The sequence below is a fragment of the Aromatoleum evansii genome, assembly GCF_012910805.1.
Taxonomy (GTDB): Bacteria; Pseudomonadota; Gammaproteobacteria; order Burkholderiales; family Rhodocyclaceae; genus Aromatoleum; species Aromatoleum evansii.
In genome coordinates this window covers 1-56,987 of sequence record NZ_WTVK01000018.1, presented here as the reverse complement: position 1 = coordinate 56,987, position 56,987 = coordinate 1, and the positions used below count along the sequence as shown (strand labels likewise).

The 56,987-nt window shown below is 65.2% G+C and carries 51 protein-coding genes and 1 pseudogene; 26 read left to right on the top strand and 26 right to left on the bottom strand.

The window, feature by feature from the left end; all coding sequences use genetic code 11:
* Positions 1 to 300 precede the first annotated feature (300 nt).
* The 3 genes from GO615_RS11210 (at position 301) to GO615_RS11200 (ending at position 3,344) form a co-directional block, all read left to right on the top strand.
* The gene (locus GO615_RS11210; protein WP_339380005.1) at positions 301 to 1,170 is read left to right on the top strand and encodes a glycine betaine ABC transporter substrate-binding protein; all 870 of its coding nucleotides are present in this window, start codon (positions 301 to 303) and stop codon (positions 1,168 to 1,170) included.
* 100 nt (positions 1,171 to 1,270) lie between these two features.
* The gene (gene proV, locus GO615_RS11205) at positions 1,271 to 2,482 is read left to right on the top strand and encodes a glycine betaine/L-proline ABC transporter ATP-binding protein ProV (protein WP_169127979.1); all 1,212 of its coding nucleotides are present in this window, start codon (positions 1,271 to 1,273) and stop codon (positions 2,480 to 2,482) included.
* The gene (locus GO615_RS11200) at positions 2,475 to 3,344 is read left to right on the top strand and encodes an ABC transporter permease (RefSeq protein ID WP_169127977.1); all 870 of its coding nucleotides are present in this window, start codon (positions 2,475 to 2,477) and stop codon (positions 3,342 to 3,344) included. Before proV (GO615_RS11205) ends, GO615_RS11200 begins: the two co-directional genes overlap by 8 nt.
* 17 nt (positions 3,345 to 3,361) lie before the next feature.
* On the opposite strand, the gene GO615_RS11195 is transcribed toward GO615_RS11200, so the two are convergent.
* The 3 genes from GO615_RS11195 to GO615_RS11185 all read right to left on the bottom strand — a co-directional run bounded on the left by GO615_RS11195 (position 3,362) and on the right by GO615_RS11185 (position 7,923).
* On the bottom strand, positions 3,362 to 6,559 hold the full coding sequence (locus GO615_RS11195) for an EAL domain-containing protein (protein WP_169127975.1): 3,198 nt from the start codon (positions 6,557 to 6,559) through the stop codon (positions 3,362 to 3,364).
* 31 nt (positions 6,560 to 6,590) lie between these two features.
* Positions 6,591 to 6,785, bottom strand: a complete 195-nt coding sequence (locus GO615_RS11190) for a hypothetical protein (protein WP_169127973.1) — start codon at positions 6,783 to 6,785, stop codon at positions 6,591 to 6,593.
* Between the two features lie 127 nt (positions 6,786 to 6,912).
* On the bottom strand, positions 6,913 to 7,923 hold the full coding sequence (locus GO615_RS11185) for a GlxA family transcriptional regulator (protein WP_211167051.1): 1,011 nt from the start codon (positions 7,921 to 7,923) through the stop codon (positions 6,913 to 6,915).
* A 525-nt stretch (positions 7,924 to 8,448) separates the two neighbouring features.
* On the opposite strand from GO615_RS11185, the gene GO615_RS11180 reads away from it, so the two are divergent.
* The 3 genes from GO615_RS11180 to GO615_RS11170 all read left to right on the top strand — a co-directional run bounded on the left by GO615_RS11180 (position 8,449) and on the right by GO615_RS11170 (position 12,001).
* The gene (locus GO615_RS11180) at positions 8,449 to 8,970 is read left to right on the top strand and encodes a 4-vinyl reductase (protein ID WP_169127971.1); all 522 of its coding nucleotides are present in this window, start codon (positions 8,449 to 8,451) and stop codon (positions 8,968 to 8,970) included.
* A gap of 569 nt (positions 8,971 to 9,539) precedes the next feature.
* Complete coding sequence (locus tag GO615_RS11175) at positions 9,540 to 10,781, top strand: aromatic ring-hydroxylating oxygenase subunit alpha (protein ID WP_169127969.1); 1,242 nt, start codon at positions 9,540 to 9,542, stop codon at positions 10,779 to 10,781.
* Positions 10,782 to 10,894: 113 nt separating this feature from the next.
* Positions 10,895 to 12,001, top strand: coding sequence for an FAD-binding oxidoreductase (locus GO615_RS11170; RefSeq protein ID WP_246262236.1), 1,107 nt, complete (start codon positions 10,895 to 10,897; stop codon positions 11,999 to 12,001).
* 161 nt (positions 12,002 to 12,162) lie between these two features.
* Here GO615_RS11170 and GO615_RS11165 read toward each other — a convergent pair whose 3' ends face one another.
* The 11 genes and pseudogenes from GO615_RS11165 to GO615_RS11115 form a co-directional block, all read right to left on the bottom strand.
* Positions 12,163 to 13,356: a putative porin gene (locus tag GO615_RS11165; RefSeq protein WP_169127967.1), complete on the bottom strand. Its 1,194-nt coding sequence runs from the start codon at positions 13,354 to 13,356 to the stop codon at positions 12,163 to 12,165.
* Between the two features lie 241 nt (positions 13,357 to 13,597).
* The gene (locus GO615_RS11160) at positions 13,598 to 14,656 is read right to left on the bottom strand and encodes a GlxA family transcriptional regulator (RefSeq protein WP_169127965.1); all 1,059 of its coding nucleotides are present in this window, start codon (positions 14,654 to 14,656) and stop codon (positions 13,598 to 13,600) included.
* 211 nt (positions 14,657 to 14,867) lie between these two features.
* Entirely contained in the window at positions 14,868 to 15,884 is a 1,017-nt protein-coding gene (locus GO615_RS11155) for a LysR substrate-binding domain-containing protein (RefSeq protein WP_211167050.1), read from the bottom strand.
* A gap of 11 nt (positions 15,885 to 15,895) precedes the next feature.
* Positions 15,896 to 17,242 (bottom strand): NAD(P)/FAD-dependent oxidoreductase, encoded by a 1,347-nt coding sequence (locus tag GO615_RS11150; protein WP_169127963.1) that lies wholly within the window; start codon positions 17,240 to 17,242, stop codon positions 15,896 to 15,898.
* Positions 17,243 to 17,355: 113 nt separating this feature from the next.
* Entirely contained in the window at positions 17,356 to 18,846 is a 1,491-nt protein-coding gene (locus GO615_RS11145) for an aldehyde dehydrogenase (RefSeq protein ID WP_169127961.1), read from the bottom strand.
* Positions 18,847 to 18,849: 3 nt separating this feature from the next.
* Positions 18,850 to 19,770 carry a dihydrodipicolinate synthase family protein gene (locus tag GO615_RS11140; RefSeq protein WP_169127959.1) on the bottom strand — a complete coding sequence of 307 codons (921 nt, stop codon included), beginning with the start codon at positions 19,768 to 19,770 and terminating at the stop codon, positions 18,850 to 18,852.
* A 94-nt stretch (positions 19,771 to 19,864) separates the two neighbouring features.
* Entirely contained in the window at positions 19,865 to 21,163 is a 1,299-nt protein-coding gene (locus tag GO615_RS11135) for a TRAP transporter large permease (protein WP_169127957.1), read from the bottom strand.
* Positions 21,164 to 21,169: 6 nt separating this feature from the next.
* Positions 21,170 to 21,688, bottom strand: coding sequence for a TRAP transporter small permease (locus tag GO615_RS11130; RefSeq protein WP_169127955.1), 519 nt, complete (start codon positions 21,686 to 21,688; stop codon positions 21,170 to 21,172).
* An 81-nt stretch (positions 21,689 to 21,769) separates the two neighbouring features.
* Positions 21,770 to 22,387: a TRAP transporter substrate-binding protein DctP gene (gene dctP, locus GO615_RS11125; RefSeq protein WP_169127953.1), complete on the bottom strand. Its 618-nt coding sequence runs from the start codon at positions 22,385 to 22,387 to the stop codon at positions 21,770 to 21,772.
* Between the two features lie 49 nt (positions 22,388 to 22,436).
* Positions 22,437 to 22,739: pseudogene (locus GO615_RS29510) on the bottom strand (hypothetical protein); the annotation flags it as partial.
* Between the two features lie 235 nt (positions 22,740 to 22,974).
* A complete protein-coding gene (locus GO615_RS11115; RefSeq protein WP_169127951.1) occupies positions 22,975 to 24,024 on the bottom strand; it encodes a GlxA family transcriptional regulator in 1,050 nt (349 codons plus the stop codon).
* Positions 24,025 to 24,334: 310 nt separating this feature from the next.
* Between GO615_RS11115 and GO615_RS11110 the strand changes: the two genes are divergently transcribed.
* Both GO615_RS11110 and GO615_RS11105 read left to right on the top strand, forming a co-directional pair.
* Positions 24,335 to 24,589: an SPASM domain-containing protein gene (locus tag GO615_RS11110; RefSeq protein ID WP_169127949.1), complete on the top strand. Its 255-nt coding sequence runs from the start codon at positions 24,335 to 24,337 to the stop codon at positions 24,587 to 24,589.
* Positions 24,586 to 26,289 carry a SulP family inorganic anion transporter gene (locus tag GO615_RS11105; protein WP_169128039.1) on the top strand — a complete coding sequence of 568 codons (1,704 nt, stop codon included), beginning with the start codon at positions 24,586 to 24,588 and terminating at the stop codon, positions 26,287 to 26,289. The genes GO615_RS11110 and GO615_RS11105 overlap by 4 nt, the downstream gene beginning before the upstream one ends.
* A 10-nt stretch (positions 26,290 to 26,299) precedes the next feature.
* On the opposite strand, the gene GO615_RS11100 is transcribed toward GO615_RS11105, so the two are convergent.
* Positions 26,300 to 26,629, bottom strand: a complete 330-nt coding sequence (locus GO615_RS11100) for a DMT family transporter (RefSeq protein ID WP_169127947.1) — start codon at positions 26,627 to 26,629, stop codon at positions 26,300 to 26,302.
* A 117-nt stretch (positions 26,630 to 26,746) separates the two neighbouring features.
* A complete protein-coding gene (locus GO615_RS11095; RefSeq protein WP_169127945.1) occupies positions 26,747 to 27,697 on the bottom strand; it encodes a choline ABC transporter substrate-binding protein in 951 nt (316 codons plus the stop codon).
* 392 nt (positions 27,698 to 28,089) lie between these two features.
* Between GO615_RS11095 and GO615_RS11090 the strand changes: the two genes are divergently transcribed.
* The 4 genes from GO615_RS11090 (at position 28,090) to betI (ending at position 32,126) form a co-directional block, all read left to right on the top strand.
* A complete protein-coding gene (locus GO615_RS11090) occupies positions 28,090 to 28,974 on the top strand; it encodes a TorF family putative porin (protein WP_169127943.1) in 885 nt (294 codons plus the stop codon).
* Between the two features lie 264 nt (positions 28,975 to 29,238).
* Complete coding sequence (gene proV, locus GO615_RS11085; protein WP_169127941.1) at positions 29,239 to 30,447, top strand: glycine betaine/L-proline ABC transporter ATP-binding protein ProV; 1,209 nt, start codon at positions 29,239 to 29,241, stop codon at positions 30,445 to 30,447.
* Positions 30,440 to 31,276 (top strand): ABC transporter permease, encoded by an 837-nt coding sequence (locus GO615_RS11080; protein ID WP_169127939.1) that lies wholly within the window; start codon positions 30,440 to 30,442, stop codon positions 31,274 to 31,276. Before proV (GO615_RS11085) ends, GO615_RS11080 begins: the two co-directional genes overlap by 8 nt.
* Before the next feature lie 262 nt (positions 31,277 to 31,538).
* Positions 31,539 to 32,126: a transcriptional regulator BetI gene (betI, locus tag GO615_RS11075; protein WP_169127938.1), complete on the top strand. Its 588-nt coding sequence runs from the start codon at positions 31,539 to 31,541 to the stop codon at positions 32,124 to 32,126.
* A 24-nt stretch (positions 32,127 to 32,150) separates the two neighbouring features.
* Here the strand turns inward: betI and GO615_RS11070 are convergent, their stop codons facing one another.
* A complete protein-coding gene (locus tag GO615_RS11070) occupies positions 32,151 to 32,480 on the bottom strand; it encodes an addiction module antidote protein (protein ID WP_169127936.1) in 330 nt (109 codons plus the stop codon).
* Positions 32,477 to 32,707: a type II toxin-antitoxin system RelE/ParE family toxin gene (locus tag GO615_RS11065; RefSeq protein ID WP_339380007.1), complete on the bottom strand. Its 231-nt coding sequence runs from the start codon at positions 32,705 to 32,707 to the stop codon at positions 32,477 to 32,479. Before GO615_RS11065 ends, GO615_RS11070 begins: the two co-directional genes overlap by 4 nt.
* 323 nt (positions 32,708 to 33,030) lie before the next feature.
* Here GO615_RS11065 and betB point away from each other — a divergent pair, with 323 nt between their 5' ends.
* Complete coding sequence (betB, locus tag GO615_RS11060) at positions 33,031 to 34,503, top strand: betaine-aldehyde dehydrogenase (protein WP_169127934.1); 1,473 nt, start codon at positions 33,031 to 33,033, stop codon at positions 34,501 to 34,503.
* A gap of 20 nt (positions 34,504 to 34,523) precedes the next feature.
* Positions 34,524 to 36,233: a choline dehydrogenase gene (betA, locus tag GO615_RS11055; protein ID WP_169127932.1), complete on the top strand. Its 1,710-nt coding sequence runs from the start codon at positions 34,524 to 34,526 to the stop codon at positions 36,231 to 36,233.
* 923 nt (positions 36,234 to 37,156) lie between these two features.
* On the opposite strand, the gene GO615_RS11050 is transcribed toward betA, so the two are convergent.
* The 6 genes from GO615_RS11050 to purU form a co-directional block, all read right to left on the bottom strand.
* The gene (locus GO615_RS11050) at positions 37,157 to 37,450 is read right to left on the bottom strand and encodes a hypothetical protein (RefSeq protein WP_169127922.1); all 294 of its coding nucleotides are present in this window, start codon (positions 37,448 to 37,450) and stop codon (positions 37,157 to 37,159) included.
* A gap of 89 nt (positions 37,451 to 37,539) precedes the next feature.
* On the bottom strand, positions 37,540 to 38,061 hold the full coding sequence (locus GO615_RS11045) for a hypothetical protein (RefSeq protein WP_169127920.1): 522 nt from the start codon (positions 38,059 to 38,061) through the stop codon (positions 37,540 to 37,542).
* 20 nt (positions 38,062 to 38,081) lie between these two features.
* Complete coding sequence (locus tag GO615_RS11040; RefSeq protein ID WP_169127918.1) at positions 38,082 to 38,846, bottom strand: hypothetical protein; 765 nt, start codon at positions 38,844 to 38,846, stop codon at positions 38,082 to 38,084.
* Positions 38,847 to 39,671: 825 nt separating this feature from the next.
* Positions 39,672 to 41,027 (bottom strand): bifunctional folylpolyglutamate synthase/dihydrofolate synthase, encoded by a 1,356-nt coding sequence (locus GO615_RS11035; RefSeq protein ID WP_169127917.1) that lies wholly within the window; start codon positions 41,025 to 41,027, stop codon positions 39,672 to 39,674.
* Positions 41,024 to 41,929, bottom strand: coding sequence for a bifunctional methylenetetrahydrofolate dehydrogenase/methenyltetrahydrofolate cyclohydrolase FolD (folD, locus tag GO615_RS11030; RefSeq protein ID WP_169127916.1), 906 nt, complete (start codon positions 41,927 to 41,929; stop codon positions 41,024 to 41,026). The genes GO615_RS11035 and folD overlap by 4 nt, the downstream gene beginning before the upstream one ends.
* 14 nt (positions 41,930 to 41,943) lie before the next feature.
* Positions 41,944 to 42,825 carry a formyltetrahydrofolate deformylase gene (purU, locus tag GO615_RS11025; protein ID WP_169127915.1) on the bottom strand — a complete coding sequence of 294 codons (882 nt, stop codon included), beginning with the start codon at positions 42,823 to 42,825 and terminating at the stop codon, positions 41,944 to 41,946.
* A 318-nt stretch (positions 42,826 to 43,143) separates the two neighbouring features.
* Between purU and GO615_RS11020 the strand changes: the two genes are divergently transcribed.
* The 5 genes from GO615_RS11020 to GO615_RS11000 all read left to right on the top strand — a co-directional run bounded on the left by GO615_RS11020 (position 43,144) and on the right by GO615_RS11000 (position 46,365).
* Positions 43,144 to 43,842, top strand: a complete 699-nt coding sequence (locus GO615_RS11020) for a corrinoid protein (RefSeq protein WP_169127913.1) — start codon at positions 43,144 to 43,146, stop codon at positions 43,840 to 43,842.
* A 22-nt stretch (positions 43,843 to 43,864) separates the two neighbouring features.
* Entirely contained in the window at positions 43,865 to 44,497 is a 633-nt protein-coding gene (locus tag GO615_RS11015) for a DUF1638 domain-containing protein (protein ID WP_169127912.1), read from the top strand.
* A complete protein-coding gene (locus GO615_RS11010; protein ID WP_169127911.1) occupies positions 44,485 to 44,802 on the top strand; it encodes a virulence factor in 318 nt (105 codons plus the stop codon). Before GO615_RS11015 ends, GO615_RS11010 begins: the two co-directional genes overlap by 13 nt.
* Before the next feature lie 64 nt (positions 44,803 to 44,866).
* A complete protein-coding gene (locus GO615_RS11005; RefSeq protein ID WP_169127910.1) occupies positions 44,867 to 45,340 on the top strand; it encodes a methylenetetrahydrofolate reductase C-terminal domain-containing protein in 474 nt (157 codons plus the stop codon).
* Positions 45,337 to 46,365, top strand: coding sequence for a methylenetetrahydrofolate reductase (locus GO615_RS11000; protein ID WP_169127909.1), 1,029 nt, complete (start codon positions 45,337 to 45,339; stop codon positions 46,363 to 46,365). The genes GO615_RS11005 and GO615_RS11000 overlap by 4 nt, the downstream gene beginning before the upstream one ends.
* Positions 46,366 to 46,735: 370 nt before the next feature.
* Here GO615_RS11000 and GO615_RS10995 read toward each other — a convergent pair whose 3' ends face one another.
* Both GO615_RS10995 and GO615_RS10990 read right to left on the bottom strand, forming a co-directional pair.
* Entirely contained in the window at positions 46,736 to 48,775 is a 2,040-nt protein-coding gene (locus GO615_RS10995; RefSeq protein WP_169127908.1) for a hydantoinase/oxoprolinase N-terminal domain-containing protein, read from the bottom strand.
* Between the two features lie 13 nt (positions 48,776 to 48,788).
* Complete coding sequence (locus GO615_RS10990) at positions 48,789 to 49,076, bottom strand: CBU_0592 family membrane protein (RefSeq protein WP_211167047.1); 288 nt, start codon at positions 49,074 to 49,076, stop codon at positions 48,789 to 48,791.
* A gap of 400 nt (positions 49,077 to 49,476) precedes the next feature.
* Between GO615_RS10990 and GO615_RS10985 the strand changes: the two genes are divergently transcribed.
* The 7 genes from GO615_RS10985 to GO615_RS10955 form a co-directional block, all read left to right on the top strand.
* Entirely contained in the window at positions 49,477 to 50,175 is a 699-nt protein-coding gene (locus GO615_RS10985; RefSeq protein ID WP_169127907.1) for a corrinoid protein, read from the top strand.
* Positions 50,176 to 50,251: 76 nt separating this feature from the next.
* Positions 50,252 to 51,163, top strand: coding sequence for a dihydropteroate synthase (locus tag GO615_RS10980; RefSeq protein ID WP_169127905.1), 912 nt, complete (start codon positions 50,252 to 50,254; stop codon positions 51,161 to 51,163).
* 175 nt (positions 51,164 to 51,338) lie between these two features.
* Positions 51,339 to 53,381 (top strand): ASKHA domain-containing protein, encoded by a 2,043-nt coding sequence (locus GO615_RS10975; protein WP_169127903.1) that lies wholly within the window; start codon positions 51,339 to 51,341, stop codon positions 53,379 to 53,381.
* A complete protein-coding gene (gene folE2 / locus GO615_RS10970) occupies positions 53,378 to 54,187 on the top strand; it encodes a GTP cyclohydrolase FolE2 (protein WP_169127901.1) in 810 nt (269 codons plus the stop codon). Before GO615_RS10975 ends, folE2 begins: the two co-directional genes overlap by 4 nt.
* The gene (locus GO615_RS10965; RefSeq protein ID WP_169127899.1) at positions 54,180 to 54,863 is read left to right on the top strand and encodes a hypothetical protein; all 684 of its coding nucleotides are present in this window, start codon (positions 54,180 to 54,182) and stop codon (positions 54,861 to 54,863) included. The genes folE2 and GO615_RS10965 overlap by 8 nt, the downstream gene beginning before the upstream one ends.
* Before the next feature lie 445 nt (positions 54,864 to 55,308).
* On the top strand, positions 55,309 to 56,571 hold the full coding sequence (gene glyA / locus GO615_RS10960; protein WP_169127897.1) for a serine hydroxymethyltransferase: 1,263 nt from the start codon (positions 55,309 to 55,311) through the stop codon (positions 56,569 to 56,571).
* 22 nt (positions 56,572 to 56,593) lie between these two features.
* The coding region (locus tag GO615_RS10955) for a serine dehydratase beta chain (protein WP_281358704.1) at positions 56,594 to 56,987 on the top strand (394 nt) is incomplete at its 3' end.

The following is a 56,987-nucleotide window of genomic DNA, read 5'->3' as shown; positions in this document are numbered from 1 at the left end:
TTGCTCCGCCCGATGCCGCAAACAGATCGACTGGAGGTCGCACATGGGTAAATTGCCCGACCCGCGGACCCCTAGACTGATTCTCGCCGATCTTCTCGTTAAGGTATTACCGTTCGCCCTGAGCTAGTCGAAGGGCCCAGTCCGAACGGCATTTACTTGCCCGCTTGATAACACGGTCGGCAGTTCCACCCGCTGGATCGCAGTTCTCGACTCGCAGCACACAGACTCATCACCAACGGGCCAATCCATAGAGCCCGACACATCAGACCGGAGGAGTAGATGTTTTCAAGACTGAGGCAAGTGTTCAAACACGCAATCGGCGCTGCGATGATCGTTTCGGCGGTGGCCGGTGCGAGCAGCGTCCAGGCCGCCGATCAGAAGACGATCAAGATCGGCTGGACGGCGTGGTCCGATGCGGAGGCGGTGACCAACATCGCCAAGCAGTTGCTCGAGCAGCGGCTCGGCTACAAGGTCGAGCTGGTGATGACCGACATCGGGCTGCAGTACCAGGGCGTCGCCAAGAAGCAGCTCGACGTGATGTTAATGGCATGGTTGCCGAATACGCACAAGGCCTACTGGGACAAGCTCAACGGCGATCTGGTCGATCTCGGCATCCTGTATGACAACGCCAAGCTCGGCTGGGCCGTTCCCGACTATGTCCCCGCGTCCGAGCTGTCGTCGATTACCGATCTGAACAAACCAGAAGTGGCGAAGAAGCTAAAGAGCCAGGTCCAGGGAATCGACCCGGGTGCTGGCCTGATGCGCGCCTCCGAACAGGCGCTCAAGGACTACAGCCTCGCCGGCTACGACCTGCGCACGGGTTCCGATGCCGCGATGATCGTCGCCCTCGATCGCGCGATGGCGCGCAAGGACTGGATCGTCGTCACGACGTGGAATCCGCACTGGATGTTCTCGAAATACAAGGTGCGCTACCTCGAGGATCCGAAGAAGTCGCTCGGCGGCGCCGAAGCCATCCACGCGATCGGGCGCAAGGGCTTCGACCAGGACTTCCCGAAAGCGGCGGCCTTCATCAAGAACTTCAAGATTCCGCTCTCGGACCTTGAAGGCATCATGGCGAAGGCGAAGGAATCGTCCTACGAGAAAGAGGCCGCGGCCTACATTGCGAGCCATCCCGAAATGGTTGCAGCCTGGTTGAAGGACGCCCGGTAAGGCGGCGTATTGCGCGCAGACGCGAAAACCGGTGTTCGCAGCATTGCGGGCACCGGTGTCGATTGATGGGTGGAGCAGTGCGCTGGAGGTACGCGAGACCATGCAAGCAAAGATCGTAGTAAAGGATCTGTACAAGATCTTCGGCCCCAAACCGGACGTGGCGATGCAGATGCTGCGTTCGGGCAAGGACAAGGACCGGATCGTTCGGGAAACGGGCATGGTGGTCGGTGTCCAGAACGCGAATTTCCACATCAACGCGGGCGAGATCTTCGTCATCATGGGTTTGTCCGGGTCCGGCAAATCCACGCTGATCCGCCTGCTCAACCGCTTGATCGAGCCCAGCTCCGGGCAGGTTCTCGTCGACGGACAGGATGTGGCGTCGATGGACCCGCGCGAGCTCATCAAGCTGCGCCGCCGCGACATGGCGATGGTCTTCCAGTCGTTCGCGCTGCTGCCGCACCTCACGGTGCTCGCGAACGCCGCCTTCGGGCTCGAGGTCTCCGGCGTGCCGCGCAAGGAGCGCGAAGCGCGGGCGATGAAGGTGCTCGAACAGGTGGGCCTGGGCGCCTACGCGAACCGCTATCCGCGCGAGCTGAGCGGCGGGATGCAGCAGCGCGCGGGACTTGCGCGCGCGTTGGCCGTCGATCCGTCGCTGATGCTGATGGACGAGGCCTTTTCCGCGCTCGACCCCCTTAAGCGCACCGAAATGCAGGACCTGCTGCTCGACCTGCAGCGCGAACAGCAGCGCACGATCATCTTCGTCTCCCACGATCTCGACGAGGCCTGCCGCATCGGCAACCGCATCGCCATCATGGAAGGCGGGCGCATCGTGCAGATCGGCACGCCCGACGAAATCATCCGCAACCCCGCCGACGAATACGTGCGGGCCTTCTTCAACGGGGTGGATGTGAACAAGTACCTGTCCGCCAAGGACATCGCCGACGCCGATGCGGTGCCGGTATTCAAGGCGCACGGCGATTTCGCGGACGGTTTCCACGGCGCGATCGAGCGTTTGCGCGCGGCGCGGCGCAATTACGGTTTCGTCGTGGATGGCGAGCACAAGCTCGTCGGCACCGTCTCCATCGACTCGATGATCCGCTCGCTCGAATCCGGCTCCACCGAACTCTCCCACGCGCTGCTGACCGACCTCCCGCCGGTCAATGGCAACCTCAACCTGCGCGAGCTGATCTGCCGCATCGTGAAGATGCCCTATCCGCTGCCGGTGATCGAGTCGCAGGGCCACTACATCGGCGCGGTCACCCAGACGATCCTGCTCAAGAAGATGGCGAAGGAAGAACTCAGCCATGCGTGATTTCCTGCCGATCGGCGAATGGGCCGAGAAAACTATCAACTTCATCCTCGAAAACGACCACGGGGTGCTGGAGAACCTGGGCGACGTCGTCGGGGACATGACGGCGCTGACCGAGCAGCTCTTGCAACTGGTGCCGGACTGGCTCCTCGCGGGCATGTTCGTCGCGCTGGGATTCTGGCGCCTCGGCTGGAAGTTCGCGGTCGTCGCAGCGGCGGCCTTCGTCGTCATCATCGGCACCGGCTTCTGGCCGGCAACGATGGTCACGCTCGCGCTGATCATCGCGGCGACGCTCATCAGCCTCCTGGTCGGTATACCGCTGGGCATCGCCGCGGCGCTCAACCGGCGGATCAACTACCTGCTGCGGCCGGTGCTGGACTTCATGCAGACCATGCCGGCCTTCGTCTACCTCATCCCGGCGGCGATGGTGTTCGGACTCGGGCGCGTACCGGCGGTCCTGGCGACGGTGATCTTCGCCATGCCGCCGGTGGTCCGCCTGACCGCGCTCGGCATCCGCCAGGTCAACAAGGAGCAGGTCGAGGCCGGCATCACCTTCGGCTGCACGCCGCTGCAGGTGCTGCTCAAGATCCAGATTCCCGGCGCGCTGCCCTCGATCATGGCCGGCATCAACCAGACGATCATGATGGCGCTGTCGATGGTGATCATCGCGTCGATGGTCGGTGGCGGCGGCCTGGGCAACAACGTCCTCGCCAGTATCCAGCGCCTCGACATCGGACTGGGCTTCGAGTCCGGACTCGCGGTGGTGTTGCTCGCGATCATCCTCGATCGTCTTACCGAAAGCTTCGGCGTGCGGAAGGAAGAGCGGATCGCACGTCGGAAAGGGGGCCAGGGGCAGGAGTCCTGACGCCCCGGACCCGCGGATCACCAGGTCGGCGCAGTGCTGATCATCCGCTCGGCGGCTTCTGCGTCGAGCGGCTGGCCAAAGTAATATCCTTGGCCATAATCGACCCCCAAGGCCCGCAGCCGGGCCAGTTGGGCCGCGGTCTCGACCCCTTCGGCGATCACGCTCATACCGAGCGTGCGGGCGAGGGTGACGATCGTCTGGACGATATCGTCCGCCGCCTGGTCCGTGTCCATGCGGCGCACGAAGGAGGCGTCGACCTTCAGGGTGTCGAGCGGGAAGCGGTGCAGGTATGACAGCGACGAGTAGCCGGTGCCGAAGTCGTCCATCAGGAGTTCGATTCCGAGTGCGCGCAGTTTCGTCAGCACGGCGGCCGCCGCTTCGGCGTGCTCCATCAGCAGCGTCTCGGTCACCTCCAGCTTGAGACTGCCCGCGTCGAGGCCGGTTTCGGCCAGCACCGCACGGATCTGCTCGAGCAGGTCCGGCTGCACGAACTGCCGGCCGGCGAGGTTCACGCTGATCTTCCCGGCCGCGCGCTCCGGAAAACGCCGTTGCCAGTCCTGCATCTGTCGGCAGGCTTCGGCCAGCACCCAGCGGCCGATCGACACGATGAGACCGGTCTCCTCGGTGAGCGGAATGAACTCGCCTGGCGGCACCAGCGTACCGTCGGCCCGGCGCATCCGCACCAGCGCTTCGAACCCGGCCAACCGGCCGGTGGGCAGGTCGACGATGGGCTGGTAGTAGACGCGGAACTCGTCGCCGCGTGAAACCGCCCGGCGCAACTGCGTCTCCATGTCGAGCAGGGCGACCACGCGCTCGCGCATGTCGGCGGCAAAGACCTCCTGGCACGCACCACCGCGCCGCGTGGCGTTGTGCGCGGCCGTCTCCGCGTCACGCAGGATGTCGGCGGGGTCTGCGTAGTCGGGCCGGCCGAGGGCGATCCCCACGCTCGCCGACGAGAACAGCGCGTGCCCGTCCACGTTGAAGCCGGCCGCCAACTCGGTCTGGAGGCGCTCCGCGAAGCGTATCGCCTCCGTGACATCGCTGGTTTCGTCGAGCAGGAGCGCGAAATTCTCGCCGCCCAGGCGGGCCGCCGTGTCACCGGGGCGGAGCCCGGAGCCCAGGCTGCGTGCGACCGCAATCAGGAACTCGTCGGCGACGGTTGCGCCCAGGCTGTCACCGATGAGTCGGAAGCGGTCCAGGCTGATGAACAGGAGGGCGAACCCGTGCGCCTTGCCCAGCCGGTGGCGGTCGAGGGCGTCGCCGAGACGGGTTAGCAGCAATGCGCGGTTCGGAAGGCCGGTGAGCGTGTCGCGCAGGAACTCTTCCTCCACCACCGAGCCGAGCACGAGACGCGCTGAAGCCGCGCCGATGATGCCGGACAGTTGCGCTTCGCAGTAGCGCGCCAGATCGGCGTCCACCTCCCGCGGCCAGTCGAGGCCATGCCGCATCGCATACGACGCCAAGGATTGACGGGCATTCTCCGGACCCAGGAAACGTTGCATGAGCGCATACAGGTCGGGCAGCGAACCGCGTGCTCCCCAGTCGCGTTCGATACCGCGATCGTGCCTCGATGCGTCGACGAACAGCGCCGCTTGGGTCCGCTCCACGCTGTCCTGTTCGCTGAGGAGCGACACCGCCACGTAGGCCCCGACATTGGCGAACATGCTCCACAGCACCCCATGGCTGGTCTCGTCGAGCCCCTCCAGGCCGAACAGTGCGAGCGGGCGCAGCAGCCCCACGCCGAAGGGGCCTTGCTCGAGCAGCGTTGGCGATAGCCATCCCGCCCGCGCGAAGGCGGGCACCACCAGCGTGTAGAGCCACACCACGAAACCCGCCCCCAGCCCGGCGAACGCGCCCGCCTTGGTGCCTGCCTTCCAGTACAGCCCGCCCAGCAGGGCGGGCGCGAACTGCGCCACCGCTGCCAGCGAGAGCAGCCCGATCGACGCCAGTGCATAGGCTTCGCCTGCCAGCCGGTAATACGCGTAGCCGAGCAGGAGCCCCCCCACGATGGTGATGCGCCGGATCGCCAGCAGCAGGCCCGACAGGTCGGTCCGTTCCGTCAGGCGCAGCGCCTTCACGCGCAGCAGGATCGGCATCACCAGGTCGTTGCAAACCATCGTCGACAGCGCGATGACCTCCACGACCACCATGCCGGTAGCCGCGGCGAAACCGCCGACGAACACGAGCAGCGCCAGCGCCTCGCGCTGCGCGGCCATCGGCAGCGCGAGCACGAAGCTCTCCGGGCTGACGGCGCCGTCGGGGCCGAACTGCAGCAGGCCGGCGAAGGCGATGGGCAGCACGAAGAGGTCGAACAGCAGGAAATACAACGGAAACAGCCAGATCGCCCGATTCACGTGCGTCTCGTCGACGTTCTCGATCACCGCCACCTGGAACTGCCGCGGCAGGAACATCACCGCGAGCATGGTGACGGCGTAGATGGCGAACAGCGATCCCCAGGGCGACTGTCCGCCGCGCTCGCCACCGCCGATCGTGAACAGTGCGGCGAACTGCGGCACCTCGGCTGCACGGCCGAAGAGATCACCCGGGCCGTCGTACAGCCCCCAGGTGACGAAGATGCCGACGGCGAGAAAGGCGAGCAGCTTGACCAGCGAGTCGAAGGCGATCGCGGCGACCATGCCTTCGTGCCGCTCGGCGAGATCGAGCTTGCGCGTGCCGAACACGACCGTGAATGCGGCCAGCAGCAGGGTCACGTAGAAGGTCGTGTCGTGCCATATGCTGTCGACGAGCGACGTGGTCGCCGGCGCGTCCGGATAGCCTCGCAGGAAGTGGAAGCTCATCGCCACCGCCTTGAGCTGCAGCGACACGTAGGGCGTCACCCCCAGCAGCGCGATCACCGTCACGAGCCCCGCGAGCAGGCCGCTCTTGCCGTAGCGCGAGGAAATGAAGTCGGCCAGCGAGGTGAGGCGGTTGTCCTTGGCGATGCGGATGATCTTGCGCAGCACCATCCACCACAGGCAAGCCATCACGCACGGCCCGATGTTCGCCGGCAGGTAGGCGATGCCCGAGTTCGCGGCGACGCCGACGTCGCCGTAGAAGCCCCACGCGGTCAGGAAGACGCACAGCGAGAGCGCGTAGACATAGGGATTCGCGATCAGGCTGCGTCCCGCGTCTGCGGCGCGTTCGCCCAGATAGGCGATGGCGAACAGCAGCCCGAGATAGGCCGCTACCACCACCGCGATGAGCCATGTGGGCAAGATGGCGTCTCCCGGCGGCCGCGCAGCCGCGCTAGGTCCGCTCGATCACCAGGATCAGGAGCGCGACCAGCAGTACCCAGGCCGCAAAGGCGTACACGTACAGAACGGGAATCCCGGCCACCAGCGTCGGATGATTGAACAGGGCCATCAGGGGGTAGTTGAACAGCAGGATGCCCAGAACGAACAACGCCGCCAGGCGATACACCTTGATGTTGGGCCTGTTCATGGTTTCCTCTCCCGGATCGTTCCTCGACAACCGGCCTCTGCGCATCCCTGCGCTACAAGGATAGGAAACGGCTCCGTGCATTGCACGGAGCCTGGAGCGACCCGGACTCAGGCCGCCGGCAGACGCGTCATGCCGCCAGATGATGGACGACGGGCTTGCCCACGCCCGCCACGGTCCCCTGCGGCCGCCGCTCGCTGCTGGGCGGCTTGCCGAACAGCGCGCGGTAGCACTTGCTGAAATGACAGGCCGACTGGAAGCCGCAGGCGACCGTGATGTTGGTGATGGACATCTGCGTCTGCAGCAGGAGCTCGCGCGCGCGACGCAGTCGCAATTCCAGGTAGTAGTGGCTGGGAGTGACTTGCAAGGCTTCGCGGAACAGGCGCTGCAGGTGGCGCTGGGAGAGGCCGGCGAGTTGCGACAACTCCTCCAGCGACAGGGGCTCCTCGATGTTCGCTTCCATCAGGGCTGCGACTTCCACCAGGGCCTTGCGGTTGCAACCCGCTCGCGCAGCCAGCGGGATGTGCTGGCGATCCTTGCTGTCGCGCACCCGTTCGAGGATGAACTGCTCGGAGATTTCCGCAACGAGGGTCTTGCCGCAACGCTCGCGCACCACGGCGAGCATCATGTCGATGGGGGCGATGCCGCCGGTACAGGTGATCCGGTCGCGGTCGATGACGAAGAGCTCCTCGACAAAGTGGATCCTGCCGTGGGCCTCGCGCAGTGCGCTCAGGTTCTCCCAGTGGATGGTCGCGCGGTAGCCGTTCAGCAGACCGGCCTTCACCAGCGCATAGGTTCCGGTGCACAGCCCGCCGAGAATCACCTTGTCGTGCGCGATGCGGCGCAGCAGGGCGAGCACCTTGTCATCGACGAAGCGGGTGACGTTGGTGCCGCCGCACACGAATACCATGTCGAACGGCCCCGATTCCTCGTAGGTTCCGATCTGTGTGGGCGCGAGGCCGTTGCTGGAGGCCACCTGCTGACCGTCCGTGGAGATCACGGACCAGCTGTACAAGGGCTTGCCACTGATGTGGTTGGCCATGCGCAGGACTTCGATCGCGCTGGAGAACGCGATCATCGTGAATTCGTTCAGCAGGAGAAAACCGACGCGGGTCACGGACGAGAGTGTGGCGGACACCATGTGCTCCGATTTCAAGGTTGGGCGAATGCAAACATCGATTGGTGCGGCGGACCGGTTTGCATCGGTGCAGTCGCTATGCCGACTTCAGCAGGAACCATGCCTCTGTGCGACGAGGCGTGCTGCGCGGCAGGAAAGACGCGCGTCAGCCCGCCACATCGCTCCCGCAAGAGCGGCGCCGGCACAGGGACGGACAGGATGGAGTCGGGGGAGAGGCGGGCGCGGAACGCCCTGGGGCGGCTGGCCCGGCGAAATGGAACATCGGTGTCTCCTGTTGGTCGTCCTCGCGTTTCACGCCCCGGCATGGGGCGTCACGCGGGCGCCTTGTTCTTTTTGGTGCGCCATGCGGATCGAGCTATATGTCTGTAAACATAGCGGCTTCTCCCGGCCTTCGCCAGCCTTCACGGTCCGGGCGCAGCAAACTGTCGCAATCTCGCGGAAACCTGTCGCAAGCAGACTGACCACGACGCGCCGGGGTGCGAATAATGATGCAATGAGGCTGACGGGAAGGATCGACAGGTGGATTCGATGAGCGCCGGGCAGGACCAGGACGACGACGGCTGCGCCGACGCCGAGTATGAGTCCATCCGCCTCGCCGCGCGCAGCTTCTGCCTTGATACCCTGCAGGACCTGGAGACGGGCATGGGTGACGAAAGCTACGGCGACATCCTCTACCACGCCAGCTACAAGTCGGCGCGCCACTGGTGCGAAAAGGAAGCGTTCGCCCACGGCCTCGCCGGCGTCGAGCTCTTCGAACACTACCTGGAGCGCCTATCGGCACGCGGCTGGGGTCGCTTCAGCCTCGCCGAGGCCGACTTCCGCACCGGCACGGCCGACGTCCGCCTCGACCATTCCACGCTCGTCCTCTCGCAGGCGGAAGCCTGCGCCGCCAGGACCTGCTACATGTTCGCGGGCTGGTTCGCGGGCATGATGGACTGGATCGGCGAAAACGCCGGCAAGCCGCTCAGCACGATCTGCTGCGAAACCCAATGCGGCGCCGACGGCTTCGACCACTGCATCTTCGCCATCCGCCCGCGCCTGCTCAACTGACAGGACACTGCGACGGACGATTGCACGAACGGCCGATTTGGTTTCCTGTGGGAGCGGCTTCAGCCGCGAATCGGCAGCAGATGTCCTCCAGCGTGCGTATTCGCGGCTGAAGCCGCTCCCACGGACAACACAATGCGGCGCTGTCGGCTTCGACCACTGCATCTTCGCCATCCGCCCGCGCCTGCTCAACTGACAGGAAGCTGCGACGGACGATCGCACGAACGGCCGATTTGGCTTCCTGTGGGAGCGGCTTCAGCCGCGAATCGGCAGCAGATGTCCTCCAGCGTGCGTATTCGCGGCTGAAGCCGGCTCCCACTGACGGTTGCTTGCCTCCCGCCGCTCGTGAGGGCTGAACCTCACCGCGAATCAATCATGCGAATTCACGCAGTTCCCGATGGCGCCCGCCATGCGCTCGCGTTCGCCGCGGACGCGCCGAACGGTCCGGGTCGTCGCCGGGTTCTGCTGTCCTCATGTCGGAATTGAATTGGATTGCGTCCACAAAGCACAAGTGACGTCGCGCAGCCTGCGGGAATATCACCCCAACGTTTCTGCACCGAGGAGGAAATAACATGAAAGTGAGCAACGGGGTGAGGGAACTCCTCGCCGCCCGACGTACCGGGCACAGCCTGGATGCGCAGTTCTACACCAGCCAGGAGATCTTCGACCTGGACATGGAAGCCATCTTCGGACGGCACTGGATCTATGTCGGGGTCGAACCCGACATCCCCGAGCCGGGCGACTACTTCACGGTCAAGCTCGGCCGCGCGTCGGTCGTGGTGTTGCGCAACGACGACATGGAGCTGCGTGCCTTCCACAACGTCTGTCGTCACCGCGGCGCCCAGCTGTGCAACGCCCACAAGGGCAGCGTCGGCAACCTGGTCTGTCCCTACCATCAATGGACCTACGACCTGTCCGGCAAGCTGATCTACGCCGAGCACATGGGCGAGGACTTCGATCCCTCCGGCCGCGGCCTCAAGCGCGTCCATGTCGAGAGCGTCGCGGGGCTCATCTTCGTCTGCCTCGCCGAGAACCCGCCGGAAGACTTTAGCCGGATGCGCGAAACGATGGCCCGCTACATCGGGCCGCACCAGCTCGCCGACTGCAAGATCGCCGTGCAGGATGAGATCGTCGAGGCCGGCAACTGGAAGCTGGTCATGGAGAACAACCGCGAGTGCTACCACTGCGTGAGCAATCACCCGGAACTGACGATCTCGCTGTACGAGTACGGCTTCGGCTACCAGCCCTCGCCCTCGAACATCGAGCAGGTCCAGGCCTTCCGCGACCTCACGGAGCGTGAGCATGCCCGCTGGGAGGCCGCCGGCCTCAAGTCCGCGGAAATCGATGAGCTGGACAGCTGCGTCACCGGTTTCCGCACCAAGCGCCTGCCGCTCGACAAGGCCGGCGAGTCGCAGACGATGGACGCCAAGGTTGCCTGCCAAAAACTGCTCGGCAATTTCGGAGAGCGCAACCTCGGCGGCCTGTCGTTCTGGACCCAGCCGAACTCCTGGCACCACTTCATGAGCGACCACATCGTGACCTTCACGGTGCTGCCGATCGGCCCCGATCAGACGCTGGTGCGCACGAAGTGGCTGGTGCACAAGGACGCAGTGGAAGGGCGCGACTACGATCCCGCCAAGCTCACCGCAGTGTGGCGCGCGACCAACCAGCAGGACCGCGAACTGGTCGAGATGTCCCAGCGCGGCGTCGCCGATCCGGCCTACGAGCCGGGCCCCTATTCGCCCTACACCGAGGAGCTGGTCGAGAAGTTCGCCAACTGGTACGTGGGGCGCCTGAAGGCCGCCGTGGAATAAACGACGCGAGGCGGGAGCCGGAATGTCCGTGCCTTCCGCCATGAACCGCAAATCCCCCCGCTTTCCGCGTTCCTGACGGCAGCGGGGTCTGGAAATCCGAGGATGTATCCAGCATGAACGCACCTGTTACTCGTGATGTATGGCAGCCCGTGCCGCGCCTGTGGAATGCGGAGGAGGACGACGTCCTGATCTGTTGCCAGGTTCGCCATGAGACGCACGACGTCAAGAGCTTCATCTTTCGCCCCCGCACGCCGGGGCTGGTTCGTTTCCTGCCGGGGCAGTTCCTCACGCTCGAACTGGAAATCGACGGCGAGACGGTCAATCGTTGCTACACGATCTCGTCCTCGCCGACGCGCCCGGACACCCTGTCGATCACGGTCAAGCGCGTGCCCGGCGGCCTCGTCTCCAACTGGCTGCACGATCACCTCACCGCGGGCATGAGCGTGCGCGCCTTGGGGCCGAGCGGGGAATTCGCCTGCGCCCTGCATCCGGCGGGCAAGTACCTGTTCCTGTCAGGCGGATCCGGGATCACGCCGCTGATGTCCATGTCGCGCAGTTTCCACGACCTGGGCGAGGATCGGGACGTCGTCTTCGTGCATAGCGCACGCACGCCCGCGGACATCATTTTCCGGCGGGAGTTGAGCCTGCTGGCCACCAATCAGCCGGGCTTCCGCACCGCCTTTGTGTGCGAAGGGCGGGGCAGCGAGGCCGACTGGTCTTCGCCGACCGGCTACCTCGACCTTTCGCTGCTCAAGCGAATCGCTCCCGACTTCGGCGAGCGCGAGATCTTCTGCTGCGGACCGGAGCCCTACATGGCAGCTGTCCGGGCCTTGCTCGCCGGCGGCGGCTTCGACATGAAGCACTATCACGAGGAAAGCTTCAGCTTCGCCGACACGTCAGGCGATCAGGAAGGCGAGGAGGCCGGTAGCGCAGACGAAACAGGCGCTGCCGACGCAGTCGGTTTCACCGTCGAGTTCGCGAAAAGCGGCCGTACAGTGGTTTGCGCGCCTGGACAGAAGCTGCTCGACGCGGCGCGCGCGGCGGGCCTGCGCCTGCCATCGTCGTGCGCCAAGGGCGTGTGCGGCACCTGCAAGTCGCGCCTCGTGTCCGGCGAAGTGGACATGGTCCATGGCGGGGGCATCCGCCAAAGGGAGATTGATCAGGGCTTGATCCTGCCCTGCTGCAGCACGCCGCGGAGCGATCTCGTCATCGAGCGCTGACGTCCGCCCGGAAAAGCGGCACCGGTTCCGATCAGCCGGGGCGGTGCCGCGCGCCGAACCGGGACGGCGGCACGCCTACGAACTCGCCCCGCAACCCTGTCGGGCCGGGGCGATTTGTACGGTTTCGCTGCGCGGGGCGCGCGCAGCGAGGCCGCCGAAGATTAGAAGTAGTAACCGATGTTCGCGTAGAACGCCTTCTTCCACTTGTCCTCGCCACCGGCCGCCACCCCGCTCACGTAGTCGCCGGTGTAGGGGTCGTTCTTGCCCCAGCGCATCTCGGTGTAGATGAACAGCGGACCCGCGCTGAAGTGGGCGCCGGCGATGATGCGCTGCGAGTCCTTGTAGCCGGACTTGTCCTTCGTGACGACGCTGTAGTTGAGGTAGGGCGTGATGCCGCTGACCGGACCATAAGTGCCGGGGAGGGCGTAATTCACTTCGGCCGAGTAGAACTTCGTCTTCGACGCGACGTTGAAGGAGCCGTCGTAGGCGCCGAAGGTCACGGTGTCGTTGCCCGTCGCACTTGGGTTGCGCGGCGACATGTTCTGGCGGCCCACTTCGGCCAGCACGCCGAGCGCGCCGAACTTGCCGCCGTAGTGCAGTGCATAGGCCTTGCGCGAACCTTCGTCGTCGGTGTCCTCGTTGCGCAGGGTCGAGCGCAGCGCCGAGATGCCGAGTTCGGAGCTTGCCTCGCTGCCGTGATCGAATTTGTAGGCGACGCGGCCGACGAAGAGGTCGCGCTCCTTGTTGTCGCTGCCGCCGGTCACATAGCTGTCGGCTTTTGCCACGTTGACCGAGTAGCGATTGCCGTCGCGCGAAGTGCCGGTCCAGTCGCCGCCGTCCTTGGGGTAGTAACCGACCTGCACGTCGAGCGGGCCGAACTTGTGTTGCACCTTGGCGCCGAGATTGTGGACATCCTCCAGGCCGACGACGTTGACCAGGCTCTGGTAGAAGGTGCTGCTGACATAGGGCAGCAGGCCGAAGGGTACCTGGTTGATACCGGCCACGACCTTGGTGTCCTGGCCGAATTTGTAGCCGAGCCAGGCCCAGGACGGGAAGTTGATGCGGCCGACCTGGTCGGTGTAGTCATAGGGGTAGGCGCCGCCATAGAAGCGGTATTGGGCCGAGCCGAAGAGGGTCGACGAGTCGTAATTGACGTCGATCCGGAAGGTGTCGAAGCTCATCTTGCTGACGTTGGGATCGTCGTCGAACTTGTAGTCGTAGCGGGCGCGGATCGCGCCGCCGATCTTGAGTTCGCCGTCGCCTTCGGCGGCATGGGCGGGAAGGCCGCCCAACGCGACCATGATCCCGGCAAGGACGGCGGGCAGGGCCGAAAGGCGGGCGGGTGAGCGCTTCATCGTTATCTCCTCGTTCATTGTGGTCTCCCTCGGGAGTGGTCCGGGCGGTGGCGCGAAGATCTGTTCGCGCTCGATCCGCTCTTCAGTCGGATTGCCCAGATCGCATGTTATGGAAGGGACACAGGGAGGACTGTTCTGCGCTGGACGGGTAATCGTCCATTCAGGACATGTGTGACGTGATAGCCGACGTTGCCTTGAATTTGCTGAACGATGCTGTAAAAAGCATGCATTTAGACTGTATTCAACTACGCCGCGAGCCGCCCATACGTGACGGTGGGACGCTGAAGAATTCGCGGTAGCAGCGGCTGAAATGGGACGCATTGCTGAAGCCGCACGCGATGGCGATGCTCGTGATCGACTCGCTCGTCTGCTGCAGCAGGCGCCGGGCGCGCGTCAGGCGGGTTTCGAGGTAATAGCGCGATGGCGTTGCATTCATGTAGCGCTTGAACAGGCGGTCCATCTGTCGGCGCGAGATGCTGGCGTGATGTGCAAGGTCATCGATCTCCAGCGGTTCCTCGACGTTGTTCTGCATCAGCTGAAGAACCGTCCGGAGTGCCTCGGGGAGGGTGGGGTCTTCGCCTACGCCCCGCATTCGGCAATCCGCCGTGTCCTCGACCGGGCGGTCGCAGGCGAGGATGTCCTCCACGCCGCGCACGACCTCGTCGCCGTGATGTTGGCGGAGCACGGCCAACATCATGCTGAGGGCACTGTTCGCTCCCGCAGACGAGATGCGGTCACGGTCGATTACGAACGGATGCGGCTGCAGTCTGACTCGCGGGTAGCTTTCCTCGAGCCCGGCCCGGCTGTCGGGATGCACCGTGCACGCGTAGCCGTCGAGGAGACCGGCGTGTGCGAGCAGATAGCTGCCGTTCCACAGGCTGCCGAGCGCTGCCCGGTTGGTCGCAACTTCGCGCAGCTTGTCTACGACGTCGCGACGGGGCTCCAGCGTGGCTCGGTAGCCCCCGCATACGACCAGAAGGTCTATGCCCTTCGCGTTCAGAGCGGAGAGCCGGCCGTCGACGGAAATCCCGATGCCCAGATCGCTATGGACCGTGGATTCCTCGAGACTGCAGGTCTCGAATCGGTACAGGGGTTCGCGTGCAACCAGATTGGCGGTAACGATCGCATCCACTGCGCTGGTGAATGCCATGACCGAAAAGCGTTCGAGCAGCACGAACACGACCCGTCGCGTGATCGGCGTCGAATCGGGCCCGGGTGCGCGTCTTTCGACGTAGGCCAGATTGCCGTGACGCAGGCGGCTCTCGAAGCAGCGCTGGCTTTGATGAATGACTCCGTCCATTTTTGTCCCCATTTTTCAGCTTCATGACGTGGCGGACGTCATGGCGAAAGTCCCGGGAATTCTGTTTTTGCGTTTCTATCCGGGACATCGGGGAGAGTAAGGGCGCCCGGATAAACGCGGCAATGGAGGATTTTCAGGCCTTGTACAAAAGGCCGGCCTTATGCGGCGAGGTATTGCCGGAGAGGAAAAGCCGCGACTCGGGGGCCGAGCTTCACGGGCGCGGCAGGCGTCCTTGTTCCGTTTGCGCGAGATCGGACAGGATGAAATCGATGAATTCCTGCACGCCCGGTTTGTCGCGCGACGACTTATTCACCTTGAGGTAGTTGCCGCGGTCGACGCGAAGCGGGGCGTCGAAGAGGGTACGAAGTTTTCCGCTGGCAACCAGGGGCCGCACGAGATGGTGCCAGCCGAGGACGACGCCCTGGCCCGCGACGGCCGCGTCGAGGAGGAGTGGGTAATTGTTGCTGACGACGCACGGTTGCCGATCCGGCGCCTCGATGCCGCGCGAGGAAAACCAGTCGTTCCAGGTGATCGGGAACCATCCGATCGCTTCCGACGACCAGTGCTTCGGATGCAGGGTGAGCAATTCGGCGTTGGCGAGGCTGGAAGGGTCCGTAAACGGCCCATGGAGGCGCAAATACTCGGGGCTGCAAACCGGCTCGACGATTTCGGGAAAGACGTAATGCAGGGTCTCGCCCACGTCGCAGCGTTCATTTCCGCAAATCAGCGAAATGTCGACTTCGTCGAAATTGCGGAGCGTGTCGTCTTCGTCCGACGCCAGGAGGACGAAGCGGGCTTCGGGGTGAAGCTCTCGGAAGCGGTCGACGTAGGGCTTGAACCAGTAGGTGATGGCCCCGTTGGTGCCGGAACAGGTGATGACGGGCCTTTCTTCCGGCTGGTGGAGACTCTCGATCGCCTCGCACAGCCGGTCGAGCCCGCTGCTCACCGCGGCGAGGATGGTCTGGCCGGAGGCCGTCAGCTCAAGGCTGTTGTGCTTGCGCACGAACAGCACTGTCCCGAGCGCTTTTTCCAGGCCGCGGATCTGCTGGCTGATCGCCGCCTGCGTGACGTTCAGCTCATTGCCGGCAAGCGTGAAGCTCAGATGCTTGGCCGCAACCTCGAAGGTCGCGAAAGCCCCGAGCGAGGGGAGGTAGCGCCGTTTGTAGACCATGGGCCGATTTAACCAGCGCCCCCTTTCCAGCACAATAGGCGCCGTCTGCACCGGCATTTCGACTGCTCCTATTCCTTCCGCGCCAGCCATTCCTTGCACCGGATCACGGCATTCGCGCCGATTGCGGCGATGGGCTCGGGCGGCAGGCGCGGGGGCTCGGGTTCCCTGGCGAAGAAGGCCGTGACTGGTGAGGACACGCCGCTCGCGAGCTCCGCCGCGCAGATCCCCGTGAGCGTGCCGCGCATGCTGCCCAGGCCGTTCTGGACGCAGGCCGCGAAGACGCCGTCGTCGATCTCGCCGGTCACCGACACGCTGTTCTTCGACAGGCACAGGTGGCCGGACCACACGTAGGCCATCTTCACGTCGGAGAGGTTCGGGAAGCGCGCGTCGAACTTGCCGCGCATCACCTCCGTCGCGCGGCGCATGCCGTGCTCGGTGGATTCCATGTCGGGACGGAATTCCGCGCAGGTGCGCGTGACGATGCGGTTGCCGCCCTGGCCGGCGTCGATCCGGCGCATCGTCGTGCCCATCGGGTCGGAGGGCGTGACGCCCCAGCGGCTGCGGCCGCCGAGCCTTGCGAGGACTTCCGGACCGAGCTCTTCGGTCATGCACGCGAAGAGCATGATGTGCATCAGGCGTCCGCGCTTGATGCCGAAGCTTTCGATGTGTCCGTTGTTCGAGAGGATGAGCTTGCCGGCAGTGATCGTGCCGCGCGGTGTTGCAACGCGCCACGTCGCGCCTTCACGCCGGAAGCCCGTCACCGGCGTGTTCTCGTAGATGTCGACGACCGGCGCGAGGCCGCGCGCGAGGCCGCGCACGTAGCCCGCGGGCTGCAGCATCACGGTGCCGGGGGTGAAGAGGCCCGAACGGTAGTAACGGCTACCCGTAAGCTCGAACATGCTCTTCTCGTCGAGCAGCTCGTACGGTTCGCCCAGGCTTTCGAGGTGTTTGGCGTAGCTCAGGTTCTGCGCGTGGCTGGCCTCGGCGGCTGCGCCGTTGACCTTGCCGGCGGGGTCGAAATAATTCGGGTCGATCCCGTACTCCACGACCGCCTGGCGCGCGTAATCGATGCCCCAGCGATTGAGCGCGATGAGGCTGCTGTCCGAGCCCTCGTCGGCTCCGGCGTAGTTCGACGACGTCAGCTCGTGGGGCAGATCGATCATGAAGCCCGAATTGCGCCCCGTGCCGCCCTTGCCGATGCAGCCCGCGTCGAGCAGGACGATGCGCGCGCCGGGATTGAGCTGCGCGAGCCGGCGTGCCGCGTACAGGCCGGCAAAACCGGCGCCGATGATCGCGAAATCGCAGCTGCGGTCCCCGTCGAGCGCGGGATTCGGTGTGCGCGGGCCGAGGATTTCGTCCCAGGCGGCCGGCCCCGCGTGTTTCGGCAGGCGTGTTGCAGAATACTCTTTGGTCATTTCCGTTGCTCGTCCGAGGAAGGAGAACAGTCCCGGCAATCCGGCGACGGTTTGCACCGCCGCCGTTCCACCTGGTCCTCAGTTGCGATGTGCGATCAGTCCCTGCCCAAGTCCTAAGCGACGTTCAGGTCTAGCCAGATCGTCTTCAGCTGCGTGTACTGGTCGTGGGCGTGGATCGAGTTGTCGCGGCCGCCGAATCCGGATTGCTTGTAACCGCCGAACGGCGTGGCGATGTCGCCTTCGCCGAAGCTGTTGACGGTCACCGTGCCGGCGCGGATGGCGCGTGCGCCGCGGATCGCGCGCTTGGCGTTGGCCGTGAACAGTGACGCTGCCAAGCCGTACTCGGTATCGTTCGCGACCGCGATCGCCTCGTCGAAGCTCGACACGGTGATCACGGACAACACGGGCCCGAAGATCTCCTCGCGCGCGAGCACGGTGTCGTTGCTGCCGACGTCCACGATCGTCGGTTCGACGAAGGCGCCGCCGATCGACCTCCCGCCCACGACGATCTCCTCCTGCTTCGCCGCGGCGATGTAGCCGCACACCTTGTCGAAGTGGGTCTTCGACACCAGTGCGCCGACGCGCACCGTCGGGTCGAGCGGATCACCGACCTTCCATTCGGCGGCGAGCGCCTTGACCTTCTCCAGGAGCGCGCCCTTGATGTCCTTGTGCACGATCAGGCGCGACGCGGCCGAGCAGTTCTCGCCCATGTTCCAGAACGCGCCGTTCACCACATGCGCGGCGACCACGTCGAGCTCCTCGGCGTCGTCCATCACGACGCAGGGGTTCTTGCCGCCCATCTCCAGCACGACTTCCTTGAGGTTGGAGTCGGCCGAGTAGTGCAGGAAGCGCCGGCCCGTGACCGTGGAGCCGGTGAAGGAGACCATGTCCACGTCCGGATGCCGGCCGAGCGGCTCGCCCACTGCGCTGCCGCTGCCGGGCACGACGTTGAGCACACCCGGCGGAACGCCGGCTTCGTGCGCGAGCTGCGCGACGCGCAGGGCCGTGAGCGAGGTTTCCGCGGCGGGCTTGAGGACGACGGAGCAGCCGGCCGCCAGCGCGGGGCCGATCTTCCACGCCAGCATCAGCAGCGGGAAGTTCCACGGCAGCACGAGGCCGACGACGCCGACGGGCTCGCGCACCACCATCGCGACGTGATTGTCCGACGCAGGTGCGACCTGATCGTAGATCTTGTCGATCAGCTCCGCATGCCAGCGCAGGCAATGGATCGTCTCGGGCACGTCGATCGTCGTACAGTCGAAGATTGTCTTGCCGCTGTCGAGGCTCTCCATGACGGCGAGCTCGGTGGCGTCGCGCGCCATCAGCTCGCACAGGCGCAGCAGGACTTCCTTGCGCTCACCGGGGCGGAGCGCGGACCAGCGGCCGTCATCGAAGGCGGTGCGGGCGCTCGCCACGGCGAGATCGACGTCCTCGGCGGCGCACGCGGCGATGTCGGTCAGCACCGCACCGGTCGCCGGATTCACCGTGCGGAAGGTCTTGCCCGAGATGGCCGGACGGAATGCACCGTCGATGAAGGCCTCGTGCGGCAGCGCGAGGTTGCGGGCGATATGCTCGTATTCTTCGCGGGTCAGCAGGATGCTCATCGCTCAGCCCTCCGCTTTGATGGCGGCGATGGTCGGCTTGAGGGTGGCGAGGACGGCCGCGAGCGCGGCTTTTTCCTCGTCGTTCAGCCCCTGCAGCGGCGGGCGAACGGGACCGGCGCGCAGGCCGGCGACCTCGGTGCCGTGCTTCACGCACTGGATGAACTTGCCGCCCTGCTCGAGCACGCGCATCAGCGGCATCATCGCGGCCATGATGCGGCGGCCCTTGGCGAAGTCGCCCTTGAGCACGCAGGTCTCGTACAGGAACACATGCTCTTCAGGCAGGAAGTTCGAGCCGGCGCAGATCCAGCTGCGCGCGCCCCACGCGAAGAACTCCAGCGCCTGGTCGTCCATGCCGCAGGACATCTGGATCTGCGGGTAGTCGAGCGCGAGCAGGTGCAGGCGGTTGATGTCGCCCGAGCTTTCCTTGATGCCGGCGATGTTGCCCGACGAGGCGCACACCTGGTCGAGGAAGGACGTCCCCATCTCGACGCCCATGCGCGCCGGGTAGTTGTAGAGGATGACCGGCAGGCCCGCGGCGCTGTCGATCGCCAGCGCGTTGATGGCGTTTTCCGCTTCGGTGGGCACCGAGTAGGGCGGGGTACCGAGCAGGATCGCATCCGCGCCCATGTCGCGCGCACCGCTGGCAAGGGCGATGCTGTCGGGCGTGCGCATTGCGCCGGTGCCCACGATCACCGGGAGGCGGCCCTTGAGGCGCTCCTTGATGAAGCGCGCGAGTTCGAGGCGTTCCTCGACCGTCTCGGCGTAGTTCTCGGCGGTCGAGCCGCCGGAGATGATGCCATGCACGCCTTTCTCGACGAGATGCTCGACGAGAGCGGCCAAGGCGTCGAGATCGAACGAGCCGTCGGCCAGCATCGGCGTGACGACCGGGGTGTAGATGCCTTCGAGCTTGAAGCTGGAGTTCATGTCTGTTTCATCCTTGTTCAGGACGCACGGGGGGCCTCCATGGGCCCGCGGCGTCATGGTTGTGGAAGTTGCCGGGTGGGGGACGGCTGGGCGGCTACTGGACGAAGCCGAACATTCGCGGCAGGTAGAGCGCGAGCGGTGACCAGTAGGTCGTGACCAGCATCACCGGAAACGCGCCGAAGGCCATCAAGTAGAGGGCAGGGCGTGTGACACCGGCCATCCCCACGTTGCCGACGCGGCACGACATGAAGAGAATCGGGGCCATGGGCGGGCTGTTCGCGCCGATCACCACGCTCGTGCCGATGATCGCGGCGAAGTGCACCGGATCGACCCCGATCTCGGCCATCACCGGCACCATCAGCGGGCTCACGATCGCGATCACGCTGACGTCATCCATGATCATGCCGATCAGGATCAGGAAGATGTTGACCATCAGCAGGATGATGACGGGATCGGAGAAGTTCTCCAGCAGCAGGTCGGTGAGCTGTTGCGGCACGCCTTCGAGGGTGAAGATGCGGCTCGCGACGAAGGAGAAGACCAGGATGATCATGATCACGCCGGTGGTCTTGGCGGCCTCGACGACGGCCAGCGCAACCTTGCGCAGGTCGAGCTCTCGATACACGAACAGGCCCACGGGGATCGCATACACGACGGCGACGGCGGCGGCTTCGGTGGGCGTGAACACGCCGCCGTAGATGCCGCCGAGGATGATCACCGGCAGCATCAGTGCGGGGATCGCCTTCCAGCCGGTGCTGGCCGTTTCGGCGAGACGCTGGCGCCATGGCGTCTTGGCGTCGTTGCCGCCGAGATGCCGCTTCACATGGATGGCATTGAGGATCGACAGCAGGATCATCAGCAGGATGCCGGGACCGACGGTCGCGAGGAAGCAGGCGGCGACCGACTGGCGGGTGACGACCGCGTACAGGATCATTGTGATCGAGGGCGGAATCAGCAGGCCGAGCAGCGACGAAAGCGCCAGCAGGGCGCTGGCATAACCGCGGGAATAGCGATGGCGCTCCATGGGGTCGATCATGATCGAACCGATGGAGGCGACGGCCGCCGAGGCCGTGCCCGAGATCGCGCCGAAGATGCCGCACGCGACCACCATCGAGGTGCCCATGCCGGTGCGCGACCGACCGACCATCGCTTCGACGAAATCGACCAGGCGCTTGGCGATGCCACCCGTCTGCATCAGGTAGCCGGTCATCACGAACAGCGGCAGCGCCACCAGGATGACGGAATTGATCGACCAGAACCCGGTCGTCATCAGGGAGGAAATGTCGACGTCGTACAGCAGCGACAGGATCAGCGTCATCCCCGCGAAGGAGAAGACGACGGGCACGCCAATCATCATCATCACGACGACGGCAACAATGGCAATGAGAGCTTCCATGTCAGATCACTCCATCGGGGACGACGGATCGCCCGGCGAAATGTTGGCGCCCGACAACTCGAGGATCAGGTCGCGAATCAGGTAAATCACGAATGCGATGGATGCAACAAGGAGGCTGACTTGCGCAGTCCACCACGGGATGCCGAACACGGCCGTGGTCTGACCGCGCTCGAGACCGAAGGCGAACAGATTCCACGCCCAGGTCGCGAACATGACGGCCACCCCGAGCGAGATCACCGTCGAGACCAGCGACGCGGCGCGGTGAATTTTGGGATTGCTCGTCAGCACCTGGACGAAATCGGCGGACAGGTGTGAGCGCTCCCGCGAGGCCAGTGCGGCGCCTAGCATGTAGAACCACATCGCCGAGAGCAGCATGAGTTCTTCCAGGCCGAACACCGGCTTGCCGAGCACTGCGCGGCTGAAAATGCCGATGGCCAGCAGCAGCGCCACGGCGAGCCCGATAAGGACGAGGATCGGGTTGACGATGCGCACAACGAGCGCATCGAGGCATTTAAGGATATTCATGACGCATTCCTTCCCCGAAGGGACGTGAGGCACGGCAGGCGGGGCTGCGGAGGGCGCAGCCCCGACGTCAGGAGGGATGCCTTATTTAGGCGTCGAGGCGTTGGCGCGGACCTGGGTCATGATCTCGGAGCCCAGTTCCTTCTCGATCTGCGGCCACACGGTCTTGCGCACGCGCTCGACCCAGGCGCCCTTTTCCTGCGGCGTCGGCACGATGTACTTGATGCCGGCCTTCTGCGCCGCCGCGACCCACTTGTCGTCTTCGGCCTTGGCGTTCTTGAACTGCTGCTCGATCACCGCCTGCGCCGCCGATTCGATGATGCCGCGGTCTTCGGCGTCCATCTTGTCCCAGGTCGCGCCGTTCATCAGCAGCGAGTAGGACGCGAAATTGTGCGAGGACTGCACGAAGTAGTTGAGCTGGTCGCGGAAATACTCGTAATCCCAATAGATCACGTTGGACGAATCGCCGTCCACGACGCCCGTCTGGATCGACGTGTACACTTCGGCCCAGTCGATCGGCACGGCCTCGAATCCCATGGCTTGCACGGTCTGCGGCAGCGGGAAGATCGGCTGCGAACGGACCTTGATGCCCTTCGCCTTCTCGACGCTTGTCGCGTAACGGCCCTTGGTGCCGATCCCACCGAAGCCTTCGGGGAAGGGGCCGAAATACTTCAGGCCGATATCCTTGTATACCGGGTCCATGATCTTGCGCAGCCAGCCAGCCGTCCTGGCCGTAGGACTTGATGGCGTCATCCCAGTCCAGCACCAGGTAGGGAATGTAGTTGACGACGATGCGCTTGTCGTAGGAGGTCTGCGGCCAGGTCAGCATCATGTGGATGTTGCCCTTGACCAGTTGATCGAACATTTCCTGTTGGCCGCCGAGTTCGCCCTGGTAGAAGACGTTGACCTTCATGCGGCCCTTCGACTTCTCCTTGATCATCGAGGCCCAGCTCGCCACGGCCTTGCCGTTCACGGAGTTGCGGTCGCCCGATTCGGCGGCCAGCACCAGCTTGTAGCTCTTGTCGCTTGCCTGCGCCGAGATGGGAAGCAGCATTGCGATTGCGGTCGCGACGGCAGCGATGCCTTTCAGCTTGAACATGAGTCTCCTCCTGGATGGATCGTATCGAGAGGGCGGTAGCCGCTCTTCTTTAGTGATGCTGTGGGCGGAGATTACGTTTCGCTGATCCGACGCGGCAAGCGAGGTCTTTCAGGAGTTTGGGATAAGGTAAACCTTATGGCTTCATGCACGGAATTAGTGAAAGGAGGGTTGCCGGCGCACCGGAATGCGCTCATGCATTTCCATAGTAGTCCACGCTCGGCCTGGCCTGAGCGCGCGGCGTTGCCAGCAGCGGCACCGGCGTGAACGGCGGCTTCCTGCACTTCTGCCCGCGCTCGCCGCTCGGCGGGTAGCCGAAGAGATCGCGATAACACTTCGCGAAATGCGGCGGCGTGCGGAAGCCGCAGGCGATGGCGATTTCGAGGATGGACATCGAAGTCTGCAGCAGCAGCGTGCGCGCGCGGTGCAGGCGCAGGTCCAGGTAGTACTTGGTCGGCACGCAGTTGAGGTAGCGCTTGAACAGGCGCTCGATCTGCCGCCGCGAGACGCCGATCTCGTCGGACAACTCGTCGAGCGAGAGCGGCTCCTCGATGTTGGCCTCCATCAGCGCGGCGACCTTGAGCAGGTTCTCCTGGCAGATGCCGACCTGGTTCTGCAGCGGGATGCGCTGACGGTCGTTGTCGTCGCGGACGCGCTCGACGATGAACTGCTCCGAAATCGCCAACGCGATCTCGGGTCCGAGCTGGTCCTTGATCAGGTGAAGCATCAGGTCCAGCGGCGCGATGCCGCCCGAGCAGGTGTAGCGGTCGTCGCCGATCGAGAAGAGTTTCTCGGTGACGTGGATGCCGGGGAACTCTTCGAGCAGACCGGCCATGTTCTCCCAGTGGATCGCCACCGGGTGCTTTTCGAGCACGCCGGCCATCGCGAGCGCGTAACTCCCGGTGCACAGTGCGCCGATCGGCACGTGCCGCTGCGCCAGGCGGCGCAGCGCGGCCAGCAGCGCAGGCGTGATCGCTTCCTTGACCTTGATGCCCCCGCACACGAAGGCGATGTTCACCGGCCCGATGTCATCGAGCGACACCGTCGGCAGCATGTACGCGCCATTGCTTGCGGTGGCCGGCTGGCCGTCGAGCGTGACGATGGACCACTGGTACACCTCGCGCCCGCTCAGGTAGTTGGCCATGCGGAGCGGCTCGATCGCGCTCGAGAGGGCGATCATCGAATAGTTGTCGAGTGTGATGAATGCGAAGCGATAGGTCGGCGCTGCCGTTGCTGCTGCCATGGTGTGGTCTCCTTCCGGTGCTCTTGTCGTTGGCCGGAATGCTTGTGTCCGGCTCCTGCTGCTTGATCACCGTCTGTCGCGAGTGCAGCGACGAACGGTTCGGCACATCTTCCGCTTTTTTAATTGAACGTGCAATCAAAAAAGAGCGGTGACCATGGTGGCGTGCTGGCGGCGTGGTCGGCCGATCCGGCGAGCCTGGGAGACGGTGGGTCGCGGCGTTCGACGAGTGGGTGCCCCACGACGTGGGCGACATGGTCGAGATGAACTTAGAATGGCTCACGCACGTCGGGCTCGGCGTGGAAGGGTCGGTGTGCACGATGCCGAAGCGCTCGGGCATGCGCTGCTCGTCGAGCACAATTGCGGCGTCTATGCGTGCGACCATTACATCAATCCGCGCTATCGTCTCGGTAATCTCCTGTCTGAAGAGGTCCTCGCGATGGTCGACTCGGCCCGGCAACACGCCATCGGTGTCGCCAAGGAAAGCATGCACGCCATCGATCGGCCGCTCACGTTGCCGGGCAACGCCGCCGCCGGCGGCAAGGCGATGGTCCTGTGGCTGAAATGAGTCCGGCGAGGGCGCGACTCCTGCGGCTGCTGCCCTTCCTGCGCTGGCCGCGGCCCAGCGCGCAGACCCTGCGCCGCGACGCCTGGGCCGGGCTCGCCGTGGCCCTCGTGCTGATCCCGCAGTCACTCGCCTACGCCACCCTGGCGGGGATGCCGCCGGTGACGGGCCTCTACGCGGCGCTGCTGCCCGCCGTCGTGGGCGTCCTGTGGGGCGCTTCGCCGCTCCTCGCCGTGGGGCCCGTTGCGCTGACGAGCATCCTGAGCTTCGCGATCCTGCAGCCCCTTGCGACGCCCGGCAGCGCCGATTGGGTGGCATTGGCGATCTGGCTCGCGCTGTATTCTGGCGCGATCCAGTTCCTGCTGGGCGCGCTGCGCCTGGGTCTGATCGCGAACTTCGTGTCGAATCCCCTGATCGCCGGCTTCATCAATGCCGCGGCGCTCTCGATCATCCTGTCCCAGTTGCCGGCGCTCTTCGGCGTGGCGGGCGCGGTCGATGCCGACTGGCCGCGGCGCCTGGCTACGACGTGGCACGCCGACCCGGGCCTGCTCGCGACGACCGCGGGCTTCGGTTTCGGCGCGCTTGCGCTGCTGCTGCTCCTGCGTCGATTCGCGCCGCGACTTCCCGGCGTTCTCCTGGTGTGCGTGGGTGGCACCGCGATCAGCGCGGCCTTGGGCTTTGCGGGAAGCGGGGGGGCCGTGGTGGGGTCCGTTCCCGCGGGACTGCCGCAACTCGCTCTGCCGCCATCGCTCGGTCTGGAGCAGCATCGGGCGCTGCTTCCGGGAGCGCTGATCGTCGCCCTGGTGAGCTTTACCGAAGCGATGTCGAGTTGCCGTGCGCTCAGTCAGCGCAGCGCGCGGCGCTGGGACGAGAATCAGGAACTCGTCGGCCAGGGCCTGGCCAAGATCGTGAGCGGGGCAAGCGGTGCCTTCCCGGTCAGCGGCTCGTTCTCGCGCTCGGCCCTGAATGTGTTCGCGGGTGCCGTCAGCGGCTGGTCGACGCTCTTCGCGGTCGCCGGCGTCGTGGTGTTCCTGCTCTTCCTCACCGACGCCCTCCACGATCTGCCGCGCGCCCTGCTCGCGGCGGTGATCGTCGCGCCCGTCCTGGGGCTCATCGATTTCGGCGTCTTCGCGCGACTGTGGCGCATTTCGCGCGACGACGGCCTGGTCGCCGTGGTGAGCTTCGCCGCCACGCTCGCCAGCATGCCTCAGCTGCATTGGGGCGTGCTCGCCGGCTTCGTCACCGCGATGCTGTGCTTCCTGTACCGTCGCGCGCATCCGCGCATCGTCGAGTTGGGACTCCACGCCGACGGCACCTTGCGTGACCGTTTCGCACATGGCTTGCCACCGCTGGCGCCGGACGTCCTCGCCGTACGCATCGACGCCTCGCTGAGTTACGTCACCGCGCCGCTCCTCGAGCGCTTCGTGCTCGAGCGCGTCGGCACTGCCGCCGGTGTGCGCACCGTGCTGCTGTGCGTGTCGGCTGCCAACGATCTCGACGCCACCGGAGTCGACATGTTGCGCCGGATGCACCGCGAGCTCGCCCGGGCCGACGTGGTGCTGAGGCTGTCGGCGGTGAAGCGGCAGTTCCGTGCGGTGCTCGACCGTGCCGGCCTGAGCGCCGAATTGGGTGAGGCCGCGCTGCTCGCAACCGACCGCGAGGCGATCATGGCACTCGTGCCGCAAGCGACGAGCAGCCCATAGGCTGTGCTCGTCAGTGGATGCCGTCGCGCGAGAAGACGTTGATGACGACCACGCCGGCGACGATGAGCGTCATGCCGGCGACGACCGGAGCGCTGAGGCGCTGGGCGAAGAGCAGGGCGCCTGCGGCGGAAATCAGGACGACGCCCACCGCGGACCAGATCGCATACGCGACGCCCAGCGGGATGCGCTGAATGGCGAGCGACAGGAAATAGAAGGAGATGCCGTAGCCGGTCACCACGACGAGCGAAGGCAGCAGGCGCGTAAAGCTGTTGGAAGCCTTCAGGGCGGTGGTGGCGGCCACCTCGGCGAGGATCGAGATCGACAGGTAGAGCCACTCCATGCGGAGCTCCGTGCTGTGTGCAAAAAAATGGCGCGCGACTCGGAAGGGCGCGCGCCGAGGGAGGAAGCAGGGAGACGATCGGGACGGTGGAGGCCGGGACTCCGCCTCCCCCGATCCTCAGCGTTGCAGGTAGGCCTTCACCGAGGCGAGGCCGTCGCTACCGTCCGCGGCCTTGACGCCGGCGAGCCAGCTGTCGAGCTGGGCCGGGTTTTCCTTGAGCCAGGTCTTGATCACGGCCGAGGGATTCTTCTTCTCCACGATCGGCATCATCAGCCGGTTCTCGATGTCGGTATTGAAGGTGAGGTTGCTTACTAGGCGGCCGACGTTGGGGCAGCGGTTGATGTAGTCGGGCGGCACGACGGTGTAGACCTTGGCTTCACCGAAGTTCGGCCCGAAAACCTCGTCGCCTCCCTCCAGGTAGGTCACGTCGAACTTGACGTTCATCGGGTGGGGTTCCCAGCCGAGAAACACGATCCACTTCTTCTGCCGGATCGCCCGATCCACCGACAGCAGCATCCCGGCCTCGCTCGACTCGACCATCTCGAAGCCCTTCAGTCCGAAAGCGTTTTCCTTGAGCATCTTCTCGATCAGCGCGTTGCCGTCGTTGCCCGGTTCGATGCCGTAGATCTTGCGGTCGAGCTTGTCGGCGAAGCGGGCGATGTCGGCAAAGCTCTTCAGTCCCGCGTCGGCGACGTATTTCGGCACCGCCAGCGTGTACTTCGCACCGGTGAGGTTGGGCGTATCGAGGACCTTCACGTCGCCCGTCTTCACGAAGGGCTCGATCATCGGGGTCATCGACGGCGACCAGTAGCCGAGAAAGACGTCGATCTGCTTCTTCTTGATGCCGGCGAAAGTGATCGGCACCGAGGCGATCGTGGTCTTGGGCCGGTAGCCGAGGCCTTCGAGCAGGGTGGAGGCGAGCGCGGTCGTCGCGGTGATGTCGGTCCAGCCCACGTCGGCAAAGCGGACGTCGCGGCAGCTGGCCGGCTCGACGCTGGCGGCGGCGTTGGTGGCGAACACCGTGAAAGCCAGGCTGGCGGCAGCGGCGACGTTGACCATTTTCTTCATGACGGATCCTTTTCGGTGCGGTGGAATTCAATCCTGGCGACACGCCCGGCAGCGCACGTGTGCGCCAGCCCGGGTGCCGCTCGCTATGGCTGCCGGTTCCGGACCGACAGGTGCTGCCGAGGATAGCCAGCCGCTTCGCCTTCGGATTCCCTCTGCGCGACCCGATCTGTCGTGACGGCGCCCCGTGGCGGGCGTGTTGCAGGAGATCCCCTGTTCCGGTCGCAAACGTGGGTTTCCTGGTCGCAATCTCGTCTGCGCGACCGTTCCTGGCGACGAATAATCGGCTCGCCTCCCCGGAGGATGACCTCGAGCGAACAGGCTGCGACCGGACCTGGACGGCGAGCGGGGGTGCGAAAGAAGTCCTTCCATGTTCTGTGCCAGGAGCAAAAATAATGAAATTCCACACCACCGCCTCCGTCCTCGGCCTGTGCGCAACGGCGCTGTGGGGCATTGCCCCGCCCGTGCTCGCGCAATCGGCGGATCCGGATCCCGTGCAGATCGCAGCGGGGCCGCAGGCCGGCGCGTCGGTCGCACCCGAGGAGCCCGCCGCGTCCGCCCTCTCCGCGAATGTCACGTTGACCTCCCAGTACGTCTCGCGCGGCTGGCGGCAGACTTGGGGCAAACCCGCGCTGCAGGGCGGTTTCGACTACGCGCACCCGAGCGGATTCTTCGCCGGCACCTGGATGTCTAGCGTGAGCAACCGCTTCATCGAGAACGGCACCGTCGAGTGGGATCTTTACGCAGGCTATGCCGGAACGGCGGGGGACATTGGTTACGGGGTCACCGCCTACTATTACGTCTATCCCGGCGCGAAGATGGCCTTCGCCGACGTGCGCTACGACTACGGCGAGATCGTTCCCAGTATCAGCTACAAGTTCCTCACGGTGAAGTACTGGCTCACCTACACGCGGGACTATTTCGGCTTCAACGACGAGACGCTCGGCACCACGGCGCGCACCGGCGACCGGCACAGCCGCGGCTCGGGCTACCTCGATATCAACGCCAACTTCGACCTCGGCGCCGGCTACGGCCTGCTGCTCCACTACGGCCATCAGCGCGTGCGCGGCTTCAGCTTCGCGAACTGGCGCGACGCCAAGGTGGCCGTGAACAAGAGCTTCGATGGCGGTTGGACCGTGTCGCTGGGCTATACGAAGGCCTGGGATAAGGACGACCTGTTCGAGAACTACACGACGGGCGCCGTCGACTCCTCGGGCAGGATGCACGTCTCCAACCCCTTGAAGGGCACGGTCCTGTTCTCGGTGACGAGGACGTTCTGAGGACGTCGTCCGGGGCGACGCGCAAGGCTGCCCCGGACCTCCGCGACTCGCTGGGGGTACTCCATGCGCGTGCCGATTCCGGTCCTCCTGACGCAGTCCCGATTCTGGTGGTCGCAATCCGGGTCTTGCCGATTTCCCATCCCCCTACACTTTTCCTGCCCGCGCGCCGCCCGCCGCGATGAAGCGCACGGGGTGAAGCAGCGACGACGGTAAGCAATAACCCAACGGAGACACGATCATGAGAATGGAAAAGAGGACGTGGCGATGAAACAGAAGATCGTTGCCAAGGGCCTGCACAAGATCTTCGGCCGAAGCCCCGACATAGCGATGGAGATGCTGCGCAAGGGCCGGCACAAGGATGAAATCTTCAAAGAGACGGGTATGGTCGTCGGCGTGCAGGACGCGAACTTCGCGGTCAATGAAGGCGAGATCTTCGTCATCATGGGCCTGTCGGGGTCGGGCAAGTCCACGCTGATCCGCCTATTGAACCGTCTCATCGAGCCGACCGCCGGACAGATCCTCGTCGACGGGCAGGACGTCGCGACCATGAGCAAGGCCCAGCTCGTCGCCTTGCGCCGGCGCGACATGGCGATGGTGTTCCAGTCCTTCGCGCTGCTGCCGCACCTGACCGTGCTCGACAATGCCGCGTTCGGGCTCGAGGTCGCGGGCGTGGGGCGCAAGGAACGCGAGCGGCGCGCGCTGGAGGTGCTCGACGAGGTCGGCCTCAAGGCCTTCGCCGCGAAGCGCCCGGCGGAACTCTCCGGCGGCATGCAGCAGCGTGTGGGCCTCGCGCGCGCGCTGGCGGTGGATCCGTCGCTGATGCTGATGGACGAGGCCTTCTCGGCGCTCGATCCGCTCAAACGCACGGAAATGCAGGAGCTCCTGCTGACGCTGCAGAAGGAGCACAAGCGCACGATCATCTTCGTCTCGCACGACCTCGACGAAGCGTTCCGCATCGGCAACCGCATCGCGATCATGGAAGGCGGGCGCGTCGTGCAGATCGGCTCGCCCGACGAGATCCTGCGCAATCCGGCCGACGACTATGTGCGCGCATTCTTCAAGGGCGTGGACGTCAAGCGCTACCTCACCGCGAAGGATGTCGCCCTCCCGGACGAGGTCCTCGTGATGGAGGCGCCGGCCGACCTCAACGCGGGCTTCGAGTCGGCGATCGGGCGGCTGCGGCAGATGCGCCGCAACTACGGCTTCGTCGTCGACAAGGAGCGGCGGGTGCTGGGCACGGTGTCGATCGATTCGATGCTGCGTTGCCTGGCCGAGGGCAGGACCACGCTCGAACAGGCGCTGCTCGACGACATCCCGGCCGTTCCGGGCGATACCCGCATGACCGAACTCATTTCCAACATCGTCAGGAATCCCTATCCGCTCCCGATCATCGACGGCGAGCGGCGCTACCTCGGCGCCGTGACCCAGACGATCCTGCTGCGGAACATGGCACAGGAGACGGCCAATGTCTGAGTTTCTACCGATCGGCGAGTGGGCCGACCAAGCCGTGAATTTCCTGCTGGAGAACGACAGCGGCACCTTCGGGGCGCTCGGCACCTTCGTCGGCAGCCTGACCGAACTCGTCGAGCAGGCCCTCATGTTCATCCCGAGCTGGGTGCTGGCCGTCGTGCTGACGGCCCTCGCATTCCGGCGTGTGGGCTGGCGCTTCGCGCTGTTCTGCGCAGCCGCGGTCGTGGTGATCATCGGCACCGGATTCTGGAACGCGACGATGGCCACGCTCGCACTGGTGATCTCGGCCACCCTGATCAGCCTGATGGTGGGCGTGCCGCTCGGCATCTGGACGGCGAAGAGCAGGCTTGCGGCCTACTTCGTGCGGCCCAGCCTGGACTTCATGCAGACGATGCCGGCCTTCGTGTACCTGATTCCGGCGGCGATGCTGTTCGGCCTGGGCAAGGTGCCCGGCGTGCTGGCGACGGTGATCTTCGCGATGCCGCCGGTGGTGCGCCTGACCAGCCTCGGCATCCGCCAGGTCAACAGCGAGCAGCTCGAGGCGGGCGTGACCTTCGGCTGCACACCCTGGCAATTGCTGTTCAAGGTGCAGATTCCGGGCGCGCTGCCTTCCATCATGGCCGGCATCAACCAGACCATCATGATGGCGCTGTCGATGGTGATCATCGCGTCGATGGTGGGCGCGGGCGGTCTCGGCAACGACGTGCTGACCAGCATCTCGCGCCTCGACATCGGTCTCGGCTTTGAGTCGGGACTGGCGGTCGTGCTGCTCGCGATCATTGTCGACCGGATGACCGAGAGCTTCGGCGTGGCGCGGCCGACGAAGGCCTGAGGTCCTGCGTCGGAGACGCAGGAGCCATTAGGAGGTTCCTTCCCCTTCAAGGGGAAGGACAGGATGGGGATGGGTTTCCTTCAGCCGCCTCGGAGTCCACCCATCCCCACCCCGGCCCTCCCCTTGAAGGGGAGGGAGTTCCGTTCTGCCAGCACTATCGCATCGCTCACGCCCGTTTCCGGGCTGGGCTGTATTTATATTGATTGCCTGTTCAAGCTAAACCCTTCAGACTTTCGCCTCCTGTTCCCAGTCAGAGGAATTCATGCCCAAGGTCGGAATGCAGCCGATCCGCCGGTCGCAGCTGATCGAGGCCACGCTCAAGGCGGTCGACGAGGTCGGCCTCGGCGACGCCAGCATCGCCTACATCGCACGCCTCGCCGGGGTGTCGAACGGCATCATCAGCCACTACTTCCGCGACAAAAACGGGCTGATCGAGGCGACCATGCGCCACCTGATGCAGGCGCTGGGCGAGGGCGTGCGCACGCGGCGCGCAGCGCTTTCCGACTCGCACCCGCGTGCCCATCTGCGCGCGATCATCGAGGGAAACTTCGACACCAGCCAGGTGAGCGGCGCAGCGATGAAGACTTGGCTCGCCTTCTGGGCCAGCAGCATGCATCACCCCTTGCTGCAGCGCCTGCAGCGCATCAACGACCGGCGCCTGTACTCGAACCTGTGCGGCGAGTTCCGTCGCGCGCTGCCCCCGGAGCTCGCGCGCTCCGCCGCGCGCGGCCTGGCCGCGTTGATCGACGGCTTGTGGTTGCGCGGCGCATTGTCCGGCAAGGCCTTCGACACCGAACAGGCGCTGCAGATCGCCTACGAGTACGTCGACCTGCAACTCGCCAAGGCCTGAATCAGAATTTCCGAGTTCGCTCGATCAAGCGTGTGCGTGATCTTCCGGCTCTACGGACAGGCGCATGCCGACTGTCTTGAGGACGGCCAGCAGGGTCTTGAGCGTCGGATTGCCCTTCGGTGACAGCGTGCGATAGAGGGATTCGCGACTGATGCCGGCTTCCGCCGCCACGGCGCCGAGGCCGCCGTAAGCTTCGGCCACGGTCCGCAGAGCGAGCAGGCCGGCCGCTCGATTGTCGGGATCATCTAGCGATTCCATCGCCGCCTTTAGGTATGCCACGGCCAGTTCGCGATCGGCGCGCAATTCGGCGACCTCTGCCTCATGGTGCGATACAGTGCCCTTGAGTTTGCTCATGCTTGCCTCCGTTTCCATTCCGACCACAATTCCTTGGCACGCTTGATGTCGGCCACCTGGCTGCCCTTGTTGCCACCGCACAGCAGAAGCACCACGGCTTTGCCGTGGCGTCCGCAATAGACGCGATATCCGGCCCCGACATGCACGCGCAGTTCTATTACCCCTTCGCCGACCGGCTCGCAGTCGCCGAAGTTGCCTGCTTGCACCTGGCGCAATCGAACGCGGATACGCGCCTGAGCCAGCTTGTCGCGGACCGTATCGAGCCATTCGCTGAACGGCTCGCGGCCGTCTTCGCCGCTGGTAGCGGAGAAGTTCGATCATGATTGTCATTGTAGCTTAAAAGCTACTCGTAAAATGGAAAGGGAAACGGGGCGAGCGCTGCGGCGCGTGGCGTTGAGGCAAGCATCCAGCCCGCGGATCCTCCGCGGTCGCGCGCAGAACCGCTCCGGTCGTTTTTTTGGCTGAGCGTTCAATCCCCAGCACGTAGCCTTGGCTCCGAGATCCCGCCCCGTGCGAAGCGCGGCGCGGATACCCGATCAGAGGAGTCGTCATGCCCCGTTTCACCGAACAGCAGCTCTACATCGACGGCCGCTATGTCGCGGCAACCAGCGGTGCCAACTTCGAAACCGTCAATCCGGCCAATGGCGAGGTGTTGGCGGGCGTGCAGCAGGCCAGTCGAGCCGACGTTGACCTCGCAGTCCAAAGCGCTGCGACGGGACAGAAGACGTGGGCGGCAATGACCGCGATGCAGCGCTCGCGCATTCTGCGCCGGGCCGTGGCCATTCTGCGCGAGCGCAACGATGCCCTCGCCGAGCTCGAGACGCTGGACACCGGCAAGCCGCTCGCCGAGACGCGCAGCGTCGACATCGCGACCGGGGCAGACGTGCTGGAATACTACGCCGGCCTGGCACCGGCGATCGAGGGGGCGCAGATCCCGCTGCGCGAGACGAGCTTCGTCTATACGCGCCGCGAACCCTTGGGCGTGGTCGCCGGCATCGGCGCGTGGAACTACCCCATCCAGATCGCGCTGTGGAAGTCCGCGCCGGCGCTCGCTGCGGGCAACGCGATGATCTTCAAGCCGAGTGAAATCACGCCGCTCACAGCCCTCAAGCTCGCCGAGATCTACACCGAGGCCGGCTTGCCGGATGGCGTCTTCAATGTGCTCACCGGCAGCGGCCGCAAAGTCGGCCAGTGGCTGACCGAGCACCCTGGCATCGCCAAGATCTCCTTCACGGGCGGCAGCGCGACGGGCAAGAAGGTCATGGCCAGCGCGTCGGGCTCGACGCTCAAGGAAGTGACGATGGAGCTAGGCGGCAAGTCGCCGCTCGTCATTTGCGCCGACGCCGACCTCGACCGTGCCGCCGACATTGCGGTGATGGCGAACTTCTTCAGCGCCGGTCAGGTGTGCACGAACGGCACGCGCGTGTTCGTGCCGCGCGCCCTGCAGGGCGAATTCGAGGCGCGCGTGCTGGCGCGTGTGGCGCGCATCCGCGTCGGTGATCCCATGCAGGAAAGCACCAACTTCGGCCCGCTTTCGAGCTTCAGCCACATGGACAGCGTGCTCGGCTACATCGAAAAGGGCAGGGCTGAAGGCGCGCGCCTGCTGTGCGGCGGCGCGCGGATCGTTTCCGGTGAATACGAGCGCGGCGCCTACGTCGCCCCCACGGTGTTCACGGACTGCACGGACGAGATGACCATCGTGCGCGAGGAAATCTTCGGCCCGGTCATGAGCATCCTGGTCTATGACGATGAAGAGGAGGCCGTGCGCCGCGCCAACGCGACCGACTACGGGCTCGCCGCCGGGGTCGTGACGCGCGATCTCGCCCGCGCGCACCGCATCATCCATCGCCTGGAGGCCGGCATCTGCTGGATCAACACCTGGGGCGAATCGCCGGCCGAGATGCCGGTGGGCGGCTACAAGCAGTCCGGCATCGGGCGCGAGAACGGTCTCACGACGCTGGAGCACTACACGCGGCTGAAGTCGGTGCAGGTCGAACTCGGCGAATTCCACTCGGTGTTCTGAGCCCTCCCGAGGACGATAACGTGAAGAAAGAATACGACTACATCATCATCGGCGCCGGTTCCGCCGGCAACGTGCTCGCGGCGCGCCTGACCGAGGACGCCGACGTCAGCGTGCTGCTGCTGGAGGCGGGCGGCCCCGACTATCGCCAGGACTTCCGCACCCAGATGCCGGCCGCGCTCGCCTACCCCCTGCAGGGCCGCCGCTACAACTGGGCCTACGAGACGGACCCCGAGCCGCACATGAACAAGCGGCGCATGGAGTGCGGGCGCGGCAAGGGGCTGGGCGGCTCGTCGCTGATCAACGGCATGTGCTACATCCGCGGCAACGCGCTGGATTTCGACAACTGGGCCACGGCGCGAGGGCTGGAGGACTGGACCTACCTCGACTGCCTGCCATACTTCCGCAAGGCCGAATCGCGCGACATCGGCGCCGACGACTACCACGGCGCCGACGGTCCGGTCAGCGTCGCCACGCCGAAGCCGGGCAACAATCCGCTGTTCGAAGCGATGGTGGAGGCGGGCGTGCAGGCGGGCTTCCCGCGCACCAGCGACCTCAATGGCTACCAGCAGGAAGGCTTCGGGCCGATGGACCGCACCGTGACGCCGCAAGGGCGACGCTCCAGCACCGCGCGCGGCTACCTCGACCAGGGACGCGAGCGGGCCAATCTCAGTATCGTCACCCACGCGCTCACCGACCGCATCCTCTTCAGCGGCAAGTGCGCGATTGGCGTCGCCTACCTGCACGGCGACAGTAGCGAGCCGGTCACCGTGCACGCCCGTCGCGAGGTCCTGCTGTGCGCGGGCGCGATCGCGTCGCCGCAGATCCTGCAGCGCTCCGGCGTCGGTCCCGCGCCGTTGCTGCGCAGCCTCGACATCAATGTGGTGCACGACCTGCCGGGCGTGGGCGCCAACCTTCAGGACCACCTGGAGATGTACCTGCAATACGCGTGCAAGGAGCCGGTGTCGCTGTATCCGGCGCTCAAGCTGTGGAACCAGCCCGCGATCGGCGCGCAGTGGCTGTTCAGCGGCACGGGCATCGGCGCCAGCAACCAGTTCGAGGCCGGCGGCTTCATCCGCACGCGCACGGAGTTCGCGTGGCCGAACATCCAGTTCCACTTCCTGCCGGTCGCAATCAACTACAACGGCAGCAACGCGGTGAGCGAGCACGGTTTCCAGGCGCACGTCGGCTCGATGCGCTCGCCCAGCCGCGGGCGTGTCCACGTCAAGTCGAAGGACCCCCGCCAGCACCCGAGCATCCTCTTCAACTACATGAGCACAGCGCAGGACTGGCAGGAGTTCCGCGATGCCATCCGGATCACGCGCGAGATCATGAGTCAGCCCGCGCTCGACCCGTACCGCGGCCGCGAGCTCAGCCCCGGGTTCGACGTGGAGAGCGACGCAGAGCTGGACGCCTTCGTGCGCGCGCGTGCGGAAACGGCTTTCCATCCGTCATGTTCGTGCAGGATGGGCGAGGACGACATGGCGGTCGTGGACGGTCAGGGCCGCGTACACGGCCTGCACGGGCTGCGCGTGGTCGATGCGTCTATCATGCCGCTGATCATCACCGGCAACCTCAACGCCACCACCATCATGATCGGCGAGAAGATCGCTGATCGCATCCGTGGCCGCGCGCCGTTGCCGCGCAGCACGGCACGCTATTACGTGGCCGGAGAGGCGCCGGTGCGTGGGCGCCCGGAGCGCAGCGCGGTCGAGCTGCGCGCGGCTTCCTGAGTTTGCAGGCGCTTCCGGTAACCGGACAGCGGCTGGCTACGGCTCGCCCTTCCTCTGCAATCGCGGTTGGAGCGCCTCTTCATCGAAAAAGCTGCTGTTCGGGGGAGGCGCGCAATTCGGCCGGAGCCGTCATCCAGATCGAGTTGGACAAAATGCAGGGATGTGGGCGACTGTCTACGCTCATCTCGCACTATGGATGCTACGAACCGAGACCCCACGCCCGCTATGACGTTACGATGATCGACGTCCTCCGCCCCTCTGCGTGCCCCGTTGCCGCAATCCCGTAGGGCGGGAGGAGCGCAGCGCATCCCGCCACTCAAACGTTGTCGCGCCGAAGAACACGGGTGTGGCTACGTGGGCGAGCTGACAGTCAATTGGCTTGCTGGCCGGCAGGTGGTCGGCCTGACCGGCCGTTGGGGCATGTCGCCGCCAAAGACAGCAACGGGCTGCTTAGCTGTCGTAGATCCGAAAGTTGGCTGCTACGTCCGCATCGAAGTTCGCGCTACTGACGGACCCGGACCATTGCTGTCGGTCGACTCCTTAACGAGTCAATATCCGCTTTCTGAGGGGAGCTGTAGCTGCCGATTGGGGAGCCACTGAAAATGGTGCATGGACTAAAGACTCTGCCGCAACTCGAAGTTGTCATCCTTCCGCTACGGAAAATTCAGCGCAATCGGCTCGAGGTAGCATGCAATGCTCTGCTGCACGCCATAGTGTTCAACTCTTCAATCTATTGACAGGCTCGTCTAACACGTCAATCGACCCCGCTCCCTCTGGTCGCTGGACGCTGCGCCGCGGAACAGCTCAACGTCGGTCATTCTCACGTTAGAATGCATTTCGCATAAGATCAGGCGCAAATTGGAGCTTACAGCCGTCTAAAATCCAAAGCAAACAAAGACTCAACTTCCCGAGAACCTACTTCTTCACTTCTGTTCGTTGTCGGCAATCTTGGACATGTGCTCACGAATGCCGATTTCCACATGAGCGTAACCGTTTCGGATATCCACAAAAGAGGCTTTGTGGGTTGCTGTAGCTGCCGTCACGGTCGGCCTGCTAATCGGCTTGCTGCTATGTCCATCAAGTGCTTCGCCATGAATCTCATCGTCAACTTTCCAGAATGAGGACTTACGAAACAGAGAGCTTTCAGATTCATAGGCCTTTACTACTCGTGCAAAGCCATGAATGCTAACTTTGAATGGGTAGATCAACCCTTTCACCGGGTCTCGCCTCGGCGGATGCGCGAAGAACTTCCGACACTGTAGTTGAATGCGCTCGCCCTCTACGGAATGACAGATCTGCGTCGACCTCATTCGACACCATCTGGAAGCATATTCTTCAGTTCTGGCAAGTTGGCGGAGGCCAATTTAAACGCTTCCAAAACTTCATCGTGATTGCACCGAAAACAATCTGCCATTTCAGAAGGTGTATAGGAAATCCCCGTAAGATCGATAATTCTCGAAATTATCTGTGAAAGATCTTTCGGCGACGCATCGTTTGGCTCGTAAGCGTAGTCCTCTGCAATCTGAGCAAATTCATCCTCGGAAATTTGCTCGAGCAGGAACGCGGCGTAGTGTGAGTTGTAGTCAATCAGACGATGTTGCCAGCGGACGACCGATATCAAGGACTGGACATCGGATTCCTTTTGAGCAAACAACGACTGAAATGCTGCTGCCAACTCGCTAGTTCGGGCGTATGAGATATTCCACGAATCCGACGTATTGTCAGAAGTCATGCGAAGCAGATAGTCATGCGTAAATCTTTCCGGTCGTTCGAGGCTTACATCCGCACTTGTTAGCTGCTGCGTTGTTACAAATTTCATCGAGGTCATAGATTTTGGCGTCTCCGTTGTTAGTTAGCGGATAGACCCATAACTTCGTCGAGCTTGTCCTTTACAAATCCAAATGCCGTCGCGAGTAGCCTATCTGGGCCTTCAACAACGTAGTTGAGGTCGGCCATTTTCTTGGGGCGGTCATTAATATCTATCTTGATTCCGAAGCCTTCCTCAACGACAGGAATACTTGCGATATCAATAACCGCTGCATTTACTCGTGCGCTTTGATCGAGCTCTGCTCGTCGCAATTCGTAGACATTTGCTTCAAGGTTGAGAAAGAGGTTGTCATCAGTCTTATACCCAACCTTAAACGAAACACTTGCCAATTCACCTAGTGGAGTGCTTTTCAAGAATCGATCGGCAAGGTGCGTGTGCAGCTTCTGCAATCCGATATCGGAAGGAATGTTTACGCTTAGAATCAACGCGGACTCGGAGAGCGTCCTTTCTTCCTTGAAGGCTAGCAGGCGTGCGTGGAATGCGCGCACATTCTTTTCGATCGTTTCAACTTGTCGATCAAGCGGGAGAGCCTTCGGCTCAAAGTTTTGATCGAATTGGCATGATAGCTGACTGATCAGAAGCCCTTTATGGTTGCCCTGAAAAACAATTCGCGGAGCGTTTGGGTCAAAATTGTCCGGGACGTTTGTCTGGTTGCTCTGTCCGCCCATAAATGACGAAAACGCTTTCTCTGCCTCCGCCTGCTTTAGTCGAACGCCGTCGTCACGTTCGCGAAAGCGAACAGCATAGATCGCTTGTGATATATATTTGTTGTCTCGTAGCAGCATGGTAGTGCTCTCAGCCTACTGTTAACTTATTAATCATAGCACTAGGCTGCCTCCCCGTGGGGTAGTTGAGCCTTCGAGGCGCGTTTGTTGCGTATCACGGCAGGGAGCTCCGACTATTAGTACTGCTTGACTTAGTGGGCTGGATCGCTAGCCGATCTTTAAGACTATGATCGCATTGAGCTACAAACAGTTTCCCTGTCATGCATTCCAACTTTCCGCTGCAGCGGACGCCCCTGAACTCTACGTTGAGCGTCCGCTTCCTAAAAAGCCAAGGGCCGCTCCGGATCGTCTGGCCCTGCTCACTGGATGGAAAAGCTGCCGCTCGTCGCAGCTTCGCGGAGGAGTGGCAGGTAACTGGCGTATTGCGGCTGCACTGGCATCTGCTAGCGAACGGCGGCTGAGGCCGATCACCTTCCGGCCGCCAAGCCAATCGACCGCTGGCACACGTAGCCACACCCGTGTTCTTCGGCGCGACAACGTTTGAGTGGCGGGATGCGCTGCGCTCCTCCCGCCCTACGGGATTGCGGCAACGGGGCACGCAGAGGGGCGGAGGACGTCGATCATCTTAACGGCATGGCGGGCGTAGGATCTCGGTTCGTAGCATCCATAGTGCGAGATGGGCGGCGTCTTTGGGGTGAGCGGAGCCCGGGTTCCGGCGCATAGCCATGGCGGGAGCCCCACTTGCTTCGAACACCTGCCAGCTCTGCCCGCCGTGCGACGGGCATCGGCTGCGATGATTTTGAGCGTAGGGCCGCCAGTCCGATAGATCCATTGTTGGACAAGGGCACCCGTCGCCCGGCGCTGCAGCCGTTGCATGCGAGCGGGTCATGCGGCCAATACGGCCCTCGCCGCGCCCGCCGCATACACGGACCCGGTGACGCACATCAGCGAATCGGGCGGCAGGTCGATGAGGGTGTCCCTCACCGCCTGCAACGGGTCGTCGATGATTCGCACGGGCAGGTCGGGAAAGCGCTGCCTGACCCAGTCGGCGATCGTGATCGGTTCGAGCGAACGTTGGCGGTCGGCGCGTGTCACTACAAGCGAGGCTGCTTTCGATGCGAGAATCGGGAGCAGCGTCGCGAGGTCCTTGCCGGACGAGATGGACACGACCATGTGACGCTCGCTGGACGGGAGCACCTCGAGCGAGCGCATCAGGGCGAGCGTCGAGGCTTCCGTGTGGGCACCGTCCGCGACCACCCAGGGGGCGCGTCGGAGAATCTCGGTGCGTCCAGGCAGCGTGACCTGGGCCAGGCCGCGACGGGCGGCGTCCGCGAGCTGGGGTAGGGGCAGCAGGTCGGCGTGGCGGATGCATGCAAGCGCCATCGCGGCGTTGCCGGCGAGATGGGGGCCCAGCACCGGCAAGGTGAGGTCGAGCGCCAAGGGGTGGCAGTCGAGGCGTAGCGCGAGGCCTTCAGCGTCGGCCCGCGTCACTTCGGCGGCGAACTCGATGCCGAGGCGGTGCAAGGGCGCGGCGCAGGTGGTGGCCTGGGTTTCGACCACGGCGAAGGCCTCACGGGGCAGCTCGCCGATCACGACCGGGGTCCAAGGCTTGATGATCCCGGCCTTCTCGCCGGCGATCGCCGTCAGCGTCGTGCCCAGGCGGTCCGTGTGTTCGAGCTCGACGCTGGTGATGCAGGACACGAGCGGGGAGATGACGTTGGTGGGATCGCGCCGTCCGCCGAGCCCGACCTCGATCAGCGCGACGTCGACGCGCTCGCTCTCGAACAGATCGAAGGCGATTGCCGTCGCGAAATCGAAGAACCCCGGCGGGTGCGGATCGCTCAGCAGCGCGGCGAGATGCGGACGGACGCGCTCGGCCGCGGCGACGAACTCCGCTTCGCCGATCTCCCGACCGCCGACGCGATAGCGCTCGCTGTACCGCTGCAGGTGCGGCGAGGTGTAGCTGCCGACCCGCAGGCCGGCGGCGCCGAGGATCGCCTCGCACAGCAGGACCGTGCTGCCCTTGCCTTTGGACCCCGCGACGTGGATGCACCTCAGCGCCCGCTCCGGGTTGCCGATGCGGGCAAGCAACTCGCCCACCGGCTGCAGCGCGAGCGCGGCCGGTGGGCAGGGGCGGAGCGGCTCGGCCGCGACGAGCGCGTCGATCAGCCGGGCGAGGTCGTCGGCGTGGCGCAGCGGCTGGGCTGTGGCCGCTGCGACGTCTTCGGTCGGGAAGCTCATCCCCACGCGGCCTCCATGAGTCCCTGCGGCACGGGGAGGCCGTGCTGGCGGCAGGCAGCTTCCAGCGTGTTGAGCAGCAGGCAGGCGATGGTCATTGGCCCGACGCCGCCCGGAACCGGCGTGATGGCACCGGCAACCTCGACGGCGCTGTCGAAGTCCACGTCGCCGACGAGGCGGCCCTTGCCGTCCGGTGTGTCGATGCGGTTGATGCCCACGTCGATCACCGTCGCGCCCGGCTTGATCCAGTCGCCGGGGACCATGCGGGGCCGGCCCACGGCGGCGACGAGGATGTCGGCGCGGCGGCATTCGTCGGCGAGGTCGCGCGTCTTCGAATGCGCGATCGTCACCGTGCAGCTCTCCCGCAGCAGCAGCGCGGCCATCGGCTTGCCGACGATGTTCGAACGCCCCAGCACGACCGCGCGCAGGCCGGACAGGTCACCCAGCCGGTGCTTGAGCAGCATCAGGCAGCCCAGCGGCGTGCAGGGCACCATGCCGTCGCCACCGGTCGCCAGGGCGCCCGCATTGACGGGGTGGAAGCCGTCGATGTCCTTCTCCGGGCGGATCGCGTTGATGATCCGGTCGGCGTCGACCTGCGGCGGCAGGGGCAGCTGGACGAGGATGCCGTGCACGGCCGGGTCCTCGTTGAGCCGGGCTATCAGTTCCAGCACCTTTTCCTGGGGCACGCTGTAGGGCAGGCGGTACTCGAACGAGGCCATCGAGGCTTCGCGCGCCTGACGCGCCTTGTTGCGGACGTAGACCTGGCTCGCCGGATCCTCGCCGACGAGGATGACGGCGAGGCCGGGGGTGAGGAGGTGTTGTTCGCGCAGGCGCACGACCTGGCGTCCGATCTCGGTGCGCAGGCGTTCGGCAGCTTGCTTGCCGTCGATGATCTCGGCTTTCATCCGGCTCTCCCCGCTCAACGGAACACGACGGTCTTGTTCCCCGTGAGGAACACGCGGTGCTCGATGTGGTACTTGACGGCGCGGGCGAGGGCGAGGCATTCGGTATCGCGGCCGACGGCGACGAGGTGTTCCGGCTGGTAGGTGTGATCGACGCGCTCGACGGCCTGCTCGATGATCGGGCCCTCGTCGAGGTCGGACGTCACGTAGTGCGCGGTTGCGCCGATCAGCTTCACGCCGCGGTCATGCGCCTGGTGGTAGGGCTTGGCGCCTTTGAAGCCGGGCAGGAAGGAGTGGTGGATGTTGATCGCGCGGCCAGAGAGCTTGTGGCACAGGTCCTCGGACAGCACCTGCATGTAGCGTGCGAGCACAACCAGATCGGAGCCGGTCTCGGCGACGATCTCGAGCAGACGCGCCTCCTGCGCTGCCTTCGTCTCGGGCGTCACCGGCAGGTGATGGAAGGGGATGCCGTACCAGTCGGCGAGACGCTTGAGGTCCGGGTGATTCGACACGATGGCGGGCACCTGCATCTTCAATTCGCCCGTGCGCATGCGGTAGAGCAGGTCGTCGAGGCAATGGTCGAACTTCGACACCATCAGCAGCACTTTCGGGCGAACCAGGGTGTCGTGCATCTCCCACGTGAAGTCTTCCTCCGCGCGCGGCAGCTCCTCGCCGAAGGCCTGCTTCAGTGCGTCGAAGGACGGCGTGCGGCCGGGCTCGGTCGAGAACACCGTGCGCACGAAGAAGCGCCCGGTCAGGATCTCGTCGAACTGCTGCATTTCCATGATGTAGCAATGGCGCTCGGCCAGGAAGGACGAGATGCGCGCGACCGTGCCGATCACGCCCTTGCAGCTCGCCTTGAGTACGTAAATGTTCTTGCCTTCGGTCATTACCGACATCGCGCGTCTCCTGAATGTAGCGTTGTGTCCGCCCCGGTCGTGCGAGGCGGCTCCTGATCCCTGGGTGGCCGCAACTGTTGGCCGTCGCCCAATTTAGTCTTCCGGTCAGCGCTCGCCTGTCTGGTTACGACGAGTTCTGATCGCCGCACGACACCGCGCCAGTGCTGACGATGGCGGCGATCGCGGGCGGTCCGCGGTGTCGCGTTTGGACATGAGCGGGTCGTTGAGACGCCTGCCAGTTCGAGGGGCTACGCCTAACCTGTGCCGCATCGGGTCCGCTGCGGTCGGCACCCGCAACGACTTGAAGGAGAAGACGAAATGGCGGAGCAGTTCGACGACGAAGATTTCGACCTGGCATCGCTGCCCGACGACGAGCTCATCGAGCAGGTGCACGACGACCTGTACAACGGCCTGCGCGACGAGATCGTGGAGGCGACCAACATCCTGCTGTCGCGTGGCTGGAGCGCGAGCCGGGTGCTCGACGAGGCGCTGGTCGAAGGCATGCGCATCGTCGGTGTGGATTTCCGTGACGGCATCCTGTTCGTGCCTGAAGTGCTGATGGCGGCCAATGCGATGAAAGGCGGCATGGAGATCATCCGTCCGCTGCTGGCGGACACCGGTGCGGAGACAGTGGGCAAGATCGTGATCGGCACGGTGAAGGGCGACATCCACGACATCGGCAAGAACCTGGTGGCGATGATGATGGAAGGGGCGGGCTTCGAGGTGATCGACATCGGCATCAACATCCCGGTGGAGACCTACATCGAGGAACTGGAGAAGCATAAGCCGGACATTCTGGGCATGTCGGCGCTGCTGACGACGACGATGCCCTACATGAAGGTCGTGATCGACACGCTGAAGGAGAAGGGCATGCGCGACGACTACATCGTGCTGGTGGGTGGCGCGCCGCTGAACGAGGCCTTCGGCAAGGCGGTGGGGGCGGATGCCTACTGCCGCGATGCGGGCGTGGCCGTCGAGACTGCCAAGGCGCTCATCCAGCAACGGCGCGCCGCCTGATTCCCGACAACGAGGCGCTGGCATGGAGCCCGTCCTGATCATCGCCTGCGGTGCGCTTGCACGCGAGCTGAAGGCCGTGATCGCCGCGAACGGCTGGCAGCACGTGCAGCTGCATTGCCTGCCGGCGGACCTCCATAACCGCCCGGACCGCATCCCCGAGGCGGTGCGCGAGCAGATCCGGGCGAGCCGACTGCGCTTCGCCCGCATCCTCGTCGGCTATGCCGACTGCGGCACCGGGGGGCTGCTCGACCGCGTGCTCGAAGAGGAGGGCATCGAGCGCCTGCCGGGCGCGCATTGCTACGAGTTCTACGCTGGCACTCCGGCCTTCACGGCGCTCGCCGATGCCGAACCGGGCAGTTTCTACCTGACGGATTTCCTCGTGCGCCACTTCGAGCGGCTGGTGATCCGGGAGCTCGGCATCGAGCGCCACCCGGAACTCGCGTCGCAGTACTTCGGCAACTACCGCCGGCTTGTGTACCTCGCCCAGTCGGAGGACGCGCAGCTGCTGGAGCAGGCGCGGGACGCCGCCAGAAGGCTCGACCTCGAATTCCATCATCAATTCACGGGCTACGGCGACCTCGAAGGGGCCGTCGTCCGCTTCCACAGACAGCCGGGGCGCGATGCCCGCAGGGAGCAGGATTCATGGCAAAGCTGATTGTTGTGCAGTGGCGTGACATCCCTGCGCAGGTGATCGTCAAGAACGGCCGGGAGAGCGCAAAGGTGCAGCTCTCGGAGCGTTTCCAGGTCGCAATCGACCGGGCGGCGATGCGCGCCGGCAAGGGTAGTTCCGAGGCCTATCTCGAGGATTGGCAGCGGCAGCCGCCGCGCGAGTGCGGAAGCGACCTGCAGGCCGAAGCTTCCGCCGAGGCCGAGCGCATCGAAGCGCGATACAGCGACGGCGACCTCGAAACCCTGGTCCGTGCGAAGGGCGTGGCGGTCGCGCAGGACGCCGCGAACTAGAAAACGACATCGACAAACATCCACGCTGCCGCGCCAACGACGGTGGCGGACGAAGGAGACATTCATGTACGCAGTACGCCGGTGGGTGGTCCGACACTCACGGGGTTTCGAGATGATCTACAACGCCTTCGAGCCGGTCATCGCGCGGCTCGATCCGCTGTGGCGCCGCATCGGATACGCGCGCGCGGAAGGACCCGTCGCGAGGGTCGAGAGGGCCGTCAAGGGTTTCCTGTTCGACTGCAAGATGTGCGGCCAGTGCGCGCTGAGTTCGACCGGCATGTCCTGTCCGATGAACTGCCCCAAGACACTGCGCAACGGCCCCTGCGGCGGCGTGCGGGCGAACGGCCATTGCGAGGTCAAGCCGGAGATGAAGTGCGTGTGGGCGGAGGCCTGGGCCGGGAGCCAACACATGAAGTCCGGCACGAAGATCCACGTGGTGCAGAAGCCCGTCGATAACCGCTTCCGCGACACCTCGTCCTGGTTGCGCGTGGTGCGCCAGATCGCCGAGAAACGCGCACCGCAGGGAGAGCAGAAATGATTTTCGACGACGAACCGACACCCGGCGAAGGACTGCCGATCCTGCCCGGCCACGTTTCACCGGGCCGCCTGGAGCGCGTGCTGCGCGCGGGTAAGTTCGCGGTGACCTCCGAGATCGACCCGCCCGATTCGGCCGATCCCGACGAAGTGTTCAAGCGCGCCGCGATCTTCGACGGCTACGTCGACGCGATCAACGCAACCGACGGCTCGGGGGCGAACTGCCACATGTCCAGCGTCGGCGTGTGCTCGCTGCTGACGCGCCGCGGCTACGCGATGGTGATGCAGATCTCCTGCCGCGACCGCAACCGCATCGCCATCCAGGGCGAGATCCTCGGCGGCGCCGCGATGGGTGTGGCCAACATCATGTGCCTGACCGGCGACGGCGTGCAGGCGGGCGACCATCCGCAGGCCAAGCCCGTGTTCGATCTCGACTCGATGTCGCTGCTGGAGATCGCCCGCGCGATGCGCGACGAGCACCGCTTCCAGAGCGGCCGCAAGCTCGACACGCCGCCGCGCGTGTTCCTCGGCGCGGCCGAGAACCCCTTCGCGCCGCCCTTCGACTGGCGTCCGCATCGGCTCGCGAAGAAGGTCGCGGCCGGCGCGCAGTTCATCCAGACGCAGTACTGCTACGACATCCCGCGCCTGAAGATCTTCATGGCGCAGGTGCGCGACCTGGGCCTGCTCGAAGGGCCGAACCGTGTGTTCATCATGCCCGGCGTCGGCCCGCTCGCGTCCGCCAAGAGCGCGACCTGGATCCGCGAGCACGTGCCCGGCGTCCATATTCCGGACAGCGTCATCAAGCGCCTGGCCGGTGCCGAGAAGCAGAAGGCCGAAGGCCGGAAGCTGTGCATCGACCTGATCCAGGAGATCCGCGAGATCGAAGGCGTCTCCGGGGTGCATGTGATGGCCTACCGTCAGGAGGAGGCGGTCGCGGAAATCATCCAGAGCTCCGGAGTGCTTGAGGGACGCGTGCCGTGGTATCCGGGGCGTGACCGGCAGCTTCTACGGGAGGCGATGGAGGCCTGACCGACGCCGCAGGATGACAACGCCCAAGCCCTTCGCCAAGCCTGCAATGGATTTGTCGAAGGGCAATCGATCCGTAAAGGGCGGAGCGGCTTCCCCCGAACGGCACTCGTTGCCGAGTTATCAAGCGCTTACGCGGCGTGCTTGAGGCTCCCGTACGTCGCTTCGCCGCGCGCGGCCAGAAGCGCGATCTCGGCAGAGGAGGGGGCCGCTGCGCTGGAGCTCCTCGAATGCGACGCCGCAGTCGCTGAGCACCGCCACGCTGCTGCACTTCGAGGAGCGGTACCGGCCGCGTATCGACTGGGCGGACTGGCTCGGCAAGTTCGGTGTGAGTCTCCCGCGGAGCGGTGAACAGCCGCGGTTCACCGACTACTCAGGCCAGCTCGGCTTGCGTGACGCGATCAGTGCGCCGGCACGGCGGACCGTAGGCGATCGCGGTGAGCCGCATCTCGAAGAACACGTCGCCGTCGATCTCGTTGCTGACGCTGTTCTCGTCCTGTTCGAAGTCGATCTGTACCGAGGCCGCCCCGGCCTGGCGTGCTTGGCTCGCCGCTTCGTCGGCGGCGAGCGCACGTGCGTATTCGATCGCTTCGCCGAGCTGCGTGAAGTCCTTCGGCCCTTCGGCCGCGAAGACGCGGAAAGTGCCCCGCGTCGGCTGCGTGATCGTCAGGTGCACCCGCTGCGCGACTTCGCCCAGCACCGCGCCGACGGCGTTCGCGACTTCCGCGAAGCGCGGCATGTAGAGGCCGGTGCGCAACCCGCGCGCGACTTCGGGGTAGTAGCTCGCGGCGGGGCCGCCGACGGCGACGACCGGAGCGTCGCCCGCGAACTGGACGGAGAACAGCGCGGGCTTGGACGGATCCCGGCGCTGTTCCATGACCATCTCGGTGAGCAGCCGCGCGAGCTTGTCCGCCTGGGCCGCGGCGAGCCGGTTCTGTTCGTGCAGCCCGGCCTCGATCAGTTTCTGGCTGATGCCGTCGACGACGAGATCGAAGACCTCGCGTGACGGGCCTTCCGCGTCGCCGTCGGGCCACGTGCCGCATCCGTACAGGCGCCGCATCTGGCGCGCCCAGATCCGCGCCCCCAGCTCCGCGGCACGCGTGGACCAATGGCTTGAGATGCCGAGCACGTGGGCCGCGTCGGTGGGCGTGAAGCCGCTGTAGATCACCAGCCCCTTGCGTTCGAGGCGGGCGAGGGCGCGGGCGAGCCGGCGGTCCTCCGCGGTGGCGTATTCCATGTCCACGGGTTTGACCGACACACGCTCCCAGGCCTGCCGTTCGTCGTCGGGCAGGCGCGCCAGCAGCGCCTCGTCGTGCTGCAGGCGCAGCGCGAAGCGCAGTTGGCTGCCGTGGGGAGCCGATGTCGCCTGACGCTCGAGGACGGGCAGCACTTCCGGATGTTCGGCGGCGAGCAGGCTGAGCGGCACGACGCGGCGCGGGCCGATCGCGATCCCTTCGCCGCCGCTGAAGCGGACCTCGCTGTCGCCACCGAGACCGATCGAGTACACGCGCACCGCCTCGACCATCGGCTGCCATCCGCCGATCAAGGCGCCGTCGAAGCTCAGTTCCGGCCGCCCGTTGCGCACGACGGCGATGTCGGTCGTCGTGCCTCCCATGTCGGCGACGATCGCATCGCGCAGTCCGCTCAGCGCACAGGCGCCCAGCACGCTCGCCGCGGGGCCGGACAGCACCGTCCCGACCGGCCGCTGCAGCGCCGATTGCGCATTGATCAGCGAGCCGTCGCCCTTGACGATCATCAGCGGGGCGTCGATGCCGCGCGCGGCCAGGATGGCCTCCACCGACTCGATGAGGCGCTGGACGTGGGTGATCATGCGCGCATTGAGTGCCACCGTCGCCGCGCGACGCGGCGCGCCGAGCGAGGACGCGAGCTCATGCCCGCAGGTCACCGGCTTGCGCGAGAGTTCCTGCACGATTTCGCGCACCCGTACTTCGTGACGTGGGTTGCGCACACTGAAGGTCGCCGAGATGGCGAAGGCCGACACCTTGTCGCGCCAGTTCAGGATTGCGTTGCGCACAGCCTCTTCGTCGAGCGGTGCGGCTTCCGCGCCGCCGGCATCGTGTCCGCCGGCAATCGTGACGATCGTCTCGGGGCCGAGCAGCTCCGCGAGCCCGCTGTTCCGCACCTGGCGCTCGTCGTAGCCGATCAGCAGCGCGCAGACGGGCGAACCTTTGCCTTCGACGACGGAGTTCGTCGTCAGCGTGGTCGACAGGGAGACGAGGGAGACGTTGGAAAGGGATTCGGGCGGCAGGCTGTCGATCGCGCGTGCGATGCCGACGGTCAGGTCGTAGCGCGTCGTCAGCTGTTTGGCGGCAGCGATCACTTCGCGCCGCTCGTCGACGAGCACGGCGTCGGTGAAGGTGCCGCCCGTATCGATACCCAGCATCAGGCCCATTCTTGTCTCCCGGTCAGGTTTCGGTTTCCGCGCACTTGGCGCCCAGGCGTTCCGTCTTGCGGCTGCGCGCGTACATCGCCCGCAACAGGCCGATGAGACTCAGGCCGAGCCATAGCACCTGGGTGATCACGGCCGCGAGGTTGAAGTCATGCATCAGCGAGACCAGCAGGCAGGCGGGGCTGAGGATGTTCAGTCCGATGTAGCGAAGGTCGTCGTGCTGGAGGCGGCCCATCTGCAGGCCGGCGTATGCGACGAGACAGGCGATCACACCGACGAGTCCGACAAAATCCGAGGGGGTCATGAAGGTCTGGAGAAAGTTGATGGGGCAGGTGCTCCTAAGGCGGCATGGGCCATGGAGCTTGTTGTTGTGGTGTCACCCCGCCGGTGTGACCTCCACCGCGGCGTCTCCTTACAACATCCGCAGATTGATGTATGCGCAATTTAGTCTTCTTTCCGACCTTCGCTTGTCTGGTTGCGACGGCTTCGGGTCGTGAGGCGACAGTCCCGTCATTGCTGACGGGCAAGCTCGCTAGCCGCGAATGGGCGGTATGAGGGGCTGCATAAGGAGCTGCATAAGCCTGTCGCGTTTGGACATGGCGGGGTCGTTGAGATGCCTGCCAGTTGCGGGGCGCCGCCCTAACCTGTGCCGCATCGGGTCCGCTGCGGTCGGCACCCGCAACGATTTGAAGGAGAAGACGACCATGGCGGAGCAATTCGAGGACGAAGATTTCGACCTGGCATCGCTGCCCGACGACGAGCTCATCGAGCAGATGCACGACGACCTGTACAACGGCCTGCGCGAGGAGATCGTGGAGGCGACCAACATCCTGCTGTCGCGCGGCTGGAGCGCGAGCCGGGTGCTCGACGAGGCGCTGGTCGAAGGCATGCGTATCGTGGGCGTGGATTTCCGCGACGGCATCCTGTTCGTGCCCGAAGTGCTGATGGCGGCCAACGCGATGAAGGGCGGCATGGAGATCATCCGTCCGCTGCTGGCGGACACCGGTGCGGAGACAGTGGGCAAGATCGTGATCGGCACGGTGAAGGGCGACATCCACGACATCGGCAAGAACCTGGTGGCGATGATGATGGAAGGGGCGGGCTTCGAGGTGATCGACATCGGCATCAACATCCCGGTGGAGACCTACATCGAGGAACTGGAGAAGCACAAGCCGGACATCCTGGGGATGTCGGCGCTGCTGACGACGACGATGCCCTACATGAAGGTCGTGATCGACACGCTGAAGGAAAAGGGCCTGCGCGACGACTACATCGTGCTGGTGGGTGGCGCGCCGCTGAACGAGGCCTTCGGCAAGGCGGTGGGGGCGGATGCTTACTGCCGCGATGCGGGCGTGGCGGTCGAGACCGCCAAGGCCCTTATCCAGCAGCGGCGCGCGGCCTGATGCGCCTCCACAACGACAAGAAGCACATACGCGCGGTGCCGCTATCCGGCGCCCGCAATCCACAAAGGATGGAAAAATGACCGACACCGTAATCAGTTCGCACAAGAAGGAAGTCGTCATCGGCTTCGAGCGTCCCTTCGTCGTCATCGGCGAGCGCATCAATCCGACCGGCCGCAAGCTGCTCGCGGCCGAGATGGCGGCGGGCGATTTCTCCCGCGTGATCTCCGACGTTCAGGCGCAGCTCGAGGCCGGCGCGCACATGCTCGACGTTAATGCGGGCATCCCGCTCGCGGACGAGCCGGCGATCCTGGCTGAGACCGTCAAGCTGGTGCAGTCGCTGACCGACGTGCCGCTGTCGATCGACTCCTCGATCGTCGCCGCGCTCGAGGCCGGCCTCTCGGTCTATAAGGGCAAGGCGCTGGTGAACTCCGTGACCGGCGAGGAAGACCGCCTGGAGACGGTGCTGCCGCTGGTGAAAAAGTACGGTGCAGCGGTGGTCGCGATCAGCAACGACGAAACCGGCATCTCGCAGGATCCCAACGTGCGCTTCGAGATCGCGCGCAAGATTGTCAATCGCGCGGCCGACTACGGCATCCCCGCCTGCGACGTCGTCGTCGATCCGCTGGTGATGCCGATCGGCGCGGTGCCCACGTCCGGCCGCCAGGTGTTCGAGCTGTGCCATCGCCTGCAGAAGGAGTTGAAGGTGAACACCACCTGCGGCGCCTCGAACGTCAGCTTCGGCCTGCCCAACCGCAACGGCGTCAATGCCGCCTTCATGAGCATGGCGATCGCCTCGGGCATGACTTCGGCGATCACCAACCCGCTGCACACCGAGATCATGACCGCGATCATGGGCGCGGACGTGCTGATGGGGCATGACCAGGACTGCATGCGCTGGATCCGCAAGTTCCGTGAAGTGCCGCCGGCGGGCGAGGGCGGTGAAGTGCGCGGGCGGCGCGAGACGCGGCGTCGGCGGGTGGAGGCTTGATTAGCTGGTTTCCTCCCCTTTGAAGGCGAGGGAGAGCTCGCCCGGCCGCCTTCAAATACCACCGTTCGCCCTGAGCCTGTCGAAGGGCATTGACAGGGCTTCGACAGGCTCAGCCCGAACGGTATTCAATGCAGCCAAAACAAGAACAAAACCCCAACCCCTCCAGGAGAGCACCGTGACCCAGGACGCCCTCGTCGTCTTCACCCCCTCCGGACGGCGCGGCCGCTTTCCCATCGGCACGCCGGTCCTCCAGGCCGCGCGCGCGCTCGGCGTCGACATCGACTCGGTGTGCGGCGGACGTGGCATCTGTGGCCGCTGCCAGGTCGTGCTGAGCGAAGGCGAGTTCGCCAAGCACGGTTTGAACTCCTGTGCGAGCAACCTCAGCGAGCGCAGCGAGAACGAGCAGGCGTGGGAAAAGACCCACGGCGCGATGAGCCCCGGCCGACGCCTGAGCTGCTCGACGACCGTGCTCGGCGACGTCGTGATCGACGTGCCCGCCGACAGTCAGGTGCATCGCCAGATCGTGCGCAAGCGCGCCGAAGTGCGCGACATCGAGCTCGATCCCGCGGTCCGGCTGTACTACGTCGAAGTGCAGCAGCCGGACATGCACGTGCCTTCGTCCGACCTGCGCCGCCTGAAGGAGGCGCTGGACTTCGACTGGCGCCTGACGAACCTGCAGGCCGACATCCGCGTCGTGCAGGAGCTGCAGTCTGCCCTCCGTCAAGGCGAATGGAAGGTCACCGTCGCCGTGGTCGATTCCGAACGCATCATCGCGGTGTGGCCGGGCCTGCGCGAGAAGGTCTACGGCATGGCGGTGGACGTCGGCTCGACGACCATCGCCGCGCACCTGTGCGATCTGCAGACGGGCGAGGTCGTCGCGTCCGCGGGCAAGATGAACCCGCAGATCCGCTTCGGCGAAGACCTGATGAGCCGCGTCTCCTACGTGATGATGAAGCCGGGTGGCGACGGCGAGATGACACGCGAGGTGCGCGCGGCGCTCAACGGGCTGGCCTCCGAACTCGCGGCCGAGGCGGGCATCCGGGTTGTCGATATCCTCGAAGCGACCTTCGTCGGCAACCCGATCATGCACCACCTCCTGTTCGGGATTAACCCGATCGAACTTGGCGGCGCGCCGTTTGCCTTGGCGACCGACGAGGCGGTGACCGGCCTGTGGGCGACCGAGATCGATCTCCACATCCACCCCAACGCGCGCATCTACGCGCTGCCCTGCATCGCCGGCCATGTCGGGGCGGACACGGCAGGGGCGATCCTGTCCGAGACGCCCTACCTCACCGACGCGATGACGCTGATCGTCGACATCGGCACCAACGCCGAGATCGTCCTTGGCAATCGCACCCGCCTGCTCGCGGCGTCCAGCCCCACCGGGCCCGCCTTCGAGGGTGCGCAGATCAGCTGCGGCCAGCGCGCGGCGCCGGGTGCGATGGAGCGCGTGCGCATCGATCCGGTGACGCTCGAGCCGCGCTTCAGGGTGATCGGCAGCGAATTGTGGTCGGACGAAGCGGGCTTCGCCGCAGCGACGGCCGCAACCGGCATCACCGGCATATGCGGCTCGGGCATCGTCGAGGTCATCGCCGAGATGTACCTCGCCGGCATCATCGACCAGGACGGCGTGATCGACGGTTCGCTCGCGCAGCGCAATCCGCGCATCACGCCCAACGGGCGCACCTTCGCGTACACGCTCGTCGAGACGGACGAGCGCACGCTGCAGATCACGCAGAACGACGTGCGCGCGATCCAGCTCGCGAAAGCCGCGCTGTATGCCGGCGTACGCCTGCTGATGGACAAGATGGGTGTCGAGCGCGTCGAGCGGATCAGCCTCGCTGGCGCCTTCGGCAGCCACATCGATGTCAAGTACGCGATGATCCTGGGCCTGATCCCCGACTGCCCGCTCGATCATGTCGCTGCGGTCGGCAATTCGGCGGGGACGGGCGCGCGCATCGCGCTCCTGAACCGCGGCCGGCGCGAGGAAATCGAGACCGTCGTGCGCCGTGTCGACAAGATCGAGACGGCGGTCGAGCCGAGCTTCCAGCAGTATTTCGTCGATGCGATGGCGATTCCGCACAAGTCCGATCCCTTCCTGAACCTGCGCGCGGTCGTGCAGCTACCGGAGAACAAGGTCCGCGAGCGGGAAGGCGCAGCGGGACGGCCGCGGCGCGGACGGCGGGAGCGTACCCTATCCGAAGAGGCCGGGACATGAGCGAAAAACTTGAAGACGTGCAGAACGCCGAGGACGAGCGCCGCATCGCCATCGACAAGGTCGGCATCAAGGGGATCCGCCATCCCGTGAGCGTGCGCGACAAGAGCGAGGGCGTGCAGCACACGGTCGCGGAATTCAGCATGTTCGTCGGCCTGCCGCAGCATTTCAAGGGCACGCACATGTCGCGCTTCATCGAGATCCTGAACGGCAACGAGCGCGAGATCTCGGTCGAGTCGATCGGGCCGATGCTGCGCGAGATGGTCGCGCGCCTGGAAGCCGAGACGGGCATGATCGAGTTGCGCTTCCCGTATTTCATCAACAAGGCCGCGCCGGTGTCCGGCGTGCAGAGCCTGATGGACTACGAGGTCAGCTTCATCGCGGAACTGCGCGAAGGCGGGGAATACGTCTTCACGATGAAGGTCGTGGTGCCGGTGACGAGCCTGTGCCCGTGCTCGAAAAAGATCTCGCAATACGGCGCGCACAACCAGCGCTCGCACGTGACCGTCACCGCGCAGACACGTGGCTTCGTGTGGATCGAGGAAGTCGTCCGGCTTGTCGAGAGCCAGGCTTCGTGCGAACTTTACGGCCTGCTCAAGCGTACGGATGAAAAGTTCGTGACCGAACGTGCCTACGAGAATCCAAAATTCGTCGAAGACATGGTGCGCGACGTCGCGGGCCTGCTCGATGCCGAGAGGCGCATCGAGCGTTACGTCGTGGAGTCGGAGAACTTCGAGTCCATTCACAATCATTCGGCCTACGCGCTGATCGAACGCGACAAGCGCGTCGCCCGACAGGAATATGAATAGTTCACGGTTTGAAATATCGATCGGCGAGGCGCTTTCGGCCCACGGGCTCATCGTGCGCGGCGGCTTCAATTGCGGACCCGAAGAGCGTGCGCCGCAGGGTCCCTCCGGGAGTCCGGCACGCGCGGTCGTGGTGGTCGGGCAGGCCGGCGCGTCCGCCTGGCCGCATTTCCTGGCATGGCGCGAGCGCCAGCCGAAGGAGCTGCGCGACCCGCTCGACACCTGGGCGCGCGAGGTGATCGGTGCCGTGGCCGCGCAGGTCGGCGCGCGGGCGGTTTCGCCTTCGGACCGACCTTTCGTCCCGTTCCAGCAATGGGCGATGCGCGCAGAGGGATTGCGCGCGTCTCCGCTCGGCCTCCTCATGCATCCACGCTACGGCTTGTGGCATGCCTACCGCGGCGCGCTGCTGTTCGACACGGAAATCGAGGTTGCGGCAGGGGAGGAGGCGGTGCATCTGTGCGACGCCTGTGTCGCAAAGCCGTGCCTGAAATCCTGTCCGGTCGGCGCGTATTCCGGTACGGGCTTCGACTACGCCGGGTGCCGGAGCCAGCTGCACTCGGGGGCCGGCCGGCAGTGCATGAGCTCCGGCTGCCTCGACCGCCTTGCCTGTCCCCACGGCGCGGCCTATCGCTATCCGACAGACATGCAGGTATTCCACATGAAGGCGTTCGTCGCCTGATGCGGGCGTAGCGCAGCGTAATCCCGCCAGTTCCTCGGTCGTGCAGGTTCCTCGGTCGCTGGCCGGATGCGTCTTCGGCTCCTCCCGCCCTACGATCCCGTGGTTCACGCCCTGCTTCTTCCGTAGGGCGGGAGTAGCGCAGCGTATCCCGCCGATCCACCGGCCGAAGGTATTCCAGGGCTGCATGGCGGGATACGCCTTCGGCTGCTCCCGCCCTACGATTCCGTGCTTCCTGCCGCGCCGTGGTCGGTGGGACCCGCAGCGCTTTTCATGCGTGTCGCAATTTCGCATACCGTCGTGGGCATCGGTCCGAATTGAGCACGTGCGTGACGGATACAGGCAAAGGCCCCGTCGCTGGAATTCCTACCATCTCCTCCCATGAAGCCGCGATTGCGTCGCGGCACAAGGCTCATACGACAGCCAACAAACCGAGGAGACAGGACCCATGTTTGCACTGACCGACCGCATTGCCGATTTCGACGACGAGCTGCAGGCGGCGATGGAGGGCGAGTTCGAGCGCCAGGAATCGCACATCGAACTGATCGCCTCGGAGAACTACACCAGCCCGCGCGTGCTCGAAGCGCAGGGCAGCGTGCTCACCAACAAGTACGCCGAGGGCTACCCGGCGAAGCGCTACTACGGCGGCTGCGAGCACGTCGATGTGGTCGAGCAGCTCGCGATCGATCGCGCCAAGCTGCTCTTCGGCGCCGACTTCGCCAATGTCCAGCCGCACTCGGGCTCGCAGGCCAACGCCGCGGTGTACATGGCGCTGCTCGAGCCGCACGACACCGTGCTGGGCATGAGCCTCGCCCACGGCGGGCACCTCACGCACGGCGCCAAGGTGAACTTCTCCGGCAAGCTCTACAACGCCATCCAGTATGGCCTCGATGAAGCGACCGGCGAGATCGACTACGCCCAGGTCGAACAGCTCGCCAAGGAGCACAAGCCGAAGATGATCGTCGCGGGCTTCTCGGCCTACTCGCGCGTGGTCGACTGGCAGCGCTTCCGCGAGATCGCCGATGCCGTGGGCGCGTACCTCTTCGTCGACATGGCGCACGTCGCCGGCCTCGTCGCCGCGGGCCTGTATCCCAACCCCATCCCCTTCGCCGATGTCGTCACCACCACCACCCACAAGACCCTGCGCGGCCCGCGCGGCGGCCTGATCCTCGCGCGCGCCAACCCGGATCTGGAGAAGAAGCTCAACGCCGTGGTGTTCCCCGGCATCCAGGGCGGCCCGCTCATGCACGTCATCGCGGGCAAGGCGGTCGCGCTCAAGGAAGCGCTGCAGCCTGAGTTTCGCGCCTACCAGCAGCAGGTGCTCAAGAACGCCCGCGCGATGGCGGGCGTCTTCATCGAGCGCGGCTACAAGATCGTCTCCGGCGGCACGGACGACCACCTCTTCCTCGTCGATCTCGTCGCCAAGGGCCTCACCGGCAAGGCGGCCGATGCGGCCCTCGGCGCGGCCCACATCACGGTGAACAAGAACGCCGTGCCCAACGACCCGCAGTCGCCCTTCGTCACCAGCGGCATCCGCATCGGCACGCCCGCGATCACCACGCGCGGCCTGCAGGAAGCCGAAGCCAAGGAGCTCACCCACTGGATCTGCGACGTGCTCGACCACATCGACGACCAGGCGGTGAGCGCCGCGGTGCGCGAGAAGGTCTCGGCCTTGTGCGCGCGCTTCCCGGTCTATCCGGCCACCCGCTGATCGGCCCGCGGAGCGACCCGTCATGGCGATCAGCGTATTCGAGATGTTCAAGGTCGGGATCGGCCCGTCGAGTTCCCATACGGTGGGGCCCATGCGTGCCGCGCTCACCTTCGCGTCCGGCCTCAAGGACGCGGGGGTCCTGCCGCGCGTGCGGCGGGTGAAGGCAGAGCTGTACGGCTCGCTGGGGGCCACCGGCAAGGGCCACGGCAGCGACAAGGCCGTGCTGCTGGGCCTGGAAGGCGAGGCGCCCGACCTCGTCGACCCCGACACCATCGACAGCCGCCTCGCACGCATCCGCGAGGGCAAGCGCCTGACGCTGCTGGGCCTCCACCCGGTGGACTACTGCGAGAAGACCGACCTCGTCTTCCTGCGCCGCCAGACGCTCCCCTACCACCCCAACGGGATGCGCCTGACGG

Bases quoted from the DNA above. Each gene is read 5' to 3' on its own strand.
- proV (WP_169127979.1), top strand. From the start codon at position 1,271: ATGCAAGCAAAGATCGTAGTAAAGGATCTGTACAAGATCTTCGGCCCC.
- GO615_RS11200 (WP_169127977.1), top strand. From the start codon at position 2,475: ATGCGTGATTTCCTGCCGATCGGCGAATGGGCCGAGAAAACTATCAAC.
- GO615_RS11190 (WP_169127973.1), bottom strand. From the start codon at position 6,785: ATGAACAGGCCCAACATCAAGGTGTATCGCCTGGCGGCGTTGTTCGTT.
- GO615_RS11185 (WP_211167051.1), bottom strand. From the start codon at position 7,923: ATGGTGTCCGCCACACTCTCGTCCGTGACCCGCGTCGGTTTTCTCCTG.
- GO615_RS11180 (WP_169127971.1), top strand. From the start codon at position 8,449: ATGAGCGCCGGGCAGGACCAGGACGACGACGGCTGCGCCGACGCCGAG.
- GO615_RS11175 (WP_169127969.1), top strand. From the start codon at position 9,540: ATGAAAGTGAGCAACGGGGTGAGGGAACTCCTCGCCGCCCGACGTACC.
- GO615_RS11170 (WP_246262236.1), top strand. From the start codon at position 10,895: ATGAACGCACCTGTTACTCGTGATGTATGGCAGCCCGTGCCGCGCCTG.
- GO615_RS11165 (WP_169127967.1), bottom strand. From the start codon at position 13,356: ATGAAGCGCTCACCCGCCCGCCTTTCGGCCCTGCCCGCCGTCCTTGCC.
- GO615_RS11160 (WP_169127965.1), bottom strand. From the start codon at position 14,656: ATGGACGGAGTCATTCATCAAAGCCAGCGCTGCTTCGAGAGCCGCCTG.
- GO615_RS11155 (WP_211167050.1), bottom strand. From the start codon at position 15,884: ATGCCGGTGCAGACGGCGCCTATTGTGCTGGAAAGGGGGCGCTGGTTA.
- GO615_RS11150 (WP_169127963.1), bottom strand. From the start codon at position 17,242: ATGACCAAAGAGTATTCTGCAACACGCCTGCCGAAACACGCGGGGCCG.
- GO615_RS11145 (WP_169127961.1), bottom strand. From the start codon at position 18,846: ATGAGCATCCTGCTGACCCGCGAAGAATACGAGCATATCGCCCGCAAC.
- GO615_RS11140 (WP_169127959.1), bottom strand. From the start codon at position 19,770: ATGAACTCCAGCTTCAAGCTCGAAGGCATCTACACCCCGGTCGTCACG.
- GO615_RS11135 (WP_169127957.1), bottom strand. From the start codon at position 21,163: ATGGAAGCTCTCATTGCCATTGTTGCCGTCGTCGTGATGATGATGATT.
- GO615_RS11130 (WP_169127955.1), bottom strand. From the start codon at position 21,688: ATGAATATCCTTAAATGCCTCGATGCGCTCGTTGTGCGCATCGTCAAC.
- dctP (WP_169127953.1), bottom strand. From the start codon at position 22,387: ATGGACCCGGTATACAAGGATATCGGCCTGAAGTATTTCGGCCCCTTC.
- GO615_RS11115 (WP_169127951.1), bottom strand. From the start codon at position 24,024: ATGGCAGCAGCAACGGCAGCGCCGACCTATCGCTTCGCATTCATCACA.
- GO615_RS11105 (WP_169128039.1), top strand. From the start codon at position 24,586: ATGAGTCCGGCGAGGGCGCGACTCCTGCGGCTGCTGCCCTTCCTGCGC.
- GO615_RS11100 (WP_169127947.1), bottom strand. From the start codon at position 26,629: ATGGAGTGGCTCTACCTGTCGATCTCGATCCTCGCCGAGGTGGCCGCC.
- GO615_RS11095 (WP_169127945.1), bottom strand. From the start codon at position 27,697: ATGAAGAAAATGGTCAACGTCGCCGCTGCCGCCAGCCTGGCTTTCACG.
- GO615_RS11090 (WP_169127943.1), top strand. From the start codon at position 28,090: ATGAAATTCCACACCACCGCCTCCGTCCTCGGCCTGTGCGCAACGGCG.
- proV (WP_169127941.1), top strand. From the start codon at position 29,239: ATGAAACAGAAGATCGTTGCCAAGGGCCTGCACAAGATCTTCGGCCGA.
- GO615_RS11080 (WP_169127939.1), top strand. From the start codon at position 30,440: ATGTCTGAGTTTCTACCGATCGGCGAGTGGGCCGACCAAGCCGTGAAT.
- betI (WP_169127938.1), top strand. From the start codon at position 31,539: ATGCCCAAGGTCGGAATGCAGCCGATCCGCCGGTCGCAGCTGATCGAG.
- GO615_RS11070 (WP_169127936.1), bottom strand. From the start codon at position 32,480: ATGAGCAAACTCAAGGGCACTGTATCGCACCATGAGGCAGAGGTCGCC.
- betB (WP_169127934.1), top strand. From the start codon at position 33,031: ATGCCCCGTTTCACCGAACAGCAGCTCTACATCGACGGCCGCTATGTC.
- GO615_RS11045 (WP_169127920.1), bottom strand. From the start codon at position 38,061: ATGACCTCGATGAAATTTGTAACAACGCAGCAGCTAACAAGTGCGGAT.
- GO615_RS11040 (WP_169127918.1), bottom strand. From the start codon at position 38,846: ATGCTGCTACGAGACAACAAATATATATCACAAGCGATCTATGCTGTT.
- GO615_RS11035 (WP_169127917.1), bottom strand. From the start codon at position 41,027: ATGAGCTTCCCGACCGAAGACGTCGCAGCGGCCACAGCCCAGCCGCTG.
- folD (WP_169127916.1), bottom strand. From the start codon at position 41,929: ATGAAAGCCGAGATCATCGACGGCAAGCAAGCTGCCGAACGCCTGCGC.
- purU (WP_169127915.1), bottom strand. From the start codon at position 42,825: ATGTCGGTAATGACCGAAGGCAAGAACATTTACGTACTCAAGGCGAGC.
- GO615_RS11020 (WP_169127913.1), top strand. From the start codon at position 43,144: ATGGCGGAGCAGTTCGACGACGAAGATTTCGACCTGGCATCGCTGCCC.
- GO615_RS11015 (WP_169127912.1), top strand. From the start codon at position 43,865: ATGGAGCCCGTCCTGATCATCGCCTGCGGTGCGCTTGCACGCGAGCTG.
- GO615_RS11010 (WP_169127911.1), top strand. From the start codon at position 44,485: ATGGCAAAGCTGATTGTTGTGCAGTGGCGTGACATCCCTGCGCAGGTG.
- GO615_RS11005 (WP_169127910.1), top strand. From the start codon at position 44,867: ATGTACGCAGTACGCCGGTGGGTGGTCCGACACTCACGGGGTTTCGAG.
- GO615_RS11000 (WP_169127909.1), top strand. From the start codon at position 45,337: ATGATTTTCGACGACGAACCGACACCCGGCGAAGGACTGCCGATCCTG.
- GO615_RS10995 (WP_169127908.1), bottom strand. From the start codon at position 48,775: ATGGGCCTGATGCTGGGTATCGATACGGGCGGCACCTTCACCGACGCC.
- GO615_RS10990 (WP_211167047.1), bottom strand. From the start codon at position 49,076: ATGACCCCCTCGGATTTTGTCGGACTCGTCGGTGTGATCGCCTGTCTC.
- GO615_RS10985 (WP_169127907.1), top strand. From the start codon at position 49,477: ATGGCGGAGCAATTCGAGGACGAAGATTTCGACCTGGCATCGCTGCCC.
- GO615_RS10980 (WP_169127905.1), top strand. From the start codon at position 50,252: ATGACCGACACCGTAATCAGTTCGCACAAGAAGGAAGTCGTCATCGGC.
- folE2 (WP_169127901.1), top strand. From the start codon at position 53,378: ATGAGCGAAAAACTTGAAGACGTGCAGAACGCCGAGGACGAGCGCCGC.
- GO615_RS10965 (WP_169127899.1), top strand. From the start codon at position 54,180: ATGAATAGTTCACGGTTTGAAATATCGATCGGCGAGGCGCTTTCGGCC.
- glyA (WP_169127897.1), top strand. From the start codon at position 55,309: ATGTTTGCACTGACCGACCGCATTGCCGATTTCGACGACGAGCTGCAG.